This window comes from Colwellia sp. BRX8-9 (assembly GCF_014077245.1).
Lineage (GTDB): Bacteria > Pseudomonadota > Gammaproteobacteria > Enterobacterales > Alteromonadaceae > Colwellia_A.
The window spans coordinates 1-57671 of sequence record NZ_JACGVN010000005.1; the positions used below are offsets into that span (position 1 = coordinate 1).

At 38.1% G+C, this 57671-nt stretch carries 44 protein-coding genes and 1 riboswitch (1 of these 45 running past the window's edge); of the genes, 33 read left to right on the forward strand and 11 right to left on the reverse strand.

All coding sequences use genetic code 11. The features are described from left to right. Positions 1-553 precede the first annotated feature (553 nt). Positions 554-1174, forward strand: a complete 621-nt coding sequence (locus tag H4J70_RS05390; protein WP_182173615.1) for a hypothetical protein — start codon at positions 554-556, stop codon at positions 1172-1174. A gap of 497 nt (positions 1175-1671) precedes the next feature. On the opposite strand, the gene H4J70_RS05395 is transcribed toward H4J70_RS05390, so the two are convergent. The 3 genes from H4J70_RS05395 to H4J70_RS05405 all read right to left on the reverse strand — a co-directional run bounded on the left by H4J70_RS05395 (position 1672) and on the right by H4J70_RS05405 (position 5038). Further along, complete coding sequence (locus H4J70_RS05395) at positions 1672-2955, reverse strand: HlyC/CorC family transporter (protein ID WP_182216728.1); 1284 nt, start codon at positions 2953-2955, stop codon at positions 1672-1674. Between the two features lie 77 nt (positions 2956-3032). Next, positions 3033-3833, reverse strand: a complete 801-nt coding sequence (locus H4J70_RS05400; RefSeq protein WP_182230281.1) for a cytochrome c biogenesis protein CcsA — start codon at positions 3831-3833, stop codon at positions 3033-3035. Between the two features lie 89 nt (positions 3834-3922). Continuing rightward, on the reverse strand, positions 3923-5038 hold the full coding sequence (locus H4J70_RS05405; RefSeq protein ID WP_310740309.1) for an SO_0444 family Cu/Zn efflux transporter: 1116 nt from the start codon (positions 5036-5038) through the stop codon (positions 3923-3925). A 248-nt stretch (positions 5039-5286) separates the two neighbouring features. Here H4J70_RS05405 and ffh point away from each other — a divergent pair, with 248 nt between their 5' ends. The 9 genes from ffh to H4J70_RS20995 all read left to right on the forward strand — a co-directional run bounded on the left by ffh (position 5287) and on the right by H4J70_RS20995 (position 14147). Beyond that, positions 5287-6678, forward strand: a complete 1392-nt coding sequence (ffh, locus tag H4J70_RS05410; protein ID WP_070375879.1) for a signal recognition particle protein — start codon at positions 5287-5289, stop codon at positions 6676-6678. A gap of 208 nt (positions 6679-6886) precedes the next feature. After that, positions 6887-7135: a 30S ribosomal protein S16 gene (rpsP, locus tag H4J70_RS05415; protein WP_070375880.1), complete on the forward strand. Its 249-nt coding sequence runs from the start codon at positions 6887-6889 to the stop codon at positions 7133-7135. 26 nt (positions 7136-7161) lie between these two features. Beyond that, entirely contained in the window at positions 7162-7692 is a 531-nt protein-coding gene (gene rimM, locus H4J70_RS05420; RefSeq protein WP_070375881.1) for a ribosome maturation factor RimM, read from the forward strand. Between the two features lies 1 nt (position 7693). Further along, positions 7694-8515 (forward strand): tRNA (guanosine(37)-N1)-methyltransferase TrmD, encoded by an 822-nt coding sequence (gene trmD, locus H4J70_RS05425; RefSeq protein WP_259366338.1) that lies wholly within the window; start codon positions 7694-7696, stop codon positions 8513-8515. 37 nt (positions 8516-8552) lie between these two features. Continuing rightward, entirely contained in the window at positions 8553-8906 is a 354-nt protein-coding gene (rplS, locus tag H4J70_RS05430) for a 50S ribosomal protein L19 (protein WP_070375882.1), read from the forward strand. Positions 8907-9484: 578 nt separating this feature from the next. After that, complete coding sequence (locus H4J70_RS05435) at positions 9485-10150, forward strand: PEP-CTERM sorting domain-containing protein (protein ID WP_182230279.1); 666 nt, start codon at positions 9485-9487, stop codon at positions 10148-10150. An 895-nt stretch (positions 10151-11045) separates the two neighbouring features. Continuing rightward, on the forward strand, positions 11046-11804 hold the full coding sequence (locus tag H4J70_RS05440) for a DeoR/GlpR family transcriptional regulator (RefSeq protein WP_182216736.1): 759 nt from the start codon (positions 11046-11048) through the stop codon (positions 11802-11804). 275 nt (positions 11805-12079) lie between these two features. Continuing rightward, positions 12080-13600, forward strand: coding sequence for a glycerol-3-phosphate dehydrogenase (gene glpD, locus H4J70_RS05445; protein ID WP_182250744.1), 1521 nt, complete (start codon positions 12080-12082; stop codon positions 13598-13600). 328 nt (positions 13601-13928) lie between these two features. Then, positions 13929-14147, forward strand: coding sequence for an ice-binding family protein (locus H4J70_RS20995; protein WP_404842486.1), 219 nt, complete (start codon positions 13929-13931; stop codon positions 14145-14147). A 99-nt stretch (positions 14148-14246) separates the two neighbouring features. Here H4J70_RS20995 and H4J70_RS05455 read toward each other — a convergent pair whose 3' ends face one another. Continuing rightward, positions 14247-17222, reverse strand: a complete 2976-nt coding sequence (locus H4J70_RS05455) for a diguanylate cyclase domain-containing protein (protein WP_182250745.1) — start codon at positions 17220-17222, stop codon at positions 14247-14249. Positions 17223-17742: 520 nt separating this feature from the next. On the opposite strand from H4J70_RS05455, the gene H4J70_RS05460 reads away from it, so the two are divergent. The 3 genes from H4J70_RS05460 to H4J70_RS05470 all read left to right on the forward strand — a co-directional run bounded on the left by H4J70_RS05460 (position 17743) and on the right by H4J70_RS05470 (position 23015). Further along, positions 17743-18777, forward strand: coding sequence for a carbohydrate porin (locus tag H4J70_RS05460; protein WP_182250746.1), 1035 nt, complete (start codon positions 17743-17745; stop codon positions 18775-18777). Between the two features lie 265 nt (positions 18778-19042). Further along, positions 19043-21130 (forward strand): EAL domain-containing protein, encoded by a 2088-nt coding sequence (locus H4J70_RS05465; protein WP_182250747.1) that lies wholly within the window; start codon positions 19043-19045, stop codon positions 21128-21130. A gap of 340 nt (positions 21131-21470) precedes the next feature. After that, complete coding sequence (locus tag H4J70_RS05470) at positions 21471-23015, forward strand: EAL domain-containing protein (protein ID WP_182250748.1); 1545 nt, start codon at positions 21471-21473, stop codon at positions 23013-23015. Between the two features lie 114 nt (positions 23016-23129). Here H4J70_RS05470 and H4J70_RS05475 read toward each other — a convergent pair whose 3' ends face one another. The 3 genes from H4J70_RS05475 to H4J70_RS05485 all read right to left on the reverse strand — a co-directional run bounded on the left by H4J70_RS05475 (position 23130) and on the right by H4J70_RS05485 (position 27868). Continuing rightward, positions 23130-26285: an efflux RND transporter permease subunit gene (locus tag H4J70_RS05475; RefSeq protein ID WP_182250749.1), complete on the reverse strand. Its 3156-nt coding sequence runs from the start codon at positions 26283-26285 to the stop codon at positions 23130-23132. 14 nt (positions 26286-26299) lie between these two features. Then, complete coding sequence (locus H4J70_RS05480; protein ID WP_182250750.1) at positions 26300-27424, reverse strand: efflux RND transporter periplasmic adaptor subunit; 1125 nt, start codon at positions 27422-27424, stop codon at positions 26300-26302. Between the two features lie 96 nt (positions 27425-27520). Further along, positions 27521-27868 carry a DUF2946 domain-containing protein gene (locus H4J70_RS05485; protein WP_182216620.1) on the reverse strand — a complete coding sequence of 116 codons (348 nt, stop codon included), beginning with the start codon at positions 27866-27868 and terminating at the stop codon, positions 27521-27523. Positions 27869-28115: 247 nt separating this feature from the next. Here H4J70_RS05485 and H4J70_RS05490 point away from each other — a divergent pair, with 247 nt between their 5' ends. After that, positions 28116-28772: a response regulator transcription factor gene (locus H4J70_RS05490; protein ID WP_182250751.1), complete on the forward strand. Its 657-nt coding sequence runs from the start codon at positions 28116-28118 to the stop codon at positions 28770-28772. Here H4J70_RS05490 and H4J70_RS05495 read toward each other — a convergent pair. Then, on the reverse strand, positions 28745-32221 hold the full coding sequence (locus tag H4J70_RS05495) for a PAS-domain containing protein (protein WP_182216623.1): 3477 nt from the start codon (positions 32219-32221) through the stop codon (positions 28745-28747). The two genes, H4J70_RS05490 and H4J70_RS05495, sit on opposite strands and share 28 nt — an antisense overlap. A 269-nt stretch (positions 32222-32490) precedes the next feature. Here H4J70_RS05495 and H4J70_RS05500 point away from each other — a divergent pair, with 269 nt between their 5' ends. The 11 genes from H4J70_RS05500 to H4J70_RS05550 all read left to right on the forward strand — a co-directional run bounded on the left by H4J70_RS05500 (position 32491) and on the right by H4J70_RS05550 (position 47109). Further along, the gene (locus tag H4J70_RS05500; protein WP_182216625.1) at positions 32491-33534 is read left to right on the forward strand and encodes a DcaP family trimeric outer membrane transporter; all 1044 of its coding nucleotides are present in this window, start codon (positions 32491-32493) and stop codon (positions 33532-33534) included. Positions 33535-33718: 184 nt separating this feature from the next. Next, on the forward strand, positions 33719-34522 hold the full coding sequence (locus H4J70_RS05505) for an ABC transporter ATP-binding protein (protein ID WP_182216626.1): 804 nt from the start codon (positions 33719-33721) through the stop codon (positions 34520-34522). Next, positions 34522-36474: a long-chain fatty acid--CoA ligase gene (locus H4J70_RS05510; RefSeq protein ID WP_182216628.1), complete on the forward strand. Its 1953-nt coding sequence runs from the start codon at positions 34522-34524 to the stop codon at positions 36472-36474. The genes H4J70_RS05505 and H4J70_RS05510 overlap by 1 nt, the downstream gene beginning before the upstream one ends. Further along, entirely contained in the window at positions 36471-37364 is an 894-nt protein-coding gene (locus H4J70_RS05515) for a branched-chain amino acid ABC transporter permease (RefSeq protein ID WP_182216630.1), read from the forward strand. Before H4J70_RS05510 ends, H4J70_RS05515 begins: the two co-directional genes overlap by 4 nt. A gap of 84 nt (positions 37365-37448) precedes the next feature. After that, positions 37449-38522, forward strand: coding sequence for a branched-chain amino acid ABC transporter permease (locus H4J70_RS05520; RefSeq protein ID WP_182216632.1), 1074 nt, complete (start codon positions 37449-37451; stop codon positions 38520-38522). A gap of 123 nt (positions 38523-38645) precedes the next feature. Continuing rightward, positions 38646-39893: an ABC transporter substrate-binding protein gene (locus H4J70_RS05525; protein ID WP_182216634.1), complete on the forward strand. Its 1248-nt coding sequence runs from the start codon at positions 38646-38648 to the stop codon at positions 39891-39893. An 84-nt stretch (positions 39894-39977) separates the two neighbouring features. Then, on the forward strand, positions 39978-40799 hold the full coding sequence (locus tag H4J70_RS05530; RefSeq protein WP_182216636.1) for an ABC transporter ATP-binding protein: 822 nt from the start codon (positions 39978-39980) through the stop codon (positions 40797-40799). Between the two features lie 49 nt (positions 40800-40848). Beyond that, complete coding sequence (locus H4J70_RS05535) at positions 40849-42099, forward strand: phenylacetate--CoA ligase family protein (protein ID WP_182216638.1); 1251 nt, start codon at positions 40849-40851, stop codon at positions 42097-42099. Between the two features lie 14 nt (positions 42100-42113). Next, complete coding sequence (locus H4J70_RS05540) at positions 42114-42584, forward strand: PaaI family thioesterase (protein ID WP_182216640.1); 471 nt, start codon at positions 42114-42116, stop codon at positions 42582-42584. Then, on the forward strand, positions 42584-43390 hold the full coding sequence (locus tag H4J70_RS05545) for an enoyl-CoA hydratase (RefSeq protein ID WP_182216641.1): 807 nt from the start codon (positions 42584-42586) through the stop codon (positions 43388-43390). Before H4J70_RS05540 ends, H4J70_RS05545 begins: the two co-directional genes overlap by 1 nt. 713 nt (positions 43391-44103) lie before the next feature. Continuing rightward, positions 44104-47109 (forward strand): TonB-dependent receptor, encoded by a 3006-nt coding sequence (locus H4J70_RS05550; RefSeq protein ID WP_182250752.1) that lies wholly within the window; start codon positions 44104-44106, stop codon positions 47107-47109. A gap of 105 nt (positions 47110-47214) precedes the next feature. On the opposite strand, the gene H4J70_RS05555 is transcribed toward H4J70_RS05550, so the two are convergent. Beyond that, a complete protein-coding gene (locus H4J70_RS05555; RefSeq protein ID WP_182250753.1) occupies positions 47215-47445 on the reverse strand; it encodes a hypothetical protein in 231 nt (76 codons plus the stop codon). 71 nt (positions 47446-47516) lie between these two features. On the opposite strand from H4J70_RS05555, the gene H4J70_RS05560 reads away from it, so the two are divergent. The 8 genes from H4J70_RS05560 (at position 47517) to H4J70_RS05595 (ending at position 55278) form a co-directional block, all read left to right on the forward strand. Further along, positions 47517-48128, forward strand: a complete 612-nt coding sequence (locus H4J70_RS05560; protein ID WP_182216647.1) for a histidine phosphatase family protein — start codon at positions 47517-47519, stop codon at positions 48126-48128. Positions 48129-48200: 72 nt separating this feature from the next. Continuing rightward, positions 48201-48350: riboswitch (cobalamin riboswitch) on the forward strand. Between the two features lie 145 nt (positions 48351-48495). Further along, positions 48496-49359, forward strand: coding sequence for an ABC transporter ATP-binding protein (locus tag H4J70_RS05565; protein WP_220465963.1), 864 nt, complete (start codon positions 48496-48498; stop codon positions 49357-49359). Further along, positions 49352-50371: an iron ABC transporter permease gene (locus tag H4J70_RS05570; protein WP_182216649.1), complete on the forward strand. Its 1020-nt coding sequence runs from the start codon at positions 49352-49354 to the stop codon at positions 50369-50371. Before H4J70_RS05565 ends, H4J70_RS05570 begins: the two co-directional genes overlap by 8 nt. Before the next feature lie 11 nt (positions 50372-50382). Beyond that, a complete protein-coding gene (gene cobT, locus H4J70_RS05575) occupies positions 50383-51465 on the forward strand; it encodes a nicotinate-nucleotide--dimethylbenzimidazole phosphoribosyltransferase (protein WP_182250754.1) in 1083 nt (360 codons plus the stop codon). After that, a complete protein-coding gene (locus H4J70_RS05580; RefSeq protein ID WP_182221871.1) occupies positions 51466-52302 on the forward strand; it encodes an adenosylcobinamide-GDP ribazoletransferase in 837 nt (278 codons plus the stop codon). Further along, entirely contained in the window at positions 52299-52901 is a 603-nt protein-coding gene (cobU, locus tag H4J70_RS05585) for a bifunctional adenosylcobinamide kinase/adenosylcobinamide-phosphate guanylyltransferase (RefSeq protein WP_182221870.1), read from the forward strand. The genes H4J70_RS05580 and cobU overlap by 4 nt, the downstream gene beginning before the upstream one ends. Continuing rightward, complete coding sequence (locus tag H4J70_RS05590) at positions 52901-54397, forward strand: cobyric acid synthase (RefSeq protein WP_182250755.1); 1497 nt, start codon at positions 52901-52903, stop codon at positions 54395-54397. Before cobU ends, H4J70_RS05590 begins: the two co-directional genes overlap by 1 nt. 41 nt (positions 54398-54438) lie before the next feature. After that, the gene (locus H4J70_RS05595) at positions 54439-55278 is read left to right on the forward strand and encodes a cobalamin-binding protein (protein WP_070375906.1); all 840 of its coding nucleotides are present in this window, start codon (positions 54439-54441) and stop codon (positions 55276-55278) included. A gap of 526 nt (positions 55279-55804) precedes the next feature. Here H4J70_RS05595 and H4J70_RS05600 read toward each other — a convergent pair. Together H4J70_RS05600 and H4J70_RS05605 are read right to left on the reverse strand one after the other, a co-directional pair. Continuing rightward, positions 55805-57289: a cadherin repeat domain-containing protein gene (locus tag H4J70_RS05600; RefSeq protein ID WP_182250756.1), complete on the reverse strand. Its 1485-nt coding sequence runs from the start codon at positions 57287-57289 to the stop codon at positions 55805-55807. After that, positions 57290-57671 carry the final stretch of a TonB-dependent receptor gene (locus H4J70_RS05605; RefSeq protein ID WP_259368004.1) on the reverse strand. 1682 nt of this gene lie beyond the right edge of the window, so 382 of the gene's 2064 nt are visible here — the last part of the coding sequence; its start codon lies beyond the right edge, outside the window; its stop codon occupies positions 57290-57292.

Below are 57671 nucleotides of genomic sequence, written 5' to 3' on the forward strand. Positions count from 1 at the left end.
TTGTGGTTTTAGTTCCATTTATTTAGCTATTTTTATTCATCGTTTTATCGGCAGAGTCGTTGGTGATTAAATCGGTTGTTGCGGATAAAATGTTGATACACGTTTACTGGAATTTAGGCAAAAAAAAACGCATTACTTAAAAAAGAATGCGCAATAAAAACATAACTACTAAGGGAGAAACATAAACACTTATAAAGTAAGAGTGTTAGTTGTGGTTTTAGTTCCATTTATTTAGCTATTTTTATTCATTGTTTTATCGGCAGAGTCGTTGGTGATTAAATCAGTTGTTCCGGATAAAATGTTGATAAACGTTTACTGGAATTTAGGCAAAAAAAAACGCATTACTTAAAAAAGAATGCGCAATAAAAACATAACTACTAAGGGAGAAACATAAACACTGCTAAGTAAGAGTGGCAGTTCTAGTTTTAGTTCAATAATGTTTCATTTAAAATGAAAAATATTTTTTACACTACTACTCTCACTATTATCTAGTTGGTATAAGGTCGTCTTTCTGGCATGATAACAATATCCAATCCAATAACGTACTGATGTTATGTCGTTTATTAAACCTTTTCTTATTTCATTGTTCAGCATCATACTCCTCTCAAGTTGTGCTACATCACCGCCAAAAAATCCTGAAAATATCTGTGAAATTTTTCGTGAACACCGTGATTGGTATTTTGCTGCCAAAGAAGTGCGTGAGCGTTGGGGGGTGCCTATCCATGTGCCCATGAGTATGATGTTCCAAGAAAGTTCATTTAGAGCCGATGCTTTGCCTCCTAGAGACTATTTACTGGGTTTTATCCCTTGGGGTCGGGTAAGTACTGCTTACGGTTACTCTCAAGCAAAAACGATGACTTGGGATGATTATATTAAAGAAACAGACAATTCTGGCGCCGACCGTGATGACTTTGACGACGCTATCGATTTTATGGGTTGGTTTATATTTAAAACACAGAAAATTAATAAGGTCTCTAAATGGGATGCTTACAACCAATATTTAAATTATCACGAAGGTTGGGGGGGCTTTAAACGTCGCTCTTATAAACAGAAGCCTTGGCTGGCAAAAGTCGCCCGCAAAGTCGATAACCGAGCACGGCGCTACAGTAGCCAATTAAAAAGCTGTGAAGCAGATTTAAATCATGGTTGGTTATGGCGATTATTTTTTGCATAAAGTTTATTTGTCGATATAACTGTAATTAGCTTTGTGAGCATGGTCTTTTATAAAAAGGTCATGCTTTTTAGTTTTAAGGCTAAATTAAAGCCAATGATTGTTCGCCGAGTTACATAACATAAGTAGTGATAACATGTAGCATAAATAGTGCTTATATAATCTCTTTGCAGTAAAAATGCTCGCAAAGGCTTTCGTTTCTTATCATAAAAATTATTGTAAAAAAAACTTCATAAATATTAAAGAAAGGCATTGCATTATTTGAGGGCTGGCTCTTATTGGGCTGCGTTTTGTTATCCACAGAAATTGTGGAAAAATCATTATTAGATCAAGTGGTGTGAATAACTCTGTGAATAACTTTGTGGCTTGCTGCTATTATCCACAAAAGAAGAAATAAGAGCATCTAAAAGTAATTGTTACTATGATAAGGATTTCATAAAAAAAGGCCTTAAAATGATGATTTAAGGCCTTGTGTTATATCTGTGGTGTAACCAAACTTGCTACTTTTCTTTATCATTATCGAGATAAAGTTCAGGAAGGATCCTAACTGTTTTGATCATATTATCTGAGACATCAACAATTTCTAAAGGGTAACCTGCTATACGTACACTTAAATTAGCTTCTGGTATATCTTCTAAATATTCGATAATTAAGCCGTTTAATGTTTTAGGGCCATCGGTAGGGAAATTCCATGTCATTTCTTTATTAATATCCCTCACCGTAGCACTACCATCGACTAAATAACTACCATCAGGTTGTGCATTAACCTCTTCACTTGTCGTCGGCGTCATCGTTGTTGTAAAGTCACCAACGACTTCTTCCAAAATATCTTCTAGGGTTACTAAGCCTTGAATGTCCCCATATTCATCGACGACTAAGCCTAATCGTTCTTTGGCATGCTGAAACTTTAATAGTTGCACATTCAGGGTGGTGCCTTCGGGAATAAAATATAATTCTTTTATTGCTCTGATTAAGGTGGTTTTAGTAAATTGATTTTTGAATAAGAGTTTCAATGCATCACGTAGATGAATATAACCGACAACATCATCCATATTGTCTCGATACAATAACACACGGGTATGGTTTGATTGTGCCAGTTGTTTTTGAATCTTTTTCCAGTCATCATTAATATCAATGCCCACTAACTCATTACGTGGGATCATAATATCTTCAACGGTCACTTTCTCTAAATCAAGAATACCGACCAACATATTTTGATCGCGCTCGGGTAACATAGCCCCAGAGTCATTAACAACGGTTCTAAGTTCTTCTGAGCTTAAACTGTGATGAACACGTTGTTCAGAACTAACACCGATTAATAGCAATAAACCGTTAGTGATCCAATTTACAGCAACAACGAAAGGGAACAACAGCTTCAATAAAACAGATAAGACAACTGAGCTTGGAAAAGCGATTTTTTCAGGGTATAACGCCGCTAATGTTTTTGGGGTTACTTCAGAAAAAATAAGCACAACAAGTGTTAATGCAATGGTTGCAACCAACACACCCATGTCACCAAATAAACGTAAGCCGATAATAGTGGCAATCGCAGAGGCCGCTATATTAACAAGATTATTGCCAATAAGTATTAAACCAATTAAACGGTCTGGACGCTCTAATAATTTACTGACGCGTTTAGCACCTTGATGATTTTGTTTTTCTAAATGGCGAAGTCGATAGCGGTTAAGCGACATAATGCCAGTTTCAGATCCTGAAAAATAGGCTGATAGAATAATTAGAATGCCAAGAATGGCAAAGAGCATTTCCGTTGATATGTTGTCCAAAAAAGGAACCCTATGTTGTGTTATAGATAGTCATTAAGTACGTTATATACTTATTTAATGACCATTATTTTGATAATTTACAGTAAAATAAATTCTTTAACAAATCGACTACCGAAATATGCCAATGTTAATAAAGCACTACCGGTAACCATTAATATTAATACTCGATGTCCTCGCCAACCCCTATTGTAATGACCCCAGAGTATCGTTGAATAGACCAGTAGGGCTAATATAGACAATATTGTTTTATGTAAGTTTTCGTGTGAGATCATCCCATCTAAAAATAAGAAGCCAATAACTTGGCTGAGTAATAAAAAACTCGTGCCAATACTTAATATAATAAAAAGCTGACCTTCAACTTGCATCAGTGGCGGTAAATGATTGACCGCCGCCAAATTTTTTGTTTTTAATTTAAAATGGATGTAAGCCACTTGAAACGCATAAAGTGTCGCAATAATCAGCGTACAATAAGAGAGCAGTGCAAGCGTTACATGGCTTATTACACTTAATTGGTGATTAATTAAGGGGGCTTGTTCAACACTCGGTATGAATACCATCAAAAATTGCCAAATACCCGCAAAACCATAAATAACTGGTAAGAGTAAATTCACCTTAAAGCGCAAAGCAAATGCAGAGACTGATAAACAAATAATTAAACTGACTAAAGAAATAACGTTAGGCAATGCAAAGTTAATATCCGCTTGAGCAACTAAAAACTGTGCATTACTTAACGTGTGAAGCACCATAGCTAAACAGCCAAAAAATAATACAAAAACTAAATTAGGCCCTTTAGGGTGAAATAAACGTAATAACATTGCAGAAGTTGCTACAGCATAAGCAAAAAATGCAATTAAAGAACAAATATCCGAAAAACTCACAACGTGCTCCCACACAAGAACTTAAAAGTTAGGTATTTATACCTGCAAACGATTCTATCAGAATGCGGGTAATACACCCTATATTAAAACTATAAAACTAATTTTCTTAAAGGCTTTATTGATAAAAAGGCAATTAACCCTGCGCAAGTTAACCCAAACCAAAAGGGTAGTAACTCATGGCTATGTTGCATTTGCTGCGTAATATTAATATCAAAAAACGCCAAGCCCCAATCAAGTAGTAAGCCAAAGCCAATTGCACACGACGAAATACCTAATAAATACCGGATTAAAACACTGCTGCCCATTTCATTTTTAATGACGCCCAATGTTGAAATATTGGTTGCAGGGCCAGCCATCATAAAGACCAACGCCGTGCCAGGAGATATACCGGCTAAAATAAAGCCAGCGGCGACAGGGGTCGATGCAGTGGCACAAATATACATAGGGATTGATATAACGATCATCACTAACATTGCGCCTAAACCACTACCGTAGCTAAGTAAAAAAGAGGCGGGTAAAAATGTTTTTATTAACGTGGCAAAAACCAAGCCGACTAATAACCAAATAATGATATCGTCTATCAATTGCGTTGCCGCGTAATGAATACCTGAGGTGGTTTTACTGATAAAGCTTGTAGATTTTGTTGGTGGTACAGTAATTTTTTCACTGGCACAACATGAAGACTTTACATTTTCTGTTGCAAGTACAGGTTCATTAACTACTTTTTTCTTACTTGGACAACAACTAGGTGCATCATCAGCTGCTGATTTTGGCAGAGTAATGTCTTCTTTTTTTATCGTTGAAACCAATAAGCCTGTAATAATAGCAGAAAATATCGCAGTTATTGGACGATAAATAGCAAACACTGGCCCTAATAAAGCATATGAAACAGAAACAGAGTCAACGCCTGTTTCTGGGGTCGCAACTAAGAAGGATGAGGTTGCAGAAGCGGAAGCGCCACTGCGACGTAATTCAGTCGCAACAGGGATAACACCACATGAGCATAAAGGTAAAGGTGCGCCAATGAGTGCGGCTTTAATAATAGCGAGTTTCCCTTCGCCTAAATGTTGACTTAAAATTTTAGTGGGTACCCAAGACTTCATTAAACCAGCGATGAGTAAACCTAATAATAACCAAGGACTTGCTTCAGCACTTAGGGCTAAAAAGTTTGTCAGTAATGCAGATAAATATTCCAAGACAGTCACTATATTAATTATATAAAAGTTAAACCAACCTACAGCTTACCATACTTATATTAAGGTGCATTAGTCGTTATCAAATAACGACGATTTATTTATCTGATCTGCTGTACTTTACTCTTGTAGTTAATTGATAAATCTAACGCTAATGAGTATGAAGAAACTGAGAGGATTTGCTATTAATCCTTTCGCTTATTTTATTGGCGGGTATAATATGCAATAATTTTTATATTCAGCACAATATAGAGTCATACATGTTTGAGAATCTTTCCGATCGTTTAACGAAAACGTTAAAAAATATCAGCGGCCGTGGCCGATTAACAGAAGACAACATTAAAGAAACATTACGTGAAGTGCGTATGGCACTTCTTGAAGCGGATGTTGCCTTACCGGTTATTCGTGATTTTATCGCTAAAGTAAAAGAGAGCGCGGTTGGTCAAGATGTCTCTAAAAGTCTTACTCCAGGACAAGTCTTCGTAAAAATTGTTCAAAAAGAACTTGAACACGCTATGGGTGAAGTCAACGAGACCCTTAATTTAAAAGCGGCTCCGCCAGCCATTGTATTAATGGCAGGTTTACAAGGGGCGGGTAAAACAACCTCTGTGGCAAAGTTATCAAAATACTTAACAGAGCGTGAAAAGAAAAAGGTATTAGTCGTCAGTGTCGATGTTTATCGTCCGGCTGCTATTAAACAGCTAGAAACATTAGCAAACGAAATTAATATTGAATTTTTCCCAAGTGATATTTCGCAAAAACCAATAGATATTGCTAATGCAGCTATTGAACATGCTAAAAAGTTTTTATTTGATGTATTAATTGTTGATACTGCGGGTCGTTTACATGTCGATAAAGACATGATGACTGAGATACAAGACCTACACGCGGCTATTAATCCAATAGAAACATTATTCACCGTTGATGCAATGACGGGACAAGATGCGGCAAACACAGCGAAAGCCTTTGGTGACGCTTTACCGTTAACCGGTATCATACTGACCAAAACTGACGGTGACGCTCGAGGCGGTGCTGCGCTTTCTATTCGCCATATTACCGGCAAGCCTATTAAATTTATGGGTGTTGGCGAAAAAATTGAAGCATTAGAACCTTTCCATCCTGACCGTATTGCCTCACGTATTCTTGGTATGGGCGATGTACTTTCTTTAATCGAAGAAGTTGAACAAAAGGTTGATAAGAAGAAAGCTGAGCAATTAGCCAAAAAATTTAAAAGTGGTAAAAGTTTTGATTTAGAAGATTTTCGTGAGCAACTTGTGCAAATGAAAAACATGGGTGGCATGACTAGCATGATGGACAAATTGCCAGGTATGGGCAATATGTCAGATAAAATTAAAGATCAAATGGATGATAAATTAACCTTACGAATGGAAGCTATTATTAGCTCTATGACTAAAGGTGAACGTGAGCGTCCTGATATTATTAAAGGTTCTAGAAAACGTAGAATTGCCGCAGGTTCAGGTACTCAAATTCAAGATGTGAATCGTTTATTAAAACAATTTATGCAAATGCAAAAAATGATGAAAAAAATGTCTGGTAAAGGTGGCATGCAGAAAATGATGCGCTCAATGAAGGGTATGATGCCTCCAGGCGGTGCAGGCGGTGGCCCAGGTGGCGGGATGTTCGGCCGTTAAGAAAAACAATATTTAATTTCAAAAGGTAGCGTTCGCTACCTTTTTTGCTTTTAGTCTTTAGTCATTTCAGGTTTATCATTAGCACTGGGCGATCTTTATACTTGCTATTTATCCTAGGAAGCGTAAAATACGCGAGCTTTTCTGTCACCTAGGGTGTCAGGAAATGTCTGGAAAATTCGTTTTAACACTTTAAATAATAGAGGGCGATATGGTAACCATTCGTTTAGCTCGTGGCGGCGCCAAAAAGCGTCCATTCTATCAGGTTGTTGTTGCAGATAGCCGTAACTCTCGCGATGGTCGTTTCATCGAGAAAGTTGGCTTTTTTAACCCAACAGCAGAAGGTCAAGCTGAGAAATTACGCTTAGACCTAGACCGTATCAACCATTGGGTTGGTCAGGGTGCTGGTTTATCTGATCGTGTGGCTAAGTTAGTTAAAGACGCTCAAGTAGCAGCTTAATTAATTTAGTAGGTTTAGGAGTTGTTGTGGAAGAAATAAATAAAGAAGTCATCTTAGGTAAAGTAGGCGCAGTTTACGGTATCAAAGGTTGGTTGAAAATTCATTCGTTCACTGATGAAACCGAAGCTATATTAGACTATTTTCCTTGGTCTCTAAAATTAGGGAATAAAATACAATCAGTCGATATATCTGATTGGCGCAAACATAATAACGGACTCGTTGTTCATGTTGCTGGTATTGATGATCGTGATATAGCCCAAAAGCTTGTCGGATCAGAAATATTTGTCAACGAAAGCGCACTAGCAGAATTGCCCGACGGGGAGTTTTACTGGCGCGATTTGATCGGCATGTCTGTTGTTACTGACAAAGGTTACGACCTTGGTCATGTTTCTGAAATTTTAGAAACTGGCGCTAACGATGTACTGGTTGTTAAAGCTAATCGTAATGACGGCTTTGGTCAAAAAGAGCGTTTAATTCCGTATCTTTTTGAACAAGTTGTAAAATCAATTAGTGCTGAAAATAAACAAATTTGTGTTGACTGGGACCCAGGTTTCTAACTTGAGTAATAGTGTTTTAACAAACAAACGATGGTATGGGGTGATAAGCCTTTTTCCTGAAATGTTTGACGCCATTACAGAGTATGGGGTGACAGGCCGAGCGATCCGTAACGGGTTAATTGAATTTCATAAGTGGAATCCAAGAGACTTTACGCACGATAAACATAGAACCGTTGATGACCGTCCTTATGGCGGTGGTCCGGGCATGTTAATGATGGTGCAACCGCTACGTGATGCTATTAAAGCTGCAAAAGCTGCTGCGAATTTCGCTGCAGATTCTGCGATAGGTGATAATAGTAGTTCTGATAAAGAACAAGTCAAGGTTATATATTTGTCGCCGCAGGGACGTAAACTCGACCAAGCTGGTGTACGCGAATTAGCACAACATAATAAGCTGCTATTTATAGCAGGGCGTTATGAAGGCATAGACGAACGATTAATTGAGTCGGAAATCGACGAAGAATGGTCTGTCGGTGATTATGTTTTGAGTGGTGGAGAACTCCCCGCAATGAACATGATCGATGCTATAGCACGTTTTGTGCCCGGTGTTTTAGGACATAATCAGTCAGCTGAGCAAGATTCTTTCTCAGAGGGTTTATTAGATTGTCCTCATTACACAAGGCCAGAAGTACTCGACACTTCAATAGAAGCTATGTCGGTACCTAAAGTGCTATTAAGTGGTAATCACGAACACATAAAGCAATGGCGTATGTTTAAGTCACTAGAAAGAACATGGACCAGAAGACCAGAACTATTAACTAACCTAGCTCTGACAGCAGAACAAAAGAAAATGTTAGCTTCTATTAAAGAAGATAATAAATGATTTTGTTGATGCCTGTGAACCCTAGGAAGAAGGTATTATGAGTAACATTATTGATATGCTCGAAAAAGAGCAGATGAAAACAGATTTACCAGCATTCGCACCAGGCGACACTGTTGTTGTACAAGTAAAAGTTACAGAAGGTGATAAATCACGTCTTCAAGCATTTGAAGGTGTAGTTATTGCAATAAAAAGCCGTGGCATCAATTCTGCATTCACTGTTCGTAAAATCTCGAACGGTGTTGGTGTAGAACGTGTATTCCAGACACATAGCCCTATTGTTGACTCTATTGAAGTCAAACGTCGCGGTGATGTACGTCAAGCTAAACTTTACTACTTGCGCGAGCTATCTGGCCGTAAAGCACGTATTAAAGAAAAATTGGCAAAAAGATAATCTCTTTTTAAGCCCGTTTTGCTTTAGCAATACGCATAAAAAAAGCCTGAATAATTCGTTATTCAGGCTTTTTTTGTTTTAGTCTATATTCTGATACAGTAATCTATCTTACTGATTCTACTGGTTGTATTCTTATCCATTCAAGATGACTGACAAGCTATTTACCCGTCGGTTTTAGTTCGACCCTCTCACCGTAGAAGAACGAGTTAAACCCTAGTTTAACGATCATATTACTTGACTGAAGATTTAAAGCTCACTGACTTTACTTACTATAGTAATTTATTAACTTAATTGGAAAGTACTAATAGCGAACATAAGTTTTGTCGCCCTTGGTCGGTTTACAATCTAGTTTAGCAGTCTGATGTCATAAAGGTTGGTTAGTCATTTCTCATAATAGTTTGCAATTTAATAATGTTATTATTTTATTTTACTCTATGTCGTTGAATTTAATTGTTATTTTTATTGGTGTGCTTTTTGCATTAATAAGTGAGTAGAGTGGTTTATTTGCATAATAAAAATTATGTTATTCATTCTGCGAATATTTATTCTACGATTATTTATTATAAGAGGTAAATCCAATGAAATTTAAACTTTTAAAGCAATTAATAATAATGTGCTCTATGGTTGCAGGTGTATATGCGAATGCAGGATTAATAAGTAAAGATTACTCAGCAGCAGCAGATGGATTACTGACTGTCGATACTGTTGGTCAAACTGAGTGGTTAGATGTATCAATTTTTTATGGTATGAACTTAGATGCTCTCCAAGGTTCTAATCAGTGGGCGGCTGATGGGTTTCATTTGGCTACAGACGTAGAATTAATCTCGCTATTTAAAAATGTTGGTATCACACTGGGAGTAGACGGAACCGGTTCTCTAGGATTCGGGCTAGGACTAGGACATTCAACGGCTAGCATAATAGCTATGCAAGATCTCCATGAAAAATTTGGCGGAGGTCCTGGCGGATTACCCTTAATACAGGGGATACTCGCTGATACGAACAACGATGGTTTAAGCAACTTAGGCGGTTTAAATGCAATATCAAGTATTGCAGCCGTTAATCTAGGTATAGATATTTGGGGAGGAGGTTTCCTAACCAATAACGTTGACGATACTGTAGGAGCATTTTTTGTACGTAGTGTTGACGTTCGTGAGCCATCTACGGTTCCTGAGCCATCGACATTTGCTATTTTTTTATTGGCAATGACAGGTTTTGCATCACGTAAATTTAAAAAACAGTCTTAAAATAGTTTATATCATAATTAATTATCGTCGATTTTAAAGCTGATAATCCTATATATATCATCAGCTTTTTTATTATCAATAAGCATTTATTCGTTTAATAAATGCTTTATTATAAACTATAAATTCAGACATTTTTTAGCCTAATCATTAATTAAAAATGATTACTTATTTGACTGATAGGTTTTGATCTAGATAATGCTTTTACTTACTTTGTATGGAGTGTACGGAAATTTTCAGTCGTCATATAAATTATCATAAGTTGTTTTATCTAATTTGAATCGAAATGCCTTTCTCTTTGCTACATATCTGCTAATCCCTCAAGAGAATTATATAACACAGCCCTAGGTCACGCGATAGAATCTATATCTGCTATGACTCTTTCGATACCTATAATGTTTTAATGGTAACGATAAAGATAGTAGAAGCCTCTCTATAACTGCTGGTATTAAAGCATGGGTAATTTTTAAAAGGGTAAGTGTTTTTTTATTCCGTTCGTGTACATGAATACCAATAACACATTATCTGATGTACTGGTTGCCGCAGTGTAATGTCTTTACCACAGGTTCATTTTGACAATATTCACTATTAACACTGTCAAAGCTAGCACACGATTTTACAGTGTTGTGAGCGCCATCAACGCTGTCTAAAACAACTTTTGTTATCTAAACAAAGGATAATAAATAATGTTATTTCTATTCAGATAGTGCTTCTAAATTGTCGTCAGTGCTGAAGAATTACAATGCGTTGTTAAATTTTCACTTAAGTTCACTTATGTTCATTTTGTGGTTTATACATAACAACTAAACGATTATATAAAATATTATTAGTTAATTTGTTTGCTTATGTCGATGCAGGTGGCAAAATAGCGACATCTAATTCATAAAGTATAAGTTTAATGACACAACAGCAACGACAAGCGTTAATTTTAGAGATGATTAAAAAAAGCGGTTTTGTCAGCATTGATGAACTTGTTGAACACTTTAAGGTGACACCACAAACGGTTCGCCGAGATCTTAATCAGTTAGCTAAAGTACAAAAAATTTCACGTCATCATGGTGGTGCCGGCATTGAATCAAGTACTGTCAATACTGATTATCAAACACGAAAAATTATGGATCTTCAGGCCAAGGAAAAAATTGCTGCTGAGTTAGTGCGCATGATACCCAATGGAGCATCTCTTTTTATCAATATCGGTACAACCACAGAAACCATTGCGCGTGCCTTATTGGATCATAAAAGCCTTCAAATTGTGACGAATAACTTAAATGTTGCTTCTATACTGGGTGCCAAGGAAGATTTCTCTGTTGTTATTGCTGGTGGCGAAGTTCGCCATAGAGATGGCGGCGTCATAGGTGAAACAACGGAAGACTTCATTAAAAATTTCCGTATGGACTTTGGTATTATTGGCATAAGTGGTATTGATATCGAAGGTTCACTTTTAGATTTTGATTACCGAGAAGTTAGAGTAGCTCAAGCTATTATTGCCAATTCACGGCAAGTGATTTTAGCGGCCGATCACTCAAAATTTGGTCGTAACGCTATGGTACGCTTAGGTAATATTAATCAAGCAGATCACTTTTTTACCGATGCTCCTCCTCCTGATGAAATACAGAAAATCCTTTCAGATCATAACGTCACTTTACATTTAGTTTAATTTATAATCATTATTTATTAGCACTAACTGTTAGCAATATATAGCTCCTTCTCCTAAGGTTTAGTTTAAAGCCTACTTGCTAAATAAATTTTTTATAATCAACAATTCTTTAATTATCAAAAAAGTATACAGATATGTTCGTTTATGTTCGTAATTTATTGCTTTGTTTTCACATTGGTTGTATTGTTCAGCAAATAATATCAACGTTAAGTAAAGGCAAGCGACAAAATAGTGAGGGCTAAAGTAATTTCCTCTGGTCGCAACTAAGGAACAATATGAAAGATCAAAGCGTTATTTATGATTTACTCGTTATTGGTGGGGGGATCAACGGTACAGGCATTGCTGCCGATGCAACAGGTAGAGGGTTAAATGTTTTACTTTGTGAAATGAATGATCTTGCCTCCTCAACATCATCAAATAGCAGTAAACTTATTCATGGCGGTTTACGTTATCTCGAGTACTATGAGTTTCGCTTAGTTCGAGAAGGGCTTGCTGAACGTGAGATCTTATTAAAAAATGCGCCCCATATCATATGGCCTTTACGCTTTCGTTTACCTCATCGTAGTCATCTACGCCCTTCTTGGATGATAAGAATTGGCTTGTTTATGTATGATAACTTAGCTAAACGAGCAACACTAAAGGGCTCAAAGGGAATTAAATTTGATAAAAATAGTCCCGTTGTAGATACAATCACTAAGGGATTTGAATACTCTGATGCATGGGTTGATGATGCTCGGATGGTGGTTCTCAATGCCATTGCCGCTAGATATAAAGGCGCGAATATTATGACGCGTACTCGTTGCTCAGATGCAAAAAGAGTTGGTGATATTTGGGAAGTAACACTCAATGATAATATCACTGGGGAAAAACAGCTTGTTAAAACTAAAGCGTTAGTAAATGCTGCCGGTCCATGGGTAACAAGTATTTTCGATGAAGCATTAAAAAAGCCATCACCTAAAAAAATTCGTTTAATTAAAGGCAGCCACATTATAGTGCCGCGTATTCATAATGAGTCGCAGGCTTATATTTTACAGAATGAAGATAAACGTATTGTCTTTGTTATTCCTTATGAAGATGACTTTTCTTTGATTGGAACAACGGATATAGAGCATGTCGGCGATCCAGCGACAGCTTGTATTTCAAAAGAAGAAACTGATTATTTAATCTCGGTAGTTAATGACCATTTTAAACACCAAATATCAAACAAAGATATCATCGCGACTTATTCAGGCGTTAGGCCCTTACTCGATGACGAATCAGATTCGCCTGCAGCGGTAACCCGTGATTATACTTTCGAAGTAGATGCACCTAAGGGAAAAGCGCCTTTGTTATCAGTATTTGGTGGAAAAATTACCACTTACCGTAAATTATCTGAAGCTGCAGTTAATGGAATTATTGATCATTTTCCCGATGCGGGTGAATGTATAACAGCAGATACTGCTTTACCAGGGGGCGATTTTGACAATCAACACAATTTACAAACCAGCTTGCAACACCAATATAGCTGGTTACCCTGTCAAATAATTAAGCGTTATGTTCGCTCTTACGGTACGTTAAGTCATAAAATCTTGGCTGGAATTAACTCACTAGAAGGCATGGGTGAGTATTTTGGTGCCGGTCTTTACCAACGCGAGGTAGAGTACTTAATTCAACAAGAATGGGCTGTTGATCTTGAAGATATTATTTGGCGAAGAAGCAAACTTAGCCTACATTTAACCGCCAAAGAAAAATCTGGATTAGCACATTTTTTAGTGACATTTAATTCCAGTAAAAAAGTTACATCTACCAGTGAATAATAACAAATAAAAGCCGAGTGATATTCGCCTGTTCTTTGTAAATACAGTGCTCGCTTTGACGAGTTTAGTTAGTTAGCTCAGCACTGTATTATCTTTGATAAATGAATAGTAACAATATCAGAGGTGAATGGCTGAACAAGTGATTTGGCTGGGCGCTAGTTGTTGAGCTGACGCCCATCATTAACAATCAGGAAGCGCTTATTACGTCTGTGCAACAAGATATAAAAGATATGGGTACAGGAACAGAACTCGTATCAACCACTTTTGGTACCAACGACGAAACACTTGAGGGGGTATTTACAGCACAATAAATTATTTAACCATAGCGATAGGTAAAACCTTAACGCTTGATGGTAAAGGTATCGATGGCTCTTGGATTTTTAATATCGCCAACTATCTAACTTTCTCTGCAAACTCAACAGTGATATTGAAAGATGTTACCGATAACAGCACCATTATCTGGAATGTTCTTGGCGACAAAACCGGCTCAGCAGGTTACACAACCGGCGCTGAGGCTAGAGGTTATATTAATAATCATTTATTCTAGAATACCGCTAAGAAGACCAGTCTAATAAGTATGAAAGTTAAGATGCAAGACAATTAATTCACTACTATAGAAACAATAAGGTTCAAGTTACTCTGGTGTTTAGGCATTGCGAATTTCAAACTTTTCTAACATTTTTTTACTTAAAATGGGGCTGTAATAGTTAACGTTATTTCTACCTGAATTTTTAGCTGCATACATGGCAATATCGGCATTTTTAAGTAACGTTTTACTGTCATCTCCGTCATGAGGAAATTTGGCGACACCAATACTTGCTGAACTTTTAACCCGTTGATCATCAATATGATACAAAGCACTAATACGTTTGTGCATTCTTTCAACTATATGCGCAAGGCCATCACCATCATCAGGGGAGGTAATAATGATAATGGCAAATTCGTCACCGCCTAAGCGAGCTAAAAGGTCGTGAGCTCTTAAGCATGATTGCAATCGTTTACCTATTTGAATAATCAACTGATCACCTGCGTCGTGGCCCAAGGTATCGTTAACTTCTTTAAAATGGTCGATATCTACAAAGACAATGGCAAAATAACTGTCCTTTTTAGCAACTAATTCGTTTAATTTTTGGTTTAAATAATAGCGATTAGCCAATCCTGTTAAGGCGTCGTAGTTTGCTCGTTGATGCAGCTCTATCAACTTTTGTTTTTTAAACATGATGTAACGAATTGAAACAGCAAGGGTAATAAGTGATAACATCATAAAGAGGTAGTACCAAATGGGCATGGCAACTTCGATCATCATTGTCGATTGATCTCGACTCCATACGCCATCACTGTTTGTTCCTTGGACAACAAACTGATAACTGCCCGGATCTAAATTAGTGTATTGAACAAAATTAGTATTCTCACTGTAAACCCAATCACTATCAAAACCTTTAAGCTGATATCGGTAATGGTTGTTTTTAGGTGCTGTATAATCAAGCGAAGCAAAATAAATTTGAATATTGGGGTTTTCACCATCGAGAACCAAGCTTTCAGAAAATGTTTTATCACTGACTATTACCGTGCTCTTATTGGCAACTAGGATCTCAGTTATTTGGATCGGGGGGTTAAAGTTATTTTGCGATAACTTATCTGTTTCAACACGAATTAAGCCTTTGTTGGTCCCTAATAGTAAGGTGTTATCAACGATGGCAATAGCCGCTTCAATGAAGTTAAAATTTTTGTCCAAGAGTAAAGACTTATACTGAGTTACTTGCTCAGTATAAATGTTATACATGTAGAGTTCATTGCTGGTAGTAAACCAAAGTCGACTCTCTCCTTGAGCGACAACTGATTTTAATTGACCGTTGAACAGATCATTTTTTTTGGTCATTGTTTTAATATTAACGGTGCGTTTATCAGGCCCAGAAAAAGATAAACGAACCAGCCCACCGCCTTGTGTACTTGCCCAAATATCTCCAGATGCTAGACGAATTATGCCACTGACCCTGACATTTGCGCCGTTAATACCAAGATTGTATTGGGTTGATGCGCCGGTGTTAAGGTCGACTTTAAATATACCGTCAGTGGTTCCCATCCACATAGCGCCATTATCGTCGATAAGGGTTTGATAGGTAAAATTCCCTTCATCGTAATATTTATTATTTTTGGTATTGAGAAATTGTTTATTGATGCCCTTTTCTTGATCAAATAATAGTAATCCAACGTTTATATAGCCTGTTATCCATATAGCCATCTTATTGTTTTTATCTTGGGTGAGTGTATAAAATTCGTTACTTGGAAAGCCTTGTGAATTGCCATTAGCATTATCAAAGTGATTTAATGTATTGGCTTGATGATTGAATAAGCTAATACCTTGATCAGATGATAACCACATGAGTTCATTATTTATGAGAGAAATATTCCAAATGCTATCATGAGAAAATTTATATTGAGTCAGGCCATCTAAATTTATATGGCTAATTTCACTGGTCTCTAAGTCGAGGGTATTAAGCCCTTGTCCGGTGGCTAACCATGCTATATTTTTATCGATGACTATGTGGTTAATTAAATTACTTGAAAGACCTTTGTTGTCAGCTTTTCTAGGGTATATATAGCTTGCGCTCGTATATGGACTATAGGTAGCTATACCATTGTCGGTTGAGATCCATGCCATGCCTGAACGATCAAAAAATATGTGGGTGATCATATTAGAAGGAAGGCTTGAAAGAGAAAAGGGTTGATTTTTAATATGTTGATAAGTATTCGTTTGTGGTGTAAATATTGTTATTCCTTTATAGGCATGGCCAATCCACAAATCACCTTGCTCGCTCAAAGACAAAGCATAAATGCTGTTATCGGCAAGGCTATTAATATTATTTGGTGTATGCTTAAAGTTTTTAACCGCTTTCGTCTTAGGGTTGTATGAAATAAGACCGTCTGCTTCACTACCCATCCAAAGTATGCCTTGGTTATCAGTAACGGCAGTCATCGTTACTTTACCAAGAAGTGTTGTGTGCTCGGCATTATCGGTCACTACTGCTTGTAAAATCATTTGCTCTCTATTTAATAAAGCGAGACCGTTAGATGTTATCGTATATATCTGTCCCAGTTTATCTTCAACCATAGCGTAAATAGTAACAAGGTACTTATTACCATTTGAAAAGTAAGGTATAAATTGAAAGTTATCCTTTATTTTATTGTATAGGTTTAGTCCGCTACCTGTGCCAATCCATAACTCGTTTTGATGATTAACATGCAGAGATACAGTCCAGTTTGAATATAAACTATTAGGATTTTTAGCATCTTGTAAGTAAATGACAACACTACCATCAGGACGAATTTTATTTAGCCCATGTTCGCTTGTTAACCAAATGTTACCGTCATTGTCTTCTACTATGTTAGTAATAAAATTGTGGCTTATGTGCCGTGGACTACCTGGAGAGAACTTGTAATGCTCAAATGCTTTACCATCAAAGCGACTAACTCCAGCATCTGTTGCCAGCCAAATAAAGCCATTGCTTTGTTGAAATGTTTGATTGATATTTAGTGAAGGAAGGCCATCTTGAACATTGAGTAACGTAAAACGATATTGTTGAGCGAGAGCAGGCAGTGAAACAAAAAAAATATTAGCCAATAAAATCAATAGAATGATTTTATTAATTAATTGTCCTAAAAATAACTTATAAATAGCAATAATACGTCTCGTTATCTACCATCAGAAATACTGGGTTACATTTACTTAATTCCTGCAGTAAAAGGGGCTAAGTACGAAATTACGTTGTCCCTGATAATAACAGGATTTTTCGGTCAAGCTTGTTACTATAGTTTTTAATCTGATGACTTATTTGTAGTAATAGGCTTAACAGCTTTTTAACAAACAACGAGTTGCAGCGCACCTTAAGTTAATTCAATGGCACTACGAATAAACACCAAGAAAACCTTAGCAAATTTTCTATATATTGCAACTATGTACTATAACTTGCTTGATCTAAACCGTAATTTTACCTTTTTAACTGCTATATAGCGTTAGATCGTTATTTAGATAAAGGTATGGTTTCGCTAGTCGTTTCATTAATTGCACGTTACCCATTAGTTAATTTGTGTATAATTTAAAAAATTAATGTAAGTCTGTTTAAAATACGAGTATCAGAACTGTGCTAAAAAAAACGTTAAATAAAATTTCTTCAATAACACTCTTTTTTATTACAATTGCTACAACCGAGGTTGAAGCGTTAGAAACTATATTTAATGCAGATATTACTGTCGACAGTTCTTTTATTGATAATAATACTTTTTCTAAAAATGTAATACGCGGTCTGCTCAATGTTGGCTTTGAAACAAATCTAACTAACCTTATTGGCAAGCAAAGTTATATTTCAGTAGGGTATGCTGTACAACGTGGTGAACAAGGTTCTGATATTGCTATTGATATTCAAGGGTTTAGTAATATTGATGAACAAGACTTTAACCATGCATATGAAGTTATTTTTGCGGTAAAACTCAACAAAAAATTATTTATTAAGCTAGGACAGATGGACGCCAATAGTGATTTTGCCTTCACAGAATATGGTCTGGAATTTATTAACTCTTCTATGGGGGTGAGTCCAACAATTCAAGGTCTTCCCACCTATCCTCAGCCAAGTATAGGTATTTATAGCCAATATAAATTAAATTCAGCGATAACAACTCGACTTGGTTTTTACGAAAGTAGTGCTAAGTATAATCACTTTGATGATTTTTTCTCTATTGCCGAAGTGCAGTGGCACTATCAAGGCCATAGTTCGGTGAAATTGGGTGCTTGGAATCATTCATATCTTGAAAGTAGCGATCGAATATCAGCAAGCTCAACAGATATCTATATCGTTGCTGATCATTATTTTAATGAAAAATTTAGTGCTTTTATGCAATGGGGACAAGCAAAGAAAAAAGTCATTGCTGTAGATCAGCATTTTAGTCTTGGTGTTAATTACCAAGGACTTTTCAGTGAAGAAGATACCTTGGGCCTAGGGTTCACCCAAGCGGATGTTGTTGGAGCGGATAGTGAGCAAGTTACTGAGTTATTTTATCTATTTCCAATAAATGACAAAATAAATATCAAACCTGATCTTCAATTTATTTCATCACCTTCTGGTGACAAATCAGTAAGTGATTTACTCATCTTTACTTTACGCTTAACCGCCCAATTTTAGGGGAGATAAATAACCACAAGAAATCGTTTATTTATCGACATGCTTTTTCTCTTACCAGTTAAACATCTTCTTAATATTTCAGATTTACCCTAAGGTTACTTTTGAATAATTTTAATCCTAGCGGATTTTGCTATAAATAGACTGTTGTTCTAATATTATATAGCTATTAATACCTTGATAGCGCTCAAATTTAATTATGTTTTAGCTGTCAAATCGAAGTTGACGTCTATTATAAAATACAAGGAACTTTTGGATTTAGCTAAATATGATATCAAAAAATGTTAACACAATAGCGCCCCAACAATACGTGACTAATGATTCACTGCACCAATTATTTGATGCAGTGAATGTTGTTTCTGTGCAAGGATATGATGAAAATCGGCGGGTCATTTATTGGAATATAGGTAGTGAATTACTTTATGGTTTTACCCAGCAAGAAGCTCGCGGAAAAAAATTAGAAGACTTAATTATCCCCGCCGCTATGCGTGATTCAGTTGTTGCGGCACACAATGATTGGATAAACAAAGATATAAAAATTCCTACTGCAGAGATCATCTTGTCTCATAAAAATGGCAATGATATTAATGTCCTTTCAAGTCATGTAATGTTTACTAATCAATATAATAAAAAACAAATGTACTGTATTGATGTTAATTTAGCTGATGTTAAGTATGCACAGTCGCAAGCGCTATTCAAAGACCATATGCTTAAAACCATTATTGATGCTATCCCTGATTTATTCTTCTTAATGGAAGTCGATGGGACCATTATCGATTATCGTGCAAGCGAACAAAAAAAACTTTACGTTTCACCAGCGCACTTTATTGGCCAACGTATGACTGATGTATTACCTAGTGAGGTCGTTAAAAAATTTGAAACTCATTTGGCTAAAATACAACAGCAAGAAGAGATGATAACTTTCGAATATGAGCTAAATATGCCTTATGGATTAGCATATTTTGAAGCTAGAATGAGCTATTTGGCAAAATATAACCAAATAGTAACTATTATTCGCGATATTAGTGAACAGTACAAGTCTGCTGAAATAATTCGCAACCAAGCTTATTTTGATACCTTAACTTTATTACCTAACCGGTTTTTATCACTCGACCGTTTATCACAAATGCTGATTGAAGCCGAAAGAAATAATGAGCAAATAGCCGTCCTTTTTCTTGATTTAGACGATTTCAAGAAAGTTAATGACTCATTGGGTCATGAGATGGGGGATAAAATACTGATCAAATCGGCAAAGCGCTTAAATAACGTTGTTCGAAAAGAAGATACGGTTGGCCGCTTAGGAGGGGATGAATTTATTGTACTGTTGCGCGGTATTACCTGCCATCATGATGCAACAATTATTGCTGAAAATTTACTCCAAGCCTTTAGAGAACCTTTTAATATTGATAGCAGAGAATTAATACTTACCTTAAGTATTGGTGTTGTTGTATACCCTGAAAATGGCTGCACTAGCTCTGATCTACTGCGTAATGCTGACACCGCAATGTATGAAGCAAAATCTTTAGGTCGCAATACGTATTCATTTTTTACTAAAGAAATGAATATTGTGATGTTGCGCCGTTTTGAAATTGAAGAACAAATGCATGGGGCACTAGAACGTAATGAATTTGAGCTATATTATCAGCCTCAATTAGATGTCAAAAGTGGCAATGTCATTGGTGTTGAAGCACTGTTGCGATGGCATAATTCTGTTTTAGGTAATATCGCGCCAGTTGAATTTATTCCTATTGCCGAACACACCGGCCTTATTGTGCCGATTGGGCGGTTTGTTATTAAACAAGCATTAAGCTTTTTAAATGTATGGCAAAAACAAGATCATAAAACATACACTATGGCTGTGAATATATCACCTCGGCAATTTAGAGATGTTGAGTTACTCACTTTTATTAAAAACTGTCTTGATGAGGAAGTGATTAATGCGAGCAGTTTGGAAATTGAAATTACTGAAGGGGTGTTAATGAGTGGTCAATCTTATATTCATGACGCCTTAATTGAAGTTGAAAAACTAGGTATAAAACTATCAATGGACGACTTTGGTACTGGGTATTCATCATTAAGTTATTTAAGAGAATATGCCTTTGATGTGCTCAAAATAGATAGAAGCTTTATTCAAGGGATCACAATAAATAAGGCTGATTGTCAGTTAGTTAAAACTATTATTGTTATGGCTCATAGCTTAGGTATGACTGTTGTTGCCGAAGGCGTTGAAACTCAGTCACAGCTTGCTTTACTAGCAGAGTTAGATTGTGATTTAGTGCAAGGATATTATTTTAGCCGACCAAAACCAGCCGAGCAATTACTTGATTTTTCAGCTCACTTCAAACCCAAAACGTAACATGATTGCTAACGTTTACAACTCTGTTATTAGCAGAGTGAACACCACCGCAACAGGCATTCTTTTGTGGGGCTATTTAGCAATACCGTTAACCAGTATCAATTAAGCACTTTAATTTTACGCTACTAATCTGTAATACTTTCATTAATAGGCTAATATCTTAATGAAGTGCTCGCCACAAAGAAGCCTCAATTGATTAAAAATACCTACTGACTTGCCAAAGGGCAATTATAGCGATGACTAATCACTTGAGCGCTAGTATTATCATAAAAATTGACCTATAACTAAATATTAAAATGATTATTATCATTACGTTATAAATTGAGTTGGGGCTGTGTATATGCAAAGAATGGGTTCAATTACCAAGTATTTGGCATTTTTAAGTGGGATAATTTTTAGTTTAACGGTGATATTTTATAGCTACTCCTACATCTTAAAAAGTCAGCTTTTAGAGCAAGGAGAAAATATACTTAGCGATTTAATGGATACCACAGCTTATGGATATGATGTTATTGAGTCATTAAATAACCAAAACTTTACTTATTGCTCTGATGAAAATTTATTAGCAATGCGAAAATCTCAATTTGAATCAAATGACATTAGGGACATAGGCTTCCTCGAAAATGGCGTATTGACCTGTACCACAGGAATTGGCATCTTAAAAACACCCATCAAGGGACCTAGCTATGACTTTATGCTGGACGGCCATGAATTCTGGTTTAACCATAAGTTGATCACTTTCGATAGAAAGGTACAAGGTATTGTTATTCGTAAGGACAATTATAATTTAGTCGCATCATTTCAAGGTGTTTTGTATGAACACAGAAAATTTAAAAACTATGAACTGCTAGCACTCAAAGGTGAAAAAATTATTCATCTTTTTGGTGAACCTGGAATATATCAAAAAAAATCAACAAGTAGTCAGCCTTATTTTAGCTCAGGATTACTATCGCACTCTTTTGAATTTTGTGGCCCTAAAGGATTAATCTGTGTGGCTATTGTGCAAAAAAACTTTTCAGAATTCCAACTTGCACCTGTTTTATTAATTTTAATGTTTATTTCTTTGATTTCAGGTGTGGCAACTTTACATGCTTATCAATCGATTTATAGTTACATTTATAGTACCAAAAGAAGAATAAAATTAGCCTTATCTTTTAAAAGTATTAAGCCACATTATCAGGCTATTGTTGAGTTACAAACGGGTAAGGTTATTGGCTGTGAATTACTGGCTCGATTTGAAGACCATATTGGTCCGCTTTACCCTGATCAATTTATTTCAGTGGTGGCTGAATTAGATATGTCTTGGTCGATGACGGAAGACCTTATCTTGCAAGCCATTGACGATTTTAAAGATATTAAGATTATCAATGAACCCTTTTATCTTTCCATTAATGTTTATCCTAAAGATATCAATAACGGTAATATCCTCAAAGGAGTCGAACTGTTTAAAAATATAACACCGAATCTTGAAGTTTGCTTTGAGGTAACAGAAGATGAAGAGTTACATTACAGCAAAGTGGGCAATACCTTAGAAGTACTGTCAAAAAGTCGTATTAAAATTTCTATTGATGATTTTGGCACAGGTTACTCTAATCTATCTCAATTAAAGCTGTTAGATATTGATACCTTAAAAGTTGATAAGTCATTTATTGATGAAGTTGAGACAGGCTCAATTAGATCAACCCTAATACCAAATATTGTTTCAATAGCGGATAAGTTAGGCGCGAGTATTATTGCTGAAGGTATTGAAAATAGATTACAAGTAGACGAATTACTGAAAATGGATATTAAATTTGGTCAAGGTTGGTATTACACTAAAGCTTTACCATTAGCAGAATTTAAACATTATTTGATCAATAATAGTGACTACAAATTTGATCAGTAAACCTAGGTGATTCTTGGTTTTATAACCGCTAATTTATAGTCTTATCGATTAAGCATATTGGCTGTTAATTTAAATAAAACCCCTCAACAATTTTTGTTCAGGGGTTCTATAAGATTAATCTTTTATCAGTTGTTTAATTTTCGCCGCAGAGAAAAAATTATATAAAACAGGTAAGACAAATAAGGTTAAAAAAGTTGCGGTGACTAATCCGCCAACAATAACACTCGCGAGGGGGCGTTGTATTTCTGCACCCACGCCATTAGACATCATCATCGGGATCAACCCCAAAGCGGAAGTCATCGCGGTCATTAACACTGGACGTAGTCGCGATGTCGCACCGTCGAAAACTGCTTGTGACGTTGATAAGCCTTCTCTAATATGCTGGTTTATCCGCTCAACCATAACAACGCCATTGAGCACAGCAACACCAAACAACGTAATAAAACCAATAGAGCTCGGCACAGATAAATATTGTTCGCTAAGATAAAGCGAGAATACACCGCCAATAATCGCTAAGGGGACATTAACCAAAATTAACATCGCCTGACCCAACGAGCCAAAAGCAAAATAAAGTAACAAAGCAATTAATGCCAATGAGAGTGGCACCACCAGTAATAGTCTCTGTTGCGCACGTTGTTGATTCTCAAATTGACCACCAATAACCACAGAATAACCTGAGGGTAAGTCTACTGTGCTGGCAATTATTTCACGAATATCAGCAACAACACTGCCCATATCTCTATCTTGTACATTTGCTTGAATAACGACTCGGCGTTGAACATTATCTCTACGTACCTGTGGTGGGCCTGACTCAAAGGTGATGGTGGCGATATCTCCTAAACGGACCCAAGCACCTGTTGGCGATTGTAAACGAAGGTCTGCAATGGCTTCTGGACTGTTACGATATTTTTCTTCTAATCTGACATAAATATCATAGCGCTCATTACCGTTAATTATCTGCCCAGCACTCACCCCGCCAATGCCATCTTTAATGACATCCATAACATCGCCAACCGACAAACCAAAACGAGACAGTTGCTGTCTTTTTGGCTCTATGACTAATTGGGCTTCTCCTGCTATTTGCTCTAAGGCGACATCACGCGCGCCTTTCACCTCTTTTATCGCCGCTGCAATTTCTTCGCCTTTACTGGCGAGTACGGATAATTCTGGACCGAATAATTTAATAGCCAGTTGTGCTTTGACCCCAGACAGTAATTCATCAACACGGGTCGCAATTGGCTGTGAAAAATTAAGCAGTAAGCCAGGAAATTGTTCAAGGTCCTTTGCCATTAACGTTTGCAATTCGATGCGACTTTTAGCACTATGCCATTGTGATATTGGCTTTAATCCTAGGTATATTTCAATGTTATTAACGGGCTCAGGATCGCCACCGATTTCAGCCCGGCCAATGCGGCTGAGTGCGTAGGTTACCTCAGGAAACGCCATTAACTTTTCTTCAAGAATAGGCGCTACTGCTAACGCTGTTTCCAAACTCGATGATGGGGCTAAAGTGACCCTTAAGTTAATGGTGCCTTCTTCAAGTTCGGGTACAAACTCTGTGCCTATTTTGGGGACCAATGATATAGCTACAACCAGTAATGATATGCAAGTAAACATCACAAGTTTAGGGCGTTTCATCGCGGCTTTAAGACTTGTTCGATAGAGCTTATCTAAAGGCGTTAATATAAAACTTTCCCTTTCTTTTACACCTTTGTTAAACATAAACGTTGCTAGTGCCGGCACTACAAAAAGTGCTACTAGGATGGCAGATATTACGGCTAAAATAATGCTAATAGCCATAGGTTGAAAAAGTTTAGCTTCAACCCCTTCAAAACTAAACAGTGGCGTAAAGACCACCAAAATAATGGCTGCGGCAAAAAATACCGGGCGAGCAACTTCTTTTCCTGCAGCCTTTAGCTGTAGTGGGATATCTTGTTGCTGGCTATTTTTATGGTTGGGATCGCTAGAGTGGTGTAAATGTTTAAAGATATTTTCAACCATCACCACCGAGCCATCAACTAACATACCTATTGCGACCGCAATCCCGCCTAATGACATTAAGTTAGCTGATAACCCTAGCCAAGACATTACCATTAGCGCAATAGCGACCGAGATAGGTATCGAAATTAACACCAAAAATGTTGCGGTTAAATTCATTAAAAATAAGGCGAGTATCACCGCAATAAATATAAAAGCTAAGGCAAGTGCTTCGACAACAGTATTAACCGCTTGAGTAATTAAATCGGCTTGGTCATAGAAAGGCTCAAAGCGAACACCTTTGGGGAGGGCTTGATTAATCATGGGTATTCGAGCGTTAATTCCGTCAATGGTGGCCTTGGTATTTGCGCCAATACGCTTTAATACGATACCTGAAACGACTTCTCCCAAGCGTTCAACTTCGCCATTTTTGTTTCTGCGTGTCATGGTCGCCGCGCCTTGACGAATTTCACTCCCCAAAGTTACTTTGGCGAGATCTGCGATAGTGACTACCGTGCCAGACACGGTTTTCACTGGCACCTGCTTAATGTCTGCTAATCCCGCTTCACCACTATTAAACCAACCTGTGCCTCGTATAACTAATTGCTCTTGTCCTCTATTCATATACCAACCACCCACATTGGCATTGTTGTTTTCAAGTGCGGTAACTATGTCATCTTGGCTTAACTGATAAGAAAGTAATTTACTGGGTTCAATGTTGACTTGATATTGGCGAACACTACCGCCAAAAGATAAAACATCAGTTACACCATCTACTGGCATAACCAATAATTTCACCAGCCAATCATTTAAACTTCTTAAGGTTATTGAATTATAACCCGCCTCTTTGTCAGCAATGAGTAAGTACTGAAAGACCTGACCTAGACCCGAGGTATTAGGTCCCATTGCAGGTGAACCAACGCCTTGAGGGATTAGTGCTTTTGCCGCTTGTAGCCGTTCAAAAACTAATTGACGAGCAAAATATATATCGGTGCCTTCTTTGAAAACCACAGTAACGCCAGATAACCCTGTTTTTGATATTGACCGTACTTGTTCAACATCAGGCAAAGCATACATCACCGCTTCAATCGGGTAGGTGATGAGTTGCTCTACTTCTTCAGCGGCTAAGCCAGGTGCTTCGGTATTTATCGCTACTTGAACATTAGTGACATCAGGAAATGCATCTAGATTTAAATTTGGAATGGCAATAATAGCGGCGGCCATGGTGGTGATGAGTGCAATAACCACCAGTAGCCGATTATCTATCGACCAATCAATCATTTTATTTAACATCGTGTTATTCCTCATTAGTGGCCGTGTGGATCAAATCCACTTTTCGCTATTTCTGAAGCCACAAAAAAGGCACCTTTGGTAACCACTCTTGTGTTGGCGGCAATTCCGATGATTTGACGGTAATTGCCTAAAGGCTGACCTAATTCAACTTCAACAGCCTCAAATTCACCCGGATGGTCTTCAACAAAGACAGTCCAATCGCCATCAGCCCCACGCATTAAGGCTGTTTCGGGCACTGCGATTACGGCAGTTTGCGTGTCAAATTGAAAGTTAACATCTACAAACATCCCTGAGTGTAATGAATCATCTTTATTTTCAACAGACAGCCTAACAATTCTAGTACGGGTTGTTGGGTCGATTGTATGGGCTTCTTGAATAACCAAGGCATGATAAGTTTGGCCAGCAAACTCTATTTCAGCCCTTGTCCCCGCGGGTAAGTTTAGTTTTTTGTTGGGTGAAACACGCGCCTCTACCCATAAGCTTTCTTCGTTAGCCAAAATCATAATTTGTTCACCGGGTGTGACTCGCTGTCCTTGTGAAAAATCATCACTTAATACCGCTCCTGCGCGCTGCGCTACTAAGGTATATTCACCTAAGTTTGATGAATTGTTTTTAACAATATCTTCAATAGCGTTTTTTGTTAGCCCAAATGCGGTCAAACGGCTAAAAGCGGCGATGTAATCTGTCTCACTTTTTAGTAAAAGACTCTCGCTTAACGTACCCTTAGTTAATTTTTTTGCCCGTTGCCATTCACTATACGTTACCCGATAATTAGCTTGTGCTGCAGCAACAGATTCACTAAATAACGTGACTAATGGTTGGTCTTTTTCAACATGTTCACCTAAGGTCGCATGACGACTTATGACCACTGACTCTGTGCGTGGTGAGACGATATAACTAGTGTAACCATTCGCTTTTATTTCTCCTGGGGCATAAACACGTCGTGCAAAAATCTTGGGTGTTAGCATCGATACTTTAATATTTGCTAGTGTTAATTGTGCCGTGGTAAAGTTAACCCCTGCTTTGTGCGTGTTTTCGGTGATTTCGACAGCAAGAGCAGGAATAGCTAAGGTGGTTAAACCATAAAATAAAACACTCAGTAGGTTTAGTGGCTTTGGCTTTTTATTGGTGTTGATCATTGTTATCTCTTAATTTAAAGGTAAACGTTGCAACAACACTAAATTCAATATTTAGTGTTAAGTAAACTTGTTGCGAAAAATTGTTATAAAATTAAATTAAGCGATGGGGGGGCGTATAAGTTGTTCTATAAAGTTGATGTTGATATCGATAAGATAAAAATATTGATTGGGAATTAATAGCTTAGTGACAGTCGAAGTTGATTTTTTTGTTAAAAACCATTGGCTGTGTGAACCTTGACAGTGCCCACAATGATGACAGTCTTTGACGTTATGCTCAGTATCAGAGGTTGCATTAAGTCGAGCTTGATTGTCAACTTCATGAGAATGTTCAGTTTGTAAATGTTGAGCGTCAAGCTGATGATTATTGTCTGAATTAGCCACAGCAACAAACGATTGCAAGGCAATCGATAGTACTATTAAAAAGCCAAGCCAAATGTTTTTCATTTTTACTGCATTCTTCAATTTACAAACAGAGACTGGCGGATGCTAAGCTAAATTATATTCTTAGTCAATAATTAGCGAATGGCTGGGAGGTGTTCAATCAGGTTTTATTATACCAAGGTATCAATATTTAGCGGCAATAGGGCTATTTTAAAATAAAAGCATAAATAGAAATATTATTGCGCAGTATCCTTTGGAGTTACAATTTTTATTGGGTTAGAATGTAAGCAACTTTGTTTGAGGTATTTTTATGTTCCAGTCAGAAAAAATAATAATAGCTGACGACCATCCCCTTTTTCGTCAAGCATTAACGTTGATGATTTCAGCTCATTTTAGCGATATTGATGTACTTGAAGCAGAAGATGTTCATGATTTAGAGCGATCCTTAGCAGAACATCAAGACGTTGGCTTATTATTACTCGATCTTAATATACCTGGAGCCCAAGGCTTTAATACGTTAATTACTATGCGTGAACGTTATCCTCAAATGGCTGTGGTAGTAGTCTCTGGTTATGAAGAAAAAGATATTATTACTAAAGCTATTGATCACGGCGCGGTTGGTTTTATCCCTAAATCAACTGATGTACCACAAATGCTTGCAGCACTGGAAATAATCTTGGCAGGAGGTCTTTGGACGCCAAACCTTGAAGAAAATAAAAATAATTTACCTATTTCAGAAATAGGTAAGAAAATCGCCAGTTTAACCAACCAACAAAACCGTATCTTGAAAATGTTTTCTGATGGTTTACTCAATAAACAAATTGCTTCACAGCTTTCACTTTCAGAAGCTACAGTAAAATCGCATGCCAGTTCAATTTTTTTGAAATTGGGTGTGAAAAGCCGGACTCAAGCAGTCATTATGCTCAATCAGAATAATCATCAGTCATTTTCAGCATCATTAGAATAATTTTGTTGTAATGCCTTGGTTAGAAGCGAACTCATTAAGGCTCTTAAGGCAATAGGTTTTATTAATTTTCTTAAGTAACTCATTCCTGCTGCTTGGCTTTTTTCTAAAACATCACTATCGGTGGTAGCTGTAATTAAAATGGCGGGCAGCGGATAGTTTTTTATTTTTTGTAATTGCTTAAACAAACTAATACCGTCTTCATTATTATCTAATTGGTAATCGACCAAAACAATGTCAATACTGCTTTGATATCTTTTAAAAATAACAGTAGCTTCTCTGGTGTTCTTTGCACAAAAAACATTGCATCTCCAAGCACTCAATAATTTATTCATTCCCTTAAGCACATCTGGATCATTATCAATACATAACACATTGACATCTTCTAATGACACTTGCTTAATAGGCGATTTTTTGGCATTACGCTGTTTTATTGCTGAAGCAATGGGAAATGATAAACTGAAATTACAGCCATGCTCGGGCTGAGAATTTAACTGCACGCGAGACGATAAAAGTTGAGTTAAACTTTGAGCAATATTAAGGCCTAAACCTAAACCTTTTACACCAACATGCTGGTTACTTTCGAGTTGAGTAAATTGTTCAAAAACAGTTTTCTGCTGCTTATAGGGAATACCTGGCCCATTATCAATAACTTGAATAATGATGTTTTTTCCCTTTCGTCTACAGCCCAATAGTACTTTTCCAGGGCTCGCGTAACGAAAAGCATTAGATAATAAATTTTGTAAAACTCTTCGTAATAATTTTGAATCACTATTAATCCACAAGGACGTTTGCACCCAATGAAACTCAATACTTTGTTTTTTAGCCAAGGGTGAAAACTCACTAGCAATACTCGTAAAGACATCATTAAGTGAAAGGTGGTTTATATTAGGAACAATATTGCCACTTTCTATTCGGGTTATTTCGTTAAGATCCTTTAAGAGATTATTGGCTGTTTTTAGTGAGTTATCGATATAGTTCACGCTTTCTTTTTCTTCTTTACTTAAATGAGAACTCATTGCTAAGGTTGATGAAAAAAGTCGTGCCGCAGATAAAGGTTGCATCAAATCATGGCTGCAAGCCTTAAGATACTGGCTTTTTTTTAAATGTGCTTGTTCAGCTTTTTGTCTTGCAATGGCAAGTTCTTTATTTCCTTGTTCCAATTTTTTATAAGCATCTTCTAATTTCTTGGTTCGCTCTAAGACTAAACTTTCTAAATCAAGATTTTCCTCTTTAAGTAACTGCTCTGCTTTTTTATAAACAGTGATGTCAGTAAATATCATCACAAAGCCACCATCAGGTATTGGGTTTCCTTCAATACGAATGATGTTGCCATTGGGTTGTATTCTTTCAACGCTGTGTTTACTGCCTTCTCTAAAAAACTGTAAGCGCTTTTCAACTTGCTGATTTAACGAATGGGCGTATTCAGGGCGACTTTTAAGATTAAAGTAAATTAGATCTTTGATAGGGCTACCGATATAAATAAGCTCTTCAGGGTAATTAAATAGCGCTAGATAAGGTTTATTCCAAGCGACCATATTCAATTTGCTATCAATAACGGAGATACCTTCGTTGGTATTTTCTATCGCACTCGATAACACGCTACGACTAAATTCAATACGGTGGCTTGACGCACCCTCAACAATTTTTGCCACTTCATCCAAAGCCATATCTTTACCGGTAATGGCAAAAGAGATCACTAGGCGCGCTGAAGCTGAGCCCATAACTTTAGCTAGGGTATTTTCAATATGAAAAATTAGTGCTTCGTTATATATTTGTTTATTTGTTTTAAGTGGATCATATTTTTTATTAAATTCAGTAAAACACTGCGCAGACTTTTCACTACCGACAAACCTTGTTAACAACAAAGCCAACTCTTTTTGGTTTATTTTTCCATGGCTAAAATGAAGCCTCTCATTGATGTTTGGTCGTTCAATAAAGTGTTCAATCTGAGATTGCTCTTGGATAGTCGCTCGGCTAATTTTAGAGACCAGTATCAGTACAATTACATTAATGGTTAACCCTAATAACGTGGCTAAGGTGGTACTCGATATTGACGCATCAGCAAAGGGATGAGCATAAAAGCCTAATTGGGGTAATAGGTTGAGGAAAAACCAAATCATAAACCCTGATGTTATTGCGAATAATACTGCCTGCAAACTCACTTTTCGCCAATAAAACGTGGCAAAAAGTGGTGGGCCTATTTGTGCAATTGCACCAAAAGATACTTCGCCTAAGGAGGCTAAAGTACCAGGAGGTGCAGCAACAAACATACCGTAGCAAAGTAAGATAATAAATAAGACCAATGCTTTACGTATCATTAGTAATTTATCTTTGAACTTTTTAAAGTCAGTTTGCTGAATGTTCGAGTGTTTGAATAATAAAGGGAAAACAACTTCATTACTGAGCATAGTGCTTAAGGCTATGGTCGAAATAATAACCATAGAACTGGCTGCTGAAACCGCGCCAAGGAATGAAAATAATGTCAACCATAATTGACCTTGATAAGCAGGTAAAAATAATACGTAAGCTTCTGCATCAAGAGAGTCTCCGTAGAGCAATCTTCCGGATAAGCCAATTGGAATAGCAAAGAGTGCAAAAATAGCTACGTAACTAGGAAATAGCCAGCGGCTGAGTTTAGTATGAGCTTGCTCTTTAAGTTCAACGACCATTACTTGAAATTGTCTTGGAAAACATAAAAAAGCAGACAGACCAATAACGAGTAGACCTAGCATAGAAACAAACTTTGAAAGCGTAAAGTGATGGGCTGGCTCAACGTTTTCTGTGGCTAGTGTCCAAATGGTAATCGGTGAGTCATAGAGGTAAAACGAAACAAAAAGGCCAATTGATAAAAAAGCAACCAGCTTAATAATAGACTCGAAAGCTATTGCCATCATCACCCCAGGGTGACGCTCAGTAACATCAATTGCTCTAATACCAAAAATAATAGTGAAGCCCGCTAAAATTAAGCTAACAATTAAGCCAAGTTGCCATAAAGATAAATATTGATCTTCTTGCAATATGGTATAGGAATGCACAATCGCTTTTAGCTGTAAGGCGATATAAGGTATGGTGCCAATTAAGGTAACAAACGTGACAAGTACGGCTAAACGTTGTGATTTTCCAAATCGAGAAGCGAGTAAATCAGCAATTGACGTGATATTTAATTGTAAGCTGACTTTAATCATCCGTTGAATAAAGGGCCAAGCAAATAAGAATAATAAAATCGGGGCGAGATAAACAGAAAGATAAGAAAACGAATAATTAGCGGTTTGTCCTGCAGTCCCCAAAAAACCCCAAGATGTACAATAAACCCCAAGCGATAGCGCATAAACAATCGTGTGATATTTCGTTGCTATTTTATGCCGATAACGATCCCCTAAAAAGGCAATAATAAAAAGTAAGCCAATATAACCAACACTTGTGATCACTAATTGCCAATTTGGAAACATACATCAATCTCATTAATTCTTCAGAAGTCATCTTATTTTGATGAGCTTGCAGATTTACAAATTATTCACGGTAAATCAATTGATTCCGACTTTTATTTAACTAATTCCACAGTAAATCAATTAAAGCTAAGATACTAATACCAAAGACTTAATACTAAAGTATTACAACTTTAGAGTTAATACTTATTGCCAATTGTGACTCGCTGTTTTTTTAGTGATATTTGTTTCAGACACATAACACTTATAAAAATTACTTGGGGAATTGGTCAATGAAAATTCAGAAGAATAAAAAACTATTACTCGCCACCTTATTGGGTTCATTGGCTGCAGGTTCAGCAAATGCAGCTTATGAATTTAAACTAACAGATACTGATAAAGTTACTCTGGGTGGCTATATTAAAGTTGATGCTCGCTATGTTGATGGTGATGTTGCGTATCGAGACTTTTGGGTTGGAGCTGGAGCGCCGCTTACCGATAGTCAATCTCAATTTAAAATGAATGCTAATGAATCTCGCTTTAATCTTAAATATTCACATGGTGATGTCACGGGCTTTCTTGAAATGGACTTTTTAGGGGGCGGGGGTGATCAACGTTGGTCAAACTCTTCTCATAATCGTCTTCGTCATGCTTTTATCAGTTATAAAAACGTATTAGCGGGTCAAACATGGTCAACGTTCATGAATACGAGTGCTTTGGCCGAAACCGCTGATTTTGCTGGTGCCACCATTGGTATAGTTTTCGTTCGTCAAACCCAAATACGTTATACCCAAGGTAACTTTCAAGTTTCTATAGAAAACCCTGAGTCGTGGGGGGGCGATGCTTCACAAGATGATAAACCTGATGTTGTTGCCCGATATAACCTAAAAGGTGATTGGGGTAACGTCTCTTTTTCAGGTTTGGCACGTAGCTTAACAACCTCTTTAGGTAACTCAGAAAGTGCTTTTGGCGTATCAATTGCCGGTCGTATTAAAACGGTTGGTAAAGATGATTTACGCTTTCAAGTTCACAAAGGTGAACTTGGGCGTTATGTCGGTTTAGCGTTTGCGCCAGATCTAAATAATGACAAGATAGAAGATACGACTTCTTATCTTGTGGCTTACCGTCATTTTTGGGATGAAAGTTTACGTTCAACAGCAATGTATGGGTATGCTGAAGCTGATGTGTCTGGTGCTGAACGTAGCCAATGGAGTGTTAACTTATTCACCAATTTCACTAAGGAATTAGCGGTAGGTGTTGAAGTTGGAAACTTCTCTATGGACGAAATCAATAAAGACTCAGACTACCTGCAGTTATCATTCAAATACACCTTGTAAAAAGTAATAACGTTATAGCTAACTCGTTATGAAGCGGTTAGCTAGTTTTACGCAAGTCTATTGAAAATAGGATCTTTATTTTGCTCAGTGCTAAATACCAGATCACCTTTTATTTTAGTGGTTACTCTTTCATTATTTTTGAAAAAACGGCTAAAGACAAAAATTATCTATCAGGAGTGTGAGTATGTCTGAACCAATACTCAAAATTGATCAAATATCGTTAGCTTTCGGTGGTGTTAAAGCACTTACTGATGTCAGCTTCGAAGTTTCACGAGGCGCTATCTTTTCTATTATCGGCCCAAATGGGGCGGGTAAAACCTCAATGCTAAATTGTATCTCAGGGCGCTACCGTCCAAACAGTGGTTCTATTGCTTTAAATAATCAAGAAGTTACTCACTTACGTCCTAATGACCGTGCTGATTTAGGTATGGGACGTACTTTTCAAAATTTAGCCTTATTTGGGCATATGTCTGTGTTAGACAATATTATGGTGGGTCGCCATCATTTGTTGAAAAATAACTGGATCACGGGCCCTCTTTATTGGGCATCTAAAGCACAAAAAGAAGAACTAGAACATCGACGTTATGTTGAAGAGATTATTGATTTTTTAGAAATATCACATATCAGAAAATCAGTCGCGGGCACTTTATCTTATGGCCTTAGAAAACGGGTAGAACTTGCTCGAGCGATGGCGCTGAACCCGCAACTCATTTTACTTGATGAGCCTATGGCGGGCATGAACTTAGAAGAGAAAGAAGATATGGCGCGCTATATCTTAGATCTTAACGAAGAGTTTGGCATTACAGTTGTGATGATAGAGCACGACATGGGTGTGGTTATGGATATTTCACATGAAGTGATGGTACTCGACTTTGGTAAAAAATTGATGTGCGGTTTACCCGAAGAAGTGATGGCGAACGAACATGTAAAACGTGCTTATTTAGGCGTTGAAGATGATGAACTCGAAGACTTGCAAGGAGTTGGATAATGAGTATAACCAATGATTTTGATATGGGTGCACTCGATACTTTCCCAAAGATACTTCGAGAAAATGCAAAAAATTGGCCCAATGATATCGCCATGCGAGAAAAAGAGTTTGGGATCTGGAATGAATTTAGTTGGGTTGATTACCAAAATCGTGTGAAGTGGTTAGCGATCGCTTTGGGTGAACGTGGTATTAAAGCCGGTGACGCGATTGCTTTGCTGGGTGACAACCGCCCTGAATGGGTTTGGGGTGAAATCGCTGCACACGCAATGAGTTGTTATTCCATTGGTATTTTCCAAGACTCGCTTCATGAAGAAGTAATTTATCTGCTCAATAAAAGTAATGCGACCGTTGTTATCGCTGAAGATGAAGAGCAATGCGATAAGCTTTTAGAGCTTGGTGATGGCATACCTGATGTGAAATGCATTGTTTATTGTGATCCGCGAGGTATGCGTAAATATAATGATCCTCGGTTAGTCAGTATTGAAGACATCTACAAACAAGGTCAGACAATAGACCAAGCATCACCGGATAAATATGAAGCACTCGTTAACGCCACGAAAGCTGAAAACACCGCGATTTATTGCACAACTTCTGGTACTACGTCTAAGCCTAAAATTGCTTTGTTGGCGGGTGGTAATTTTGTCAAACATTGTTCATCGTATTTACGTGCTGACCCTCGTCAGCCTGGTGATAACTATGTTTCAGTACTGCCTTTACCTTGGATCATGGAGCAGGTTTATGCGGTAGGTCAGGCATTAATTGCTCGCCAAATTGTTAATTTTGTTGAGCAGCAAGAAACATTAATGGCAGACCTTCGCGAAATAGGCCCAAGCTTTGTTTTACTGGCGCCTAGAGTTTGGGAAGGTATTTTAGCGGACGTGACTTCAAGAATGATGGACTCTACACCGCTAAAACAAAAAATCTTTAATTACGCGATGAAGTTAGCCGAAAGCGCGCAAGCAAAAGGAGAAAAGTCTTGGTTGGCTGACGTACTATTAATGAAAGCACTCCGTGATCGTTTAGGTTTTACCTTCTTAAAATCTGCCGCAACAGGTGGCGCTGCTATGGGACCTGATACCTTTAGATTTTTCCAAACGATTGGGGTGCCGCTTCGTCAACTTTATGGACAAACTGAATTGTGTGGTGCTTATACGGTACATCAAGAAAATGACATTGATTATGACAGCGTCGGTGTTGCTTTTGATTGCGCCGATGTAAAAATAATTAATGAAGATACTCAAGGTATTGGCGAAGTCCTTGGCAAAACAATTGGTATGTTTACGGGGTACATTGATAATCAAAAAGCATACGACGATGACGTAAAAGATGGTTGGATGCACACGGGTGATGCTGGCTATTTTAAACCATCAGGCCACCTGGTTATTATTGACCGTATTAAAGATTTAGCCAAAACCAGTAATGGCGACCAATACTCTCCGCAATATATTGAAAACAAATTGAAATTCTCATCTTTTATTGGCGAAGCGGTTATTTTGGGTAAAGACAAACCTTACCTGTCGGCGATGATTTGTATACGTTTTAGTATCGTTTCTAAGTGGGCTGAGCAACAAGGTTTATCCTTTACCAACTACACCAGTTTGTCTGCGTTACCGGAAGTTTATCAAAAGCTAACTGAAGAAGTTTCAAAGGTTAATGAGACACTACCCGATGCACAAAAAATCAATAAATTCTTATTACTTTACAAAGAACTTGATGCAGACGATGGCGAGTTAACACGTACTCGAAAAGTTAGGCGTTCAGTCATTGCTGACAAGTATGGCGACATCATTAGCTCTATCTATGATGACCAAGAATATGTTGATGTTGATACGGTGATCACCTTCCAAGATGGCGGTAAAACGCGTATCCAAACTCAATTAAAGGTCGCAACATTATCTAATAAAAACAATGTCTGCGCCCCATCTGCACATGAACAGAGGAAAGCATCATGAATTTTGAACTTCTATTTCAGTTAATTACTAATGGCCTGATTGTCGGTTTGTTATATGGCGTTGTCGCGATGTGTTTTGTGCTGGTTTATAAATCAACACAAATAGTTAACTTTGCTCAAGGTGAATTTTTACTGATTGGTGCTTGGGTGTGTTGGGCATTCTTAATTTACATGGAACTGCCCTTTATCGTTGGGTTCTTCTTAACGTTATTTTTTATGGCAGGTTTTGGTGTGTTGCTGCAAATGATTGTGCTTAGACCGATGATCGGCGAGCCCATTATCTCAGTCATTATGATCACGATAGGTTTGTCCATGTTCTTTCAAGCGTTAATGAAGTGGATTTTTGGCTTAAACCCACAAAGTTACCCACAGGTCTTTGAAAAGCAAAGTATCGAAATATTTGGTTTAAATGTTGAAGTGGCTTATTTGCTGAGTACCGGTATTGCTTTATTTGTGATGTTGGCTTTCTTCTTTTTCTTCAAATATTCAAAACATGGTTTAGCGATGCGAGCGACTGCCTTTGATCAACAAGTAGCTCAAAGTTTGGGTATATCGGTAAAAAGCGTCTTTGCGATGAGCTGGGGAATTGCTGCTACGGTGTCAGCAACTGCCGGTATTGTTATTGGCTTAGTCAACGGTGTTTCAGATTCGTTATCTATTATGGGTATTAAGGTTTTTCCAGCGGTAATTCTTGGTGGGCTTGACTCTATTGTTGGTGCCATCGTTGGTGGATTGTTTATTGGTGTTTTAGAAAATGTTGCTGAGTTCTTTGACAGTCAATACTTCCATATTGGCAACATGTACGACATCGCTCCTTTTTATGTGTTGTTAATTATCTTGTGGTTTAAACCTTACGGTTTATTCGGCACAAAAGATATTGAACGCATATAGCCATTGATAGGATTATTCATTAATGAGTTGTTGCTAGCAGTTAAATAGAACACTCATTTAGCAAACCAGTTTAAGGAGTAAATTATGTCGAGTTTAACGATGCGCCCGTGCGGAGATTTTCGCACTAGTTATAAACAAGATAATACTATTTTCGAAACAAAAAACATTAGAATTATGGCAATTATCGCTGTCGCGTTTTTAATTACAGTACCGCTATTTTTTGATGGTTATATTCTAAGTTTACTGATTCAAATGTCGTACTTAGGCATTGCAGCACTCGGACTAAATATTTTGGTTGGTTATACCGGGCAAATATCTTTAGGCCATGGTGCGTTCTTTGGTTTTGGTGCATTTGCATCAGCCTGGCTAAATATGTCAATGGAGATCCCCGTGTTTCTCTGTATACCTTTAGCTGGGTTTTTAACGATGGCTGTGGGCATGATGTTTGGTATGCCTGCAGCAAGAATTAAAGGTTTATATCTTGCGATAGCAACGCTGTCTGCTCAGTTTATTCTTCAAGATTTCTTTGCTCGAGCTGATTGGTTTTCTGGAGGGTCTTCAGGTTCAATGGCAGAGCCTGTTAATTTATTTGGTTACGCTTTTGATACAGACCAAAGCTTTTACTACATCGCTTTATTTGCTTTTGTCTTTATGTTTATTTGGGGCTGTAATTTAATAAGAAGTCGAGATGGTCGAGCTTTTGTTGCGGTACGCGACCATTATTTATCAGCTGAAATAATGGGCGTTAAATTAAATAAATATCGTTTGTTGTCATTTGGTATATCGTCTTTTTATGCGGGTATTGGTGGTGCGTTATATGCGCACTATTTAGGTTATGTGTCGGCTGAAGGCTTCACTATTTTTCTTTCCATTCAATTTTTAGCGATGATTATTATCGGCGGCTTAGGTTCAGTGAAAGGCACCATGATGGGGGTGATTTTTATGGTGTTATTACCTGAATTTCTTGCTGGTGGGGTTGGCATGATGAAAGAAACCACTTGGGGAAATATTCCTATGGTGATTGATGGTTTAGCTTTCATTAAAGAAATGGCCATTGGTTTAGTGATTATCTTGTTCTTAATCTTCGAGCCTGAAGGTTTAGCGCATCGCTGGGCTCAAATTAAAAATTACTGGAAATTTTACCCTTTTGCTTATTAAAGCTTAAGTATCAGGGAGAATAAAAAGCCAGTGAGATTTACTTGCTGGCTCAATAAACTAAAAAATAATAATGGCAACTACAGTAATTGTATTAGCCAATCACATTACAAAAGGATTATTACCATGCAGAAAAAACTATTAGTGCGTTCAATTATTACGTGTGCGGTATTAGGATCAAGTGGACAAGCAATGTCAGAAGATTCAGTATTTGTGGGGCATTTGGCTGATATGTCTGGACCAACCGCTTTTGTAGGTAAAGTATATGCTGACGGCGTACGTGATTCATTAGCCTATATTAATGAGCATGGCGGCATAAAAGGGACCAAGCTTGAATTTGAAACTGTTGATTATGCTTATAAAGTGCCACAAGCCATTTCTAATTATAAAAAGTGGAAGTCACGTAAACAAATGGTCGCGATGCAAGGTTGGGGTACTGCTGACACCGAAGCGTTAATTTCTTTTGTTGCTAAAGACAAAGTCCCTGTTTTTTCAGCTTCCTACTCTGGGCATTTAACTGACCCAACAGGCAAAAACCCAGAGACTAAAAAACCAGCACCTTATAATTTTTTCTATGGCGCCTCATACTCAGACGCTTGTCGGGGATTAGTGCAATGGGCAGCACAAGATTGGAAAACAAAAGGTAGCTCAGGCAAACCTAAATTTACCCATATTGGTGCTAATCACCCTTACCCTAATGCACCCAAAGCCGCTTGTGCAGAATATGCGATAGAGCTCGGTTTTGATGTGCAACCACCGGTTGTTGTTTCAATGAAGCCCGGTGACTTTAAAGCACAGTGTCTGAGTTTAAAAAGCTCAGAATCTAATTATGGTTACATAGGTAACTTAGGGGGGTCAGTTCAATCCTTGATTAAATCATGTAATACCATAGGCACAGATATTCAATTTATGTCGAATATCTGGGGAGGCGATAAACAAGTTTTCCAAGCGGCAGGACCAGGTATTAAAGATTATATCTTCCCCACCATGACACCTTTTTGGACAGACGACGTCCCAGGTATGAAATTAGTACGCGAAATTTCAAAAATGTCTGATGAATCAGGAAATGAATCACGTTCACATCACTATATGCGCGGTGTTTGCTCTGCTTACTTTATGAAAGAAGCGATGGAGTGGGCGAAAGACAATGGCGGCATTACCGGCGAAAATATTAAAAAGGGTATGTACGCAAATACTGACTGGGTTCCAAAAGGTTTAGAGGGCGTTTGTTTAGCCGCTAACTGGACTAATGAAGACCACCGAGGCGTTAACCAAGTAAACATCTATAAAGGTAATTATAACGACGGTGATATAAAAATTGAAAAAGTGACGTCGGTTACTTTAGATCGTCGTGATGATTGGTTAGGTTACTAATTTTCATTAGTTTTTATTTATTTTAGCCTCATAAAGGCAGGAAATAATTAAGCGTCTGTCTTTATGAAGTTTTACGGAGTATTTATGTCACAACCTGCAGTTAAAATAGCAACAGCTAAACCGCTATTGTCAGTGAATAATATTGAAGTTGTTTACGATGACGTCATTCAAGTTTTACGCGGAGTTTCGTTAGATGTTCCTGAGGGGGATGTCGTCACTTTATTGGGGCCAAATGGTGCTGGTAAATCGACCACTTTAAAAGCGATTTCAGGTTTGTTGAAAAGTGAAAAAGGTGAAGTTACTCGCGGCGACATTACCTTTATGGGGGAGCGTATTGACAGTAAAAATGCTGAAGACGTAGTGCGCAGTGGTCTATTTCAGGTAATGGAAGGCCGACGTATTATTGAAGATATGACGTCACTTGAAAACCTAAAATTAGGCGCATATACCCGCAATGACAAAAAAATTAATCAAGATATCGAAATGGTCTATAACTATTTTCCTCGCTTAAAAGAACGTACCGGATTAGCAGGTTATTTGTCAGGAGGAGAGCAACAAATGTTAGCGATAGGTCGAGCATTAATGGCGCGCCCTAAAATGATCTGTCTTGATGAACCTTCCATGGGCTTGTCACCACTTTTAGTGAAAGAAGTGTTCGATATTATTGGAAAAATCAATCGTGACCAAGGTATTACTATGCTGCTGGTTGAGCAAAATGCCAATTACGCGATCAAAGCAGCAGACTATGGCTACATTATGGAGTCAGGAAAAATAGTGCTTGATGGCACGCAAGATCAATTGCTAAATAATGAAGATGTAAAAGAATTCTACTTAGGCGGTGGTAATGAAAACCGCAAAAGCTTTAAGAATCTTAAGTCTTATAAGCGTCGTAAACGTTGGTTGTGATTTTTTCAATAATAAGACCCGCAAATAATATTAAGGAATGAACAACGATATGAATAGCTTCTATGATGACAAAGAACACCAAAGTGAACTGCAGCGAGAAAACACATTATTTGGGCAATTACCCGCGCAACTTCTGTTTGCTCAAAGCCAATGCCCGTATTACCAAGATAAGCTGGCTGATATTACCCTTGAAAAAATAAGCTCTAGAGCTTTACTTGCTTCATTGCCGATAATGCATAAATCAGACTTAATTGCTTTGCAACAAGCACAACCTATTTTTGCGGGTCTAGATGCTAAGTCAGCTAATATTGGGCGAATTTTTCAATCACCAGGGCCGATAAACGACCCAGAAGGTGATGGTAATGATTGGTGGCGAATGGGTCGTGCCTTTTATGCGGCTGGTTTTCGCGCAGGAGACCGTATACAAAATTGCTTGTCTTATCATCTTACGCCGGGCGGTTTTATTATGGACTCGGGCGCGAAAGCTTGTGGTTGTGCTGTTATACCCGCGGGGCCAGGACAAACGGAACAGCAACTTGAGATAATTGAAAATTTAAAGCCCTCAGGCTATTGCGGCACACCCTCATTCTTGAAAATATTATTAGATAAAGCTCAACAACAAAATAGAGACATCTCTAGTATCTCTAAAGCTTTAGTAACGGGTGAGGCTTTACCCGAGGGCTTGCGAGGTGAATTACAAGCACGAGGGGTTGAAACTTTGCAAGCCTATGCCTCAGCAGATGTGGGTTTAATTGCTTATGAAAGTGCGCAGTCTGATGGGTTAATTATTGCTGAAGATATTATTGTTGAGATTGTCAGGCCGGGCACAACAGAGCCCTTGCCTGATGGTGAAGTAGGTGAAGTGGTCATCACTAATTTTAATAAAGATTACCCACTAATTCGTTTTGCAACCGGTGATTTATCAGCCATAAAAGTAGGAGTAAGTGCCTGTGGTCGCACCAATAAACGTATTAAAGGCTGGTTAGGTCGTGCTGATCAAACCGCTAAAATAAAAGGGATGTTTGTACATCCTATTCAAATTGAACGAGTACGCCAAGCCCATACTGAAATTGCTAAGGTTCGTTTGTTGATCACCAGTGAAAACTTTAATGACAGTATGCTTTTACAATGTGAAATTAACCATGAAAACTATTCGATTGAGCAAGAAGCCGCGCTGGTATTAGCTATTTCGTTAAGCCTAAAGTCTATTACCAAATTATCAGGTAATGTGGAATTATTACCACTAAAGCAATTAAAAGATGATGGCAAAGTTATTGATGATTTGAGAACGCTCTCTTAATTTAAGGAATAAATATGAACAGCAAAGCATTTCAAGCGTGTTACCCAGACGATTTAAGTCATTGTTATGGTTGTGGCACCAATAACCCCGAGGGGCATCAGTTAAAAAGTTATTGGTCTGGTGAGAAAACAATTGCTCATTTTACCCCTGAGCCTTACCACACAGCGATCCCTGGTTTTGTTTATGGTGGTCTAATTGCGTCATTAATTGATTGTCACGGCACAGGAAGTGCCTCTGCCATGGCGTATCAGTGTGAAGATCGAGAAATGGGCAGCTCTCCTGCGCTACGTTTTGTTACTGCTGCGCTGAATATTAATTATCTAGCGCCAACGCCTCAGGCGGTTGAACTTGAACTAATAGGCACATTTGTTGAAGTAAAAGAACGAAAAATAATCGTAGAAGTTACTGTCTCAGCTAAGGGGGTTACTTGTGCAAAAGGGACGGTGATCGCTGTAAAAATGCCCGCAACTATGGTGGTAAAGTGATGAGTAACTCAGCACAGCCCTATGTTTTATCTCGGATGTCAGGTCGAGTGCTATGGCTAACATTAAATAGACCTGAAGCAAGAAATCCACTTTCTTCAGCCATGATCTCGGCACTGAAATCGTCAATAACCTTAGCGAACAATGACCGTGAAGTAAAAGTTATTGTGATCACCGGCTCTGGTAAAGTATTTTCGGCAGGTCATGACTTAAAAGAAATGAGTGGTAGAACGTTAGATGACCCGTTAACGCGCGAACAGCGTGTTAACGACGTTTTAAATAGTTGTGCAGACATGATGATGTCATTAGTAAAATCACCCAAAGCAATTATTGCTTGTGTGCAAGCCACTGCAACAGCAGCTGGATGTCAGTTAGTGTCAATGTGTGACTTAGCGATTGCCAGTGAAAATGCTAAGTTTTGTACCCCTGGCGTTAATATCGGTACTTTTTGTAGTACACCTTTGGTAGGCATTGGAAGAAATATTCACCGCAAACATGCTATGGAATTAGCGTTAACAGGCGATCTTTTTTCAGCAGCAGACGCGGTACGTTTTGGTTTAATTAATCGTGCAGTACCTACTGATTTTCTATTGGAAGAAACAGAAAAGCTGGCACAAAAAATTGCCAGTAAATCTGCCATCGGTATAAAAGCGGGTAAAGAAGCCTTTTATCAGCAACTAGAAATGCCAATTGAAACTGCTTTTGCTCATGCTGGCGCAAGCATGGTTGCAGCGATGCTTTCAGAGGAATGTGAGGAAGGTGTTTGTGCTTTTTTTGATAAACGTGAAGCGAAATGGGGAGAGATTTGAAACCAGTTTGTAAGCTTTATTAGGAAATCACTTAATATTTTATGTTGTTTTTTTCCAAAATTATTAATTGAATATATTAATAATTTAAATCCTTGATATTTAAAGAATAGGGCATTGAATGACGTTCGTCAATCAATGCCCTATTTCTGTTTATCAATGTCTACTTTCTAAATTACACTCAACTCTGTTTAAGAGATAATTGACTTATTGAAAGCATGTGATTTGATTTCACACTTTACACTAGTTTTATATTTTGTCTTTTTATCGGATTTTACCTAATTGTTATTTTTTTGTTAAAAGTACGAGGATGTTATTTTTAAGTGTGAAGTTTAGTGGGGTTTTAACTCTAATATCCATAATTTCATTGCTTTTACAATCGTTGAAGTTGATTTTTATGTGGTATTTTTTCAGTTGTTTAATAAAAATTTATTATTTTTATTAAACAACTGCGTCTAAATATTTATTAGCTTGTTGTTAATAAAGGTAAATATTAACTTTTTAATCTAGATGCTAATAAAATTGTATAGCGGTAATCAAAGTTATCCTAATGCCAACAGTATCAGAGTATTCTGCTGAGTACTTTCTACAGCTTTTTTCGTACTATGCTTGTAAAGTCACTTTGTTTGGGTAAGAATGCAATAAGGTGTTACTTTTTTGTAACATTTTTGGTTTGTTCAAATAATAATTATTAAATACTGGAGATAAACATAATAATGAAAAATTCAAATATAAAGCGAAGCTTTAATCGCTCGTTAGCTGCTATCGCAGTTGGGGCATGTTTAGCTGCGTCTCCGATGACTTTTGCCGATAATGTTAGTGGCTCTATTTACGGTAAAGCCATTCAGGGTAAAAGTGTAACAATTCAGAACCCAGCGACAGGTTTTAAACGCGTTGTTGTTGTTGGTGAAGATGGCCGTTTTAACTTTTCTAAGTTGCCGACAGGCAAATATACTGTCGACAATGGTGTAGATACTCGAAACATCTTAGTCGCTATTGGTAAGGGCAGTAATGTTGATTTTACAGAAGTTTCTGAAATTATCTCTATTGTGGGTAATTCTTTAGTTAGTATCGATACCACATCGGTAGAATCGACTTCAGTCTTTACTGCTGAGCAAATAGACTTATTACCGGTAGCAAGAGATTTGACATCAGTTGCTTTGTTAGCTCCTGGAGCAACAGCAGGTGATTCTGGTTTAGGAAATGGTAATACGGCCTCTTTTGGTGGTTCGTCAATTGCTGAAAATGGTTATTTTATTAATGGTTTCGATGTTACTAATATTCGTAACTTTACCTCTTTTGCTGACCTTCCTTATGATGCTGTTTCACAGCAACAAGTTCGCACCGGTGGTTATGGCGCAGAATACGGTCGTTCATTAGGTGGCGTTGTTAGTTTAGTAACTAAACGTGGTTCAAATGAATGGAAATTTGGTGGCTCAATTGAATCTACGCCAGCAAGTTTTAGAGAAGATGGCAAAGATGTTACTTCTCGCGATCCTGATTTAGAATACTCTAACCGTTATTCTTCATTCCGCTCAGCTAATGAATTTGACTCTTTATCCTATAATGCCTATGCATCAGGCGCTATTGTTGAAGATAAACTATTCTTTTTTGGCTTATTTGAAGGCCAAGATGATGAAAGCAATACCTTTGGCAAACAAACAAGTGAGACAATGAAAGACGACTCACCAATGTACTTGTTAAAGCTTGATTGGAATATCTCAGACGACCATTTATTAGAGATGACTTACATCGATAATGAAGAAACACAAGAATTTACCTCATACAGTAACCCTGAAGGTATGTATTACACTGGGACTCATGGTGAAGCTGCTGACCCTTATGAGATCACCAAAGGTGGCGATGTTACTATCGTTAACTATACCGGATTTTTAACTGATGATTTCTCAGTAAGTGTTCTTTGGGGCAACATGACCAATGAACTAGAAACGCGTAACCCTGATATCGGCCCTGGCGCTGAATGTGAGTTAGTATTCGATCGCCGTGAAACACCTTCAAGTTCACAAAGCATTGGTTGTTGGGGTATTGCTCAAGGCCAAAGTACTGTGCCTGAAGCTGGGATCGCTTCTGATACTGATGAACGCGACTCTTTACGTTTAGGCGCAGAATGGATTCTAGGTGAACATACACTTCGTGTCGGTTATGACCAAGAGAAATTTACCTCGACTAAACGAGGCACTACCTTTACAGGTGGCGAATACTGGCGCTGGCATGTAGCTCAAGATGTTGACGGAGCAGGCGGACAAAGCGTCAATGGTGCATTTGTAACAGCAGGTGAAGAATATATTCGCCATAGAGAAAGTAATACGGGTTCTGCTTCTTATGAAGTTGAAAACACAGCATTTTATATAGAAGACACTTGGCAAGTTACTGATGAGTGGATGGTGTACTTAGGTTTACGTTCTGAAGGCTTTGAAAACCGCAACGGTGATGGCGATTCATTTGTTAAATCTGACAGTGAATTGGCGCCGCGTTTGGGCTTCTCTTGGGATATGGATGGCGATGGTAACAAAAAACTTTTCGGTACTGCCGGGCGTTACTTTATGCCAATCGCGGCTAATACAAATATTCGTGCTGCAGGCACTGAATGGAGCTATGAAGAGTACTTTTATGTAGACAGTGCTGATGAAAATCCAATCACTGCTGCTCCTGATAAAGTGGGCGACGCTATTGGTACAAGAAACTCTAACGGTGATGAGAAAGCGCCTGATTCAAGAACCGTAGCGGCAACAAACTTAAAACCTATGCATCAAGATGAATTTATTCTTGGCTATCAACAGCAGGTTGATGACTGGATTTTAGGTGCCAAGGCTATTTACCGTGAAGTTAAAGATGGCATGGATGATTACTGTTCTCATCAGCCATTTATCGATTATGCAACAGACAATGGTTATAATGATTTCGATTATAAATCAATGGCTGGCTGTATGATGATGAACCCAGGTAATGATTTTTCTATTGCGCTGGATCTTAACAATGACGGTAATTACGACGTAGAAAGTGTTCCTGAAGAATACTTCGGCCTAGAAAAATACAAACGTACTTATAAAGCTTTAGAATTCACTTTCGAGAAGCCTTTTGCTGACGGTTGGTTCTTGCAGGGCTCTTATACTTTAGCTAAAAGTGAAGGTAACTCAGAAGGTTATGTTAACTCGACTCTAGAGCAAGAGGATGCAGGTTTAACACAAGACATTGATAATGCATTATTTCAGCATGGTGCCTATGGTGCTTTACCCAATGATCGTCGTCACACCTTTAAAGCTTTTGGTGCATACCAAGTTAATGATGAGATTTCAGTATCTGCTAATTTCAGTTTACAATCTGGTCGTCCAAGAAACTGTGTTGGTTTTATTCCGCTTGACGAACTTAGAGATGAGTTAGGTGTTGATGCTGGCGGTTTAGCTAATTACGGTGCTTCATCGTTTTACTGTGGTGGTGTCTTAGGTAATCGTGGCGATCAAGGCCGTACTCCATGGGTTAAAAATGTTGACCTAGGTTTAACATATAAGCCGGAATATGTTGATGGCTTAACCGTGAAAGTCAATGTCAGAAATGCCTTTAACTTTCAAGAAGTCACTGAATACAATGAAACAGGTGACGTAGGCTCGGCTTCATCGAGACTGCCTAACCCTAACTATACGACACCGGTAAACTACCAAGCTCCACGTAGAATTACACTGACTGCTCGTTATAGTTTCTAATTAAATAGTAAAGTTAAACATATTTAAATTAGCCAAGCCGTTCAGGTAAACTGAGCGGCTTTTTTATAGATGAATTTAGGCACTTCTTGCTATTACATTAAAGTATTAAGGGGGAGGACCACCTTGGTTTCCACCAGTATCACAAGATCCAAACGAATTAGCAGGTATTTCAGCTTTAAATCTAGGCCTCATCATGAAAGGAAAGGAAGAGGTTAAAACGTGCGCTTCTTCGGTTAACGAGAGGCTAAATGGCAAGATAGTTAAGTGCTCACTTTCGCTAAAGTGAACAACATTGACTCCTGTGCTGTTGTTTATAAGTGCACAGCTATTTGTCATAGTACTTACGCAATGTTGAATTTAAGGTTACGCTATGCTTTTTTACACTATATATATTAAGAGGTAATGCTTTGCTACAGCGGACTTTATATTTATTACGCCATGGTGAAATTGCTACACCGGGTATTTTAGCCGGTAAAACAGATGTCGCACTTTCTGAAAATGGCTTGCAACAGCTGTGGGACGTTAGCCAAAAATTACCAGAGATATCCTTTTGTATCAGTTCACCTTTGCAACGTTGTCAGGTGTTTGCCAAAGCATACTCATTAAAATACAGCATTAATCTCCAATTAAGCGATAACCTTAAAGAAATGAATTTTGGTGATTGGGATGGACAAACCTATCAAGCCTTGTGGCAGATAAAAGCCAGTGCTCTGCAGCCTTCACTGGGTGATTTTTGGCAAAACCCTTGGCAGCATACTGTGCCTAATGGTGAAGCTATGGCTGATTTTGTTAAGCGTGTCGATACTTGGTGGCAAGAATGGCTCGCAGACGCACCCGAAGGAAATACCTTGGTAGTTGCGCATGGTGGTGTTATCAAACACTTAATTGCGCGTGTACTTAATTTGCCTATGCCGGGCACGGTTCACATGAGTCATATTGATATTCCTTATGCAGGGCTAGTTAAAGTTAATATTTATACTGATGATAGTGGCGTTGATTGGCCAAAAATAGTGTGGTGATAAGTTACCTCGATAAGTCAATGAATTCGGTGTTATTGGCAATTAAACCTTGCTATTTTTAGTGAGCAGACGATAATCTCCAAACAAAATTATATAACTCATTTTTAATGTGGGAATGTGGTGAAAAACCGCAACTGTACCCGCAACTGTAAAAGCCTTTTAGTGGTAGTTAATAACCATAAAGCTTAAGTCAGGATACCCATTAATTTAGAGTCATTTGCCTATCAAAATGACAGGCAAAACCAACAAAGTCGAGCGGGTTTACTCGAACATTGTATTGTCGACTCTTGAGTTTTTCATATACTAAGAGATTGATTGTGCTCTGTTTGATGCTCCTTAAGTGTCAATAGTATGTGAGTAGCAATTTTTGAATAGTAGCCAGGATCAATCCTCATCAATAAATACCGCTAATACCGCATTGCTTTCAGTGCAGCATCTTTCTTGGCATGCCGACAGCCAACTTATTTTAGATGATATTTCTTTCACCATTAAAAAAGGCAGTTTTACTGGTATTTTAGGGCCTAATGGTGCCGGAAAGTCTAGCTTACTTCGCTGCTTATATCGTTACGTAAAACCTGATTCTGGTTTGGTGCAATTTAATCAAAAAGATATTTGGCAAAAGTATGACGCCTATCAATATGCTCAAGATATCGCTGTAGTTTTACAAGAAACACCCACCCATTTTAACTTAACTGTTCATGACGTTGTTGCGCTGGGTTTACTGCCACACAAAGGTCTATTTACCCGTGAACAAGCCAGCGACCGACTTAAGATAGACCGTGCTATTAAGCAAGTTGGCTTAGTGGATAAAAACTTACAAAATTTTGAACATTTATCCGGTGGAGAAAAACAACGCGCACTTATAGCTCGTGCTATAGTGCAAACGCCCAGCTTACTTATTATGGACGAGCCAACCAGTCATCTTGATGTTCGCTACCAAATTCAGGTTATTGAATTAGCTAAATCGCTAGGCATCACGGTTATTGCGTCTTTTCATGATTTAAACCTTGCCAGTGCGATGTGCGATCAACTGCTGGTGTTAGATAAAGGTAAACTGGTTGAGCAAGGGTCACCACAAGCGGTGATCACCTCTGAAATGTTATCAAATGTATTTGGTGTCTGCGCGCAAGTCTCTCTTCATCCACAACATAAGGTTCCTCATATTTCTTATTTCTATGGCTACGATACTCAAGAAAAAACGGCAGAAAGTAGAGCGTTACCTCATGTTTAAGGTCAATCATTCGTGGATTATTTTTCTGACCTTAGCTTTTGGTGTTATCAGCTTTATTGCGTCGTTATCTTTAGGTGCTGCAGATATTAGTTTTAGCGATGTTACTTCGAGTCTACTGGCTAGTTTATCCACAGATAAAGACGCGAGCGAGGTGATTTTTTATGAGCGTATTATTTGGGAATTACGTATGCCGCGCGCTATTTTAGCTTTTTTAGCGGGTTGTGGCTTAGCGGTTTCTGGGCTGATTTTACAAACGGTAACGCGAAATCCATTAGCCGACCCTTATCTTTTTGGTATTTCTTCAGGGGCTTCTTTAGGAGTCGTTATATCTATTGTTTTATTGGGCAGCACTATTTCTGTTGTAACACCTGTCGCGGCTTTTGCGGGCAGTTTAGTGGCGATGCTAATGTTGCTAATGATCTCTGGTCGTCGGCAAAGTCAACAAGTTGAATCTATGCTATTGGCTGGCGTAGCGTTATCGTTTTTGTTCAGCTCGTTTACTAGCTTGTTACTTTATCATACCGATCCACAAGCGGTTACGGCGATATTATTTTGGACTATGGGCAGTTTTTCGCGTGCGCAATGGTCTATTTTATGGTTTCCCGCGGTCGTTATTATTAGCTGTGTCATTATGATGTTAGCGTATCGACGCCAACTGAATGCAATGTTGTTAGGCGATGAAAGTGCTACAACCTTAGGTATTAATGTTAACCGCTTTCGCTTAGTGATGTTGGTACTGAGTTCACTGATCACCGCAACGTTAGTCTCTTTGTGTGGTGGTATAGGCTTTGTTGGCTTGATGATACCCCATATTGTACGATTTTTTGTTTCTCAAGGTACTGTTTTTGGCATTATGTTAACGGCTTTAGTCGGTGGTATTTTTATGATTTGGGTGGATGTATTATCGAGAGTTGTACTAGAAAACCAAGAGCTACCCGTAGGTGTTATCACTTCTGCTTTGGGGAGCTTATTCTTTTTATCCTTGTTGTACTTTCGCAAAAATAAAGCTTAAAGGAGCTATTGATGAACTTTGCTATTAAAAAAGTAACTGATGTGTTTAATCAACAGATCCAGTCGACTATCGATGGAAAAACTAAACCACTCGGCGCATTAGGCCAACTAGAAGATACCGCTAAAATTATTGCCGCTGTGCAGTTATCAACAGTAAATATTGACCGACAATCATTGAGTATAAAACATCCTAGTTTATTTATATTTGCCGGTGATCACGGTGTCGCAGCGCAAGGTGTTTCTATTGCACCGAGTGAAGTGACCTCACAAATGGTGGCTAATTTTGCCAGCGGTGGCGCGGCGATTAATGTCTTTTGTAAGCAGCTTGGTTGGCAGTTAAGTGTGGTAGATGCGGGTATTTTATCGCCAATTGATAATTGTTCAGGCGTTATCAATCAACGTTTAGGCAATATCACCGCACCATTAAATATCGCACCAGCGATGAGTCTAGCGCAAGTTGAACTCGGTTTTGAAAAAGCGACTGCTTTGGTCAAATCAGTTCATGAAAAAGGCTGTAACTTAATCGCTTTTGGTGAAATGGGAATTGGTAACACCACTTCTGCCGCAGCTATTATGGCGGCTGTTATGGGGATTCCAGCCAGTGAATGTGTTGGACGAGGTACTGGCGTTAGTGATGAAATAGTAAAAATCAAACAACAGGTCATTGAGCAAGCATTAGTGCTTCATCAAGGAAGTCTCAGCAGCCCTAAAGAAATTTTAGCATCTTTAGGTGGTTTTGAAATCGTACAAATTACCGCCGCTATGTTAGCGGCGGCCGAACAAAAAATGCTTGTTGTTGTTGACGGTTTTATTTGTACTGCCGCCGCTATGCTCGCTATCAGTATTAATAAAAATGTTAAAGATTATATGATTTTTGCCCATTGCTCGGGTGAGCAAGGTCATCAAAAAATGCTTAGCCATTTGCAGGTTAAGCCGCTATTAAATTTAGGTTTACGCTTAGGGGAAGGCACAGGCGCGGCATTAGCACTGCCATTAATTCAGGCGGCTGTGGCTTTTTATAATGATATGGCAAGCTTTACTCAGGCGCAAGTGACCGATGTTACTGGTGCTAACACTAACAAAGCTGAAGATTAAATGACTAAGCAATCACGCTGGCAACAATGCCAACAACAATACTATTTGTTGTTACTTGCTTTAAGTTTTTTTACTCGTATACCGGTGCGTTTACCTGAGGTGGTAAAACCTGAAATGCTTCATCAAGCGAGCCGATATTTTGCCTTAATTGGTTTGTTTATTGGTGTGATCACCGCCTCTATTTTAGTGTTGTTGGCGAGCTTTTTACCCATTTCTTTAGCGGTACTTATTTCTATGGCGGCGAGCTTATTGCTTACCGGCGCTTTTCACGAAGATGGTTGGGCTGATGTTTGGGATGGCTTTGGTGGTGGTTGGACCGTTGAACAAAAGCTAAACATTATGAAAGATAGCCGTTTAGGGACTTATGGCGCAGCCAGCTTATTTTTCATTTTAATGATCAAATATCAGAGTTTAGTGTTATTAAGTAGCCATAGCAGCAATCCTTTATTAGCACTTTTTGTGGCATTGATTATAGCGCATACCTTAAGCCGAGCCGTCAGTACCAGTTTAATCTTTAGCATGGCTTATGTCAGCGAAGATGCACAATCAAAAGTTAAACCTTTAGCGCAGCATTTATCTCTAAAAGGCTTGTTAATCTTATTAATTACCGCAGCGGTGGTGATGTTTAGCTTATTACCAGCCGTGCATTGTTTAGTACTAATAGGGGGCTTATGGCTAATGCGTCTTTTATTAATATTTTGGTTTAATCGTCAATTAGGTGGTTTTACTGGTGATTGTTTAGGAGCTGCGCAACAAATTTTAGAAGTGGCGGTTTATACTATTTTACTGGTCTTAGCATCTCCAGCGACAACATTTTTGACGGAGGCAGGCCTATGAAAATTAGTGATGCTAATACACTTCATCTAATTTTAGGCGGAGCACGCTCAGGAAAGTCGAGCCTCGCCGAAAATATTGCCAAACAGGCTGAATCAGCAGGGCTAACGATATGTTATCTCGCTACGGCGCAAGCCCATGATGAGGAAATGAGCGCACGTATTTTACAGCATCAAGGCGAACGTCCTCAACATTGGCAACTTCTTGAATCGCCGTTGTATTTAGCTGAGGCACTTCAACAAGCGTTGCAAAGCAGTGATTGTGTGCTGGTTGATTGCTTAACACTTTGGTTAAGTAATTGTTTATGCCATCAAGATAGCGAGTTTTATCGCCAGCAAAAGTCACTGTTTATCGAATTTATAACGCTATTTATTAGCGATACCAACGCCTATCAATCAAAAAAACTTATTTTTGTTAGTAATGAGGTCGGGCATGGCATTGTGCCTATGGGCGAGCTGTCGCGACAATTTGTCGACCAAGCAGGTTGGCTGCATCAAGAACTAGCTACATTAGCCAAGCAAGTCGATTTTGTTATCGCTGGATTACCACTAACATTAAAAAGTGACGCGTTGATAAGTAAAATATCGGAACAACAAAATTAATGAAAACATTAATGGTGCAGGGCACCACCTCTGACGCTGGAAAGAGTACCTTGGTGGCTGGTTTATGCCGAGTATTTGTAAATTTAGGTTATAAAGTAGCACCGTTTAAGCCACAAAATATGGCTTTAAATAGTGCTGTTACTAGTGATGGTGGTGAAATTGGTCGGGCGCAAGCACTACAAGCAGTGGCCGCAAAGATTGCACCACGTGTTGATTTTAATCCGATATTACTTAAACCCAATAGCGATACGGGGGCACAAGTGATTGTTCATGGTCGAGCCATATCAAATATGGAGGCGACCAGCTACCACGACTATAAAAAAGTAGCGATGGACGCTGTCCTCGAATCACATCACCGTTTAGCGAAAGAGTTTAAGCTGCTAATGGTTGAAGGGGCAGGTAGCCCCGCAGAGATAAATTTACGCGCTAATGATATTGCTAATATGGGTTATGCCGAAGCCGTTGATTGTCCAGTGATCCTCGTTGCTGATATCGATCGGGGTGGTGTTTTTGCTCACTTAGTGGGGACACTCGAGCTATTATCACCTTCAGAGCAAAAACGCGTGAAAGGTTTTATAATTAATCGCTTTCGTGGAGACATTAACTTATTAACGTCTGGACTTGATTGGTTAGAAGAGAAAACGGGTAAGCCAGTATTAGGGGTATTACCTTATTTACACGACTTAGCACTTGACGCCGAAGATGCAGTTGCGATTGAAAACAAGGTTGAACAAGCCAAAATAAATATTGTTGTACCGTTATTACCGCACATAAGTAACCATACCGACTTTGATACGTTACGTTTAAACCCTGAAATAAATTTACGTTATGTCAAAATGGGCGAGCGGATAAACAATTGTGACTTAGTGATTTTACCCGGCAGTAAAAATGTTATTTTTGATCTGCAATTTCTTAAAGAACAAGATTGGCAAAGCGATATAGAACGTCATTTGCGCTACGGCGGTAAAGTGTTTGGTATTTGCGGTGGCTATCAAATGCTTGGGCAAACTATCAGCGATCCTGAAGGTATTGAGTCAACGATTGAGGCTATAACGGGTTTAGGTTTACTCGAACTTACCACTGAATTAACCGCAGAAAAAAAATTAGCACAAGTCTCTGCCACTATGACCTTGGGCAGTAAAAGTTGTCAGGTCAAAGGTTATGAAATTCATTGTGGTGTTTCTACCATGACGGCTATTGATAATAAAACGCCTGTGCCTCTGTTGTTCAATAAAAGTGACAATCAGACCAGTGATGGTTGTGTTTCAAATGATAATCAAATAGCGGGTACTTACCTACATGGTATTTTTGATGAAGGAGCTGCGACACAATTATTAGTTGACTGGTTAGACAGTAACAATGACATCCAGCGGACGATTAATCTTGATGAACACCGTGAGCAACAGCTTGAACGTTTGGCTAATGTTTGCCAGCAATACCTAAAAATATCAGCGATTGAAGATATTATTAACAACAGCAAAACGACCACACCCTAGTGCTTGAAAAGCGCCTCTTAAAAAGTAAAAGGCTTAATAAAATGACAAAAAGATTTATATCCTTCGCCGTAATAAGCTTATTGCTGATAGTCATACCCAGTAAAAGTTTTGCTGAGCAATCGGCAAAGCGCATCGTTGCCTTAGCGCCACATATTGTTGAAATGTTATTTGATATTGGTGCTGGCGATAAAATAGTCGGTGCGGTTGCCTATTCCGATTACCCTAAAGCGGCGCTAGATATTCCGCGTGTTGGCAGCTATCACGGCATGCAAATAGAAAAATTATTGGCATTGAATCCTGATTTAGTTATTGTTTGGAAGTCAGGCAACTCGCAAAGTGACATTGATAAAATGAAACGCTTAGGACTAAAAATTGTTTTTAGTAATCCGGTAGATATTGCGGATGTTGCCACTGAATTACGTTATTTTGGCGGTTTAACCGGACATCAACAGCAAGCAGAAAGTGTCGCGTTAGCTTATGAGCAACGTTTAAAAAAATTACGTCTCGATAATAAAACTAAGCAAGCCATCCCCGTTTTTTATCAACTGTGGTCAGAGCCAATGATGACCATTAATGGCACAACCTGGATAAATCAGTTAATTGAAGTGTGCCAGGGAGTGAACGTTTTTAAGGATAACCCGACGCCTTATCCAAAGATAAGCACAGAAAACGTTATTGTTGCCCAGCCGCACTTAATGATTTTACCGGATGAAAACTCCGATAAACCACAACCCATTATTGACTGGCAAAAATGGCCAGAAATACCCGCGGTGAAAAACAATAAGTTTATTCACGTTGATGCAGATTTATTACATAGATTCAGTACCAGAATGTTAAGTGGTGTTGCAGATATGTGTGAAAAAATTGATCAGCAAAGATAGCGGTTCAATTTACTGAGCTGATTGATGATTTATCTATCAGTTAAGTAAATTAAAGGCTAAGCCAATGATAATTTTGCGCAGCCCCAGCAATGGTAATTACCACGGAAAGTAATGCTTTTTATTGAGCTTAATTTAAGTCCAATATGCTGTCATTACACGATAAAGTCTTGATGAATTAGACTTCTCATATTACATCGAGCTACGAGTCATATCACCGCAGGTTATTCATCTTAAATAGCAAAGTGATATAACAAAAAATACCTGCTGAGTTTAGCTACTGCATTAGTTCTGCAGACGTAATTGCTATGATATAAGATTCAACAAGTTATTGGCCGGCTAACAGCAAGTGACACTTGATATGACGTCCAATAAGGTCGTTCTCGAACTCAGACAGATGAATGCAATTAAACCCTTTAATATTGTGCGTTAACTAAACTTAATATAGCACTGAGAAAAAATAAAAAAGGGCACATAAATATGTGCCCTAAATCAAATTATTTTTTAATGTCTTACCTTTAAGATAATCTTATTCAATAAAGGCAATTGCAGATGGGTTTAATTCTGTTGCAAGTCTTGGAAATACTTTAAGGTTAGTTTCAGTATTTATAACATCAACGCCTGGCTTCTCTGGATTGCTTACGCTAAGCCAAAGAAAGTTGGCAGCATCTAAAGCAATATAGCTAATTTGTTCGGTGCCAGTAGCCGCTACCTTTTCATTAGCAATAACACCCGTTGTCGGGTTAAAGGTATATACCGTTGAAAGCTCATAATAACTTGGCGTAAAAAATGTTTCACTGGCAACAAAATAGCCTTTTGTTTCGGATACAACGACGCTTGAACCAATATAAGCACCGGTATTATTTTCAATATCTGCAGCAGATAAAACACTGCTCAAGTTATAATCACTTGTCGCTATCGCTTCGATGCGACTAGAGGTTAAGTCAGCACTGCTATATGAGTTACGTGTTGTAACATATACCGTATCGCCTTGACTCACTATACTATGACCCAGTGGGTTTAAGCCTTGAAGCGGAATACCTTTAAGATTATCATTTTCATCAGCATTTGTTTCAATCTCTTGGTCTGTCGCTGTATCAAAAACGGCTACATAAGCTGTGTTTGGTGAAAAAGAGTCTGATAAACGTTGCATAGCAATAAACAGTTTACCGTCGGCAATTGTCGCTGAGGCAGGGTTTGGTGTGCCATTACTATTGTTATCAGCGATGTAGCTAGATAGATCTAATTGACCCAATTTGAAATCTTCAAATTGTGTTGCCTGAGGATTAACAATCCAAACTTTGTCTGAACCGTAACGTAAAAGATAAGCTTTGCTTTCATTGACCGACACTAAGTCATAGGGATTACGAGTATTTGAATCGCCGGTATCTTGGGTTGTATATGACCAAACTTCTGTATCAAGGGCATCAGCATTATATTTTGAAATAGAATCAATGTTATAACGGCCAATGTGAAAAACGTCTTTATTGTAGCTACGAACAGTATAGTCAGAGGCATCTTTAATATAATAGCCTTTGGTGACTTGCTCTGTAATTGGGTCTAAGGTCACAACTTCAGAGCCTGAAAAATCAGGTGCAACTGTTTGAACAACCGCGAATGATGGTGTGTCTTTCACATCACCGACACTCACTTGAATAGCCAATTCACCGGTTAAGTTCTTTTTACTGTCATCCGTTGCAACAATTGTGACAGCGAAAGGACCGACTTCACCGCTGTCAAAATCAGGAGCATCTATAAAGCTTAATTCACCACTTTGTGTGATGCTAAATAAACCACTTGAATCACCCGTAAGTGAAAGTACGATAGCGTCTCCATCGGCATCAGTAGCATTATAGGTGCCAACTGATGTTGTGTTTTCTTCTATCGTTGGGCTACTTGCGCCGGTAACTATTGGTGCGACATTACTTTTTGAACTTCCGCCACAGCCTGCAAGAGCAACAGTGCTCAGTACTAAACTTAATGGTAATATGTGTTTTTTAAAGCTAGTTAACATTTAAAATCCCTTAATTGTGTATTTTATTTTTAAGCTACGACCCTGCGATGTTCTATTCGCAAGATCTTGGTATTTGTCGTTAAATAAATTATTGGCGGCAAAAGATATTCTATGTTTGCCTTTTTTCCAGTTGACTGAAAAATCTGATACGGTGCGGTTGGCTGGATTACCATTACCTACATGACCGTTATTATTTTGAATTCTGTTAATGAGATTGAAGTACAAGTCTTTATCTTTACTTACTTTAAATGACATGTTCCATGCGGAATTCACCTTGTATTTCAACGCTACGCTGTACTGTTGATGATATATACCAGGTAGTTTCTTCTTATTAAATGCGACAAATTTTGATGTGGTTTCACTGTCTATAATATTGGCTTGT

Coding starts and splice junctions, on each gene's coding strand:
- H4J70_RS05580 (WP_182221871.1), top strand. CDS start 51,466: ATGACTAAGCAATCACGCTGGCAACAATGCCAACAACAATACTATTTG.
- H4J70_RS05590 (WP_182250755.1), top strand. CDS start 52,901: ATGAAAACATTAATGGTGCAGGGCACCACCTCTGACGCTGGAAAGAGT.
- H4J70_RS05525 (WP_182216634.1), top strand. CDS start 38,646: ATGCAGAAAAAACTATTAGTGCGTTCAATTATTACGTGTGCGGTATTA.
- H4J70_RS05535 (WP_182216638.1), top strand. CDS start 40,849: ATGAATAGCTTCTATGATGACAAAGAACACCAAAGTGAACTGCAGCGA.
- ffh (WP_070375879.1), top strand. CDS start 5,287: ATGTTTGAGAATCTTTCCGATCGTTTAACGAAAACGTTAAAAAATATC.
- H4J70_RS05570 (WP_182216649.1), top strand. CDS start 49,352: ATGTTTAAGGTCAATCATTCGTGGATTATTTTTCTGACCTTAGCTTTT.
- cobU (WP_182221870.1), top strand. CDS start 52,299: ATGAAAATTAGTGATGCTAATACACTTCATCTAATTTTAGGCGGAGCA.
- H4J70_RS05520 (WP_182216632.1), top strand. CDS start 37,449: ATGTCGAGTTTAACGATGCGCCCGTGCGGAGATTTTCGCACTAGTTAT.
- cobT (WP_182250754.1), top strand. CDS start 50,383: ATGAACTTTGCTATTAAAAAAGTAACTGATGTGTTTAATCAACAGATC.
- glpD (WP_182250744.1), top strand. CDS start 12,080: ATGAAAGATCAAAGCGTTATTTATGATTTACTCGTTATTGGTGGGGGG.
- H4J70_RS05545 (WP_182216641.1), top strand. CDS start 42,584: ATGAGTAACTCAGCACAGCCCTATGTTTTATCTCGGATGTCAGGTCGA.
- H4J70_RS05435 (WP_182230279.1), top strand. CDS start 9,485: ATGAAATTTAAACTTTTAAAGCAATTAATAATAATGTGCTCTATGGTT.
- H4J70_RS05475 (WP_182250749.1), bottom strand. CDS start 26,285: ATGTTAAATAAAATGATTGATTGGTCGATAGATAATCGGCTACTGGTG.
- H4J70_RS05595 (WP_070375906.1), top strand. CDS start 54,439: ATGACAAAAAGATTTATATCCTTCGCCGTAATAAGCTTATTGCTGATA.
- H4J70_RS05515 (WP_182216630.1), top strand. CDS start 36,471: ATGAATTTTGAACTTCTATTTCAGTTAATTACTAATGGCCTGATTGTC.
- H4J70_RS05550 (WP_182250752.1), top strand. CDS start 44,104: ATGAAAAATTCAAATATAAAGCGAAGCTTTAATCGCTCGTTAGCTGCT.
- H4J70_RS05490 (WP_182250751.1), top strand. CDS start 28,116: ATGTTCCAGTCAGAAAAAATAATAATAGCTGACGACCATCCCCTTTTT.
- H4J70_RS05500 (WP_182216625.1), top strand. CDS start 32,491: ATGAAAATTCAGAAGAATAAAAAACTATTACTCGCCACCTTATTGGGT.
- H4J70_RS05390 (WP_182173615.1), top strand. CDS start 554: ATGTCGTTTATTAAACCTTTTCTTATTTCATTGTTCAGCATCATACTC.
- rplS (WP_070375882.1), top strand. CDS start 8,553: ATGAGTAACATTATTGATATGCTCGAAAAAGAGCAGATGAAAACAGAT.
- H4J70_RS05505 (WP_182216626.1), top strand. CDS start 33,719: ATGTCTGAACCAATACTCAAAATTGATCAAATATCGTTAGCTTTCGGT.
- H4J70_RS05510 (WP_182216628.1), top strand. CDS start 34,522: ATGAGTATAACCAATGATTTTGATATGGGTGCACTCGATACTTTCCCA.
- H4J70_RS05600 (WP_182250756.1), bottom strand. CDS start 57,289: ATGTTAACTAGCTTTAAAAAACACATATTACCATTAAGTTTAGTACTG.
- H4J70_RS05440 (WP_182216736.1), top strand. CDS start 11,046: ATGACACAACAGCAACGACAAGCGTTAATTTTAGAGATGATTAAAAAA.
- H4J70_RS05555 (WP_182250753.1), bottom strand. CDS start 47,445: ATGACAAATAGCTGTGCACTTATAAACAACAGCACAGGAGTCAATGTT.
- H4J70_RS05530 (WP_182216636.1), top strand. CDS start 39,978: ATGTCACAACCTGCAGTTAAAATAGCAACAGCTAAACCGCTATTGTCA.
- H4J70_RS05485 (WP_182216620.1), bottom strand. CDS start 27,868: ATGAAAAACATTTGGCTTGGCTTTTTAATAGTACTATCGATTGCCTTG.
- rpsP (WP_070375880.1), top strand. CDS start 6,887: ATGGTAACCATTCGTTTAGCTCGTGGCGGCGCCAAAAAGCGTCCATTC.
- H4J70_RS05480 (WP_182250750.1), bottom strand. CDS start 27,424: ATGATCAACACCAATAAAAAGCCAAAGCCACTAAACCTACTGAGTGTT.
- H4J70_RS05470 (WP_182250748.1), top strand. CDS start 21,471: ATGCAAAGAATGGGTTCAATTACCAAGTATTTGGCATTTTTAAGTGGG.
- H4J70_RS05495 (WP_182216623.1), bottom strand. CDS start 32,221: ATGTTTCCAAATTGGCAATTAGTGATCACAAGTGTTGGTTATATTGGC.
- H4J70_RS05540 (WP_182216640.1), top strand. CDS start 42,114: ATGAACAGCAAAGCATTTCAAGCGTGTTACCCAGACGATTTAAGTCAT.
- H4J70_RS05465 (WP_182250747.1), top strand. CDS start 19,043: ATGATATCAAAAAATGTTAACACAATAGCGCCCCAACAATACGTGACT.